Here is a 55768-nt window from a genome sequence, read left to right on the forward strand (position 1 = left end):
AGGAACAGCTTTGTCCGATCCGAACGCGGGTTCGTGAAGAACTCTTCCGGTGTGTTCTGTTCGACGATCTCACCGTAATCCATGAAGATCACGCGATCCGCCACCCGCTTGGCAAAGCCCATCTCGTGGGTCACCACCAGCATGGTCATGCCTGATTCCGCGAGCTCAACCATCACGTCCAGCACCTCGGAGATCATTTCCGGATCGAGGGCCGAGGTCGGCTCATCGAACAGCATGATCTGCGGGTTCATGCAGAGAGAGCGCGCAATGGCGACACGCTGCTGCTGACCGCCGGAAAGTTGACCCGGATATTTACTGGCCTGCTCCGGGATCTTCACCCGCTTCAGATACTCCATCGCCAGCTCTTCAGCTTGCGCCTTCGGCGTCTGCTTCACCCAGATCGGGGCCAGCGTACAGTTTTCCAACACCGTCAGATGCGGGAAAAGATTGAAGCTCTGGAACACCATGCCGACATCGCTGCGGATCGCATCAATGTTCTTCAGGTTGTTGTCGAGCGTCACGCCGTTGACGATGATGTCCCCGCCCTGATGCTCTTCCAGACGGTTGATGCAGCGGATAAGAGTCGATTTACCGGACCCGGACGGACCGCAGATAACGATTTTCTCACCCTGATGAACCGAGAGATTGACGTCCTTGAGGACGTGGAACTCTCCGTACCATTTATTCACGCCAAGCAATTCAATGACGACTTCATCGCCCTTGGTGGACTTGACCGATGGTTTGGATTCTACCTGAGCGTCCATGCTCATTTTGTTAACTCCTTGGCTCGATACGCTGAAAAGGAATGGGCCTGTCCGGATTACTTCCGGACCTGCCCTGCTCCCAGCGTCCGTTCAAGATGCTGGCTGTATTTCGACATGATGAAACAGAGAACGAAATACAAAGATGCTCCGAAGACAAGCGGCTCCGTATGAATGCCGTTCCATTGCGGGTTCTGACTGACTGCCTTCAACATCAGAAGCAGATCATACAAGCCAACGATGGAGACCAGTGTGGTGTCCTTCAGAAGCCCGATAAAGCTGCCGACAATGTTCGGAATCATCAGTTTCAGGGCCTGCGGCATGACAATCAGCGTCATCATTTTCCAGTAGTTCAGGCCCAGAGCCTGCGCTGCCTCATACTGCCCTTTCGGAATGGCCTGCAGGCCACCACGCACCGTTTCCGCCATATAGGCCGAGGAGAAGATGCAAACCGCGATGATCGCCTGAACGATCTTCACCGGGTTGATTGCCTCAGGCAGGAACAGCGGCACCATGGTAACCGCCATGAAAAGCACGGTGATCAGCGGCACAGATCGGAACAGCTCGATAAAGGACACGCAGAAAACCCGGATGACCGGCATTTTCGATCGGCGGCCCAGAGCCAGCACAATCCCGGCCGGCAATGAAACCGCAATCCCGATCCCGGAAATCACCAAAGTGACAAACAAACCGCCCCAGAGGTTGGTTGATTGCGATGTGATATTCCAGCTGGATTGCCATGTAAAAGCGACGGCGAACACAACCAGAAACGCAGCAAATACCGGATATTTCTGAGTGGCTTCTGGCTTTGCGGCAAACCCGCTGGCCTGAACGATACTCGCCCAGAGCGACTTCCCCGTGACCATGGACGACACGGTATGGGCCCAGCAGAAAACGAAGGATGTGATCGCAACAGAGACCATGACCTGCAGGAACAGCCCCTTTTCGCCCCCGGCGAACAGATAGCCGAGGAGGAATGGAGAGATCAGGATGGCGGATGCGCCAATTGCGATCTTCGATGTCACCCGCGGAAGCCAGAACGGCAGCATCCAGAGGATGAGTGTTCCGAAACCGAGATTTATCCGCCAAACTTCCTCATCCGGATAGCGGCCATAGATGAAGTTCTTCATCCAATGACTGACACCGGCCCAGCACGCTCCCGAAAGCCCAACCTTGTCGAGACATTCACGACGCGAGTTGGCCTCCCAGACGGCATTCACGATCGCCCACTCGAAGGTGTTCGAAACGACGACCCAGATCACATAGAGCGACAGGATGGTCAGGAATGCATTCAAGGGGCTACTGAACAGGTTCTTCCGGATCCAGCCAATGGCACCGACTGTATTCGGCGGCGGCGGCAGGCTGGGTTTTGGCTGGAAGATGACTTCTGAAGACGATGCGTCAAGATTTGTCATGGCTCACCGCTCCTTCAACTGAACGAGCTTGTTGTAGTAATTCAATGCCCCGGAAATCGTCAGGCTGACGGTCATGTAGAAGAACATCACCATGGCCACGATCTCGATCGCATGACCGGACTGGTTAAGCGAGGTCTGCATGAAGACCGCAACGAGATCAGGAAAGCCCACGGCAATTGCCAAGGACGAATTCTTGACCACGTTCATCCAGTTGCTGATCAACGGCGGAACGATTGCTCGCATGGCTTGCGGAATGATGACCAACCGCAGCGTAAGTCCCGGTTTCAACCCGAGGGAATACGAGGCTTCAGTCTGACCGTGACTGACCGACAGGATGCCCGCCCGCACCATCTCCGCGATAAAACAAGCATGGTAGATAACAAGGGCGATGAACACTGCCAGGAAAGCCGGAGGGACCGATGATCCGCCAGTGAAATTGAACCCCTTCAGGAGCGGAATATCCCACTGCAATGGAGAACCGGTCGCCAGGAAGACCAACAGCGGCACCCCGATAATTATGCCGACAGCGGTCCAAAAAGCCGGGAACCTTTCACCAGTCGCGTTCTGCCGTTTTTTGGCCCAAACCGCGATGCCATAAGCAACGATCACAGAGATTAGAAGTGTGACCATGGTGAGCCAGAAAAGCTCGCCAGGGACCGGCGCGGGGAAATAGAAACCCCGGTTGTTCAGCTGAAAAATCTCAAGGCCTAGAACGTCCAGGCTCTGCTTTGGTCGCGGCAGGATCGCGAAAACAGCGAGATACCAGAACAGGATTTGCAGCAGCAGCGGCGTGTTCCGCAAGATTTCCACGTACCAGGACGCAAGCTGCGCAACCATCCAGTTTTTGGAAAGCCGCAGAATGCCGATGAAAAATCCAAGAAGTGTCGTCGCCACAATGGCAAGGAACGACAACAGAAGCGTGTTGGTGATGCCTACCAGATAGACCCACAGGTAGCTGTCACCGGCTTCGTAAGGAATAATTGAGAATGCGATCGAGAATCCGGCGGTACTTCCGAGGAAGTCAAACCCAGCGCTCATCCCACGCGCTTCGAGATTTTCGGACGTGTTCGTGAATAGGTACCAGCCGGCCCACATTACGGCTGCGAACACGATAATTTGGTAAAATATGGATCGGTAACGTTCGTCGTTCACAATTACTGAAAACGATGAACCCTGTCCCGACGCCCCTCTGTCAACGACAGCCATATAGCCGATCTCCGAGTAAGGTTTTTGCGTCCAATAGAACAGAGGCCCGGCCGATTACCGGCCGGGCCTGCTGTATTGGATATCTTACCGGAACGGCGGGGAGTACATCAGGCCGCCATTCGTCCACAGCGCGTTCGGGCTACCGTCGCGCGGGATGCCAATGGCGAACTCACCTTTGGTGCCCATGTACTCTTCGTACACTTCGCCGTAGTTGCCGACATGCTTGATGATGCGGACAACCCAGTCCTTCTCAAGACCGAGCCCCTTGTTCAGGTCACCCTCAGTGCCGAGCATACGCGCCATTTCCGGAGTAGACGGATTGGCCGCCATGTCCAGAATGTTGGTGCTGTCGATGCCCATTTCCTCGGCCTGAACCAGAGCGAAGACGGTCCATTTCACGATGTCCATCCACTGGGAGTCGTTCTGACGAACAACCGGGCCAAGCGGCTCTTTGGAAATCGTTTCCGGGAGAACGACGTACTTGGACGCATCCGGGAACTTCGCACGTGTGGAAGCAAGGCTGGATTTGTCGTTGGTGATCGCGTCACAGCCGCCCTTGGCGAAGGTATCGTCACGAACGTTGGAATCTTCGAAGACAACCGGCTCGATCGCAAGATCGTTGGAACGGCTGAAGTCGGTCAGGTTCAGTTCGGTCGTGGTGCCGGTCAGCACGCAAACAGTTGCGCCCTTGAGCTCAAGAGCGCTGCTCACGCCGAGGTCCTTGTCGACCATGAAGCCCTGGCCGTCATAGAAGTTGACTGCCGTGAAATCGAGGCCGAGCTGCGTGTCGCGGAACAGCGTCCACGTCGTGGTGCGGGAAAGCACATCGGACTCGCCGTTGGCCATGGCGGTGAAGCGCACCGCACTGGTTACGGACTGGAATTCAACTTTGCTCGGATCATCGAAGATCGCGGCGGCAACGGCGCGGCAGATGGCCACGTCACTTCCGTACCAGTCACCCTTTTCGTCGAGCTGATAGAAGCCCGGGGCCGGAGTGCCGACCTGGCACCGCAGATGACCCCGTTGCTTCACGATGTCCAGCGTGCTCTGCGCGGACGCCATTTCGGCTGTGAAGCCAAGGCTGGCCATCATGCCAAGGCCAAGGCCTAAAAGACTCAGTTTCTTCATCCTGAAACCCACCCTGTTATGTTTCGGTTAACGACGGCCGGTTGTCCCGGTCTGCATACCCCTGACTAAGACTTTAGGATCGCCCCCGTTGATCCCGGTCGTTGTTCACCGTCATGTTTTCCGGCTTCTCGGCTTTTCTCGTCGCCTCTAATTCGCTGATCTTGAGCGAAACATGGGCGGCCTTGGAGCCGGTCTGCATGACAGTAGATCTAATTCCAACACGCTGTTGCAGTGTTTTGCAAGTGCGAGAAGAACCGGACGTTCAGTAATGTCCGTGCCGTTACTGCAACTCATGAGGATTTTCGGCGGACATCCGAGCTTTTTTGACAATAAAATCTCAAATGCAGATTCTTCCAGATAACCCTCAAAATTTTCGGAGATCAGATGAAAACCGGCAGCAAAACTCGAATGCGCACAATTGTCGCCCATGCAGGGCGCGACCCGCACCGCAACCATGGAGTCGTCAACCCGCCGGTTTATCATGCCTCTACGATTCTCAAGCCGACGCTCGCGGAACTTGAGGCGTCCCGGAAACCGGGATTCGATGGATATCGCTATGGACGCCGCGGAACGCCGACCAGCCGCTCCTTCGAAGAGGCTGTTGCCGCGCTGTACGGTGCCGAAGACGCTATCGCGGTCTCTTCCGGTCTCGCTGCAATCTGTTGCGCAATCCTCAGCCAGGTGTCTGCCGGTGACCATATTTTGCTGGCCGATAACGTATATTTCCCGACACGGAAATTCGCCGAGGGCTTTCTGAAACGGTTCGGGGTCTCTTCAAGTTATTTCGACCCGATGAAACCGGAGCTGCTCGCCGAGCACATTCTGCCGGAGACCAGAATCGTCTATCTGGAGGCTCCCGGCACCATGTCATTCGAGGTCTGTGATGTCCCGAAACTTGCGGCCATCGCACATCAGCACGACACGACCGTCATCATGGACAACACTTGGGCTACAGCCCTCTATTTCAATGCCATGGAGCACGGTGTCGATATCGTTGTCGAGGCTGTGACGAAGTATATCTGCGGCCATTCCGATATCATGATGGGAACCATTGTCAGCCGCAACGCCCATGCCGACGCGATCCGCGATATGGTTTACATGCAGGGAAATTGCTCCGGACCGGATGACCTGTATCTGGCGCAACGCGGCCTCCGGACAATGGCCGTACGGCTGGCACAGAACGGAGAGACGGCACTGACGCTGGCGAAGTGGCTGCAGGAAAGACCTGAAGTCGAGCGCGTCCTGCACCCGGCCCTGCCCTCCTGCCCCGGGCACGATATCTGGAAGCGGGATTTCACCGGAGCCAGCGGATTGTTCTCTTTTATCCTGAATCCGGTATCGAAAACGGCTCTCGCCGCGTTCCTCGACGGGCTCGAATTCTACGGCATGGGCGCGAGCTGGGGCGGCTATGAAAGCCTAATTCTCCCGGGCGATCCTGCCGCGGCGCGTACCGCAACAAAATGGGATGCCCAAGGGCAGCTTTTGCGCATCCATGCAGGACTGGAGGATGAAGCCGACCTCATCGCGGATCTTGAGGCCGGTTTCGAGCGTATGGCCGCGCTTACATAGCGGAAGTCGGCAAAACGGAAGCCGGCGTGCTCAGGTCCGATAGGATTGGAAACTGATGCCGCCGGCGCGCCCGATCTGGTCGACCAGCCCCACTTCCCAGGTGAGATAGGCGTTCATCCGCCGCTCCATCTCTGCTTTGCCTGCGTTCTTGTCGTAGGGACGCATGAAAACGTCGTCCAGGGGCGCCAGCGGCGCTCCCATGCCCGCCGCCATTGGAAGACCGGCAGATTCCCAGGCACGGCTTCCGCCGTCGATCACCAGGCAGTGAATTCCCGAGTCGGCCAGATCCCCTGCGGCGAGCGTTGCCAGCCGGGGGTCCGCCGCTGTCAGCACAGCCTCGGCGGCACCGATGGTTTTCAGATCGTGATCAAGAGTCTCGCGTTTGCCCCATCGTGCCCCTTCCGGGTGATTGTCCCGATGGTCAAGGCTGCGGGTCAGATCAATGAACGCGGCGCCGGCTTCAATATTTCGCTTGGCCTCTTCTGGGGACACCAAATCAACGGAAGGCAGATCCCCGAGCAATACAGACGCACGCGAGCCTTTCTCCAAATTTTGGCCATCAAGCCCGCTCTCTAGGACATAGACTTCTTCCCAACCGAGTTGCCGAAGCCAGCTCGCGGACATTTCCGCCCGAACGAATTCCGGATCGACCAAAACCACGCGCGCACGATGCGTCGCCATGAAGCTATCAGTCGACTGCACGAGCTGCCCGCCCGGCGCATGTCGAGACCCTGCGATGTGCCCTGCCTCGAACTCTTCGATTGTCCGGACATCGAGGACATAGAGTGTGCGATCGGCCGATTCCGACCGCCACCCTTGCAGCATGTTGGCGTCGGCACGCCGAACGCCGAACCGGTCTGCCGCGGCCCGGGACCGTTGCCGCGCAAGATCGCCTCCCTCAGGACTGACTGCCGGCGGCGGACGCATGTTGCCATGCTCAAGCTGATACCCCGCCAGATGCCATCCCATCGTGCCGTTACGCAGCGCGACCACCTTGTTCGGGACACCCGCATTGATCAGAGACTGTGCACCAATGATGCTCCGGGTCCGGCCGGCGCAATTGACCACGATTGTCGTTTCCGGATCCGGCGCCGCTTCCTGCACCCGATAGACCAGCTCCGCACCGGGCATGTCGATTCCGGTCGGGATGTTCATCATGGTGAACTCGCCCATCGGCCGCGAATCCAGCACCACCATATCCTCCCCCTGCTCCATCATCTGGTGCAGCTCCTCGGCGGAGACGGACGGGGTTTCATATTCGTGCTCGACATATTCGCCGAAGGCCTTGCTCGGCACATAGAGCCCGCTGAAAAGCTCCAGACCGGCCGCTCCCCAGGCATTCACGCCGCCTTCAAGGATGGATAGATCAGTATAGCCGAGATCGGCCAGGCGCTGCGCCGCGAGTTCCGCCAATCCTTCTCCGCCATCGCACAGGACAACGGATACGGAAAGCCGGGGCACCAGATCGGCCATGCGCAGTTCAAGCAGACCGAGAGGTATGTTTGCCGCGAGAAGGATATGGTTCGCACCGAATACCGCTTCCGGCCTTACATCAATGAGGGCAATTTCACCGGTTCCGTAGAGCGCATCGTGAAGTTCGCGCGCGTTGATCGTCCGGGCCATGGCTGCCCTCCTCCCGCTTTATTTTGCTTCTTCCAGAGCCGCTTCTGCTTCCAGCCACTCCGCTTCCACGGCTTCCAGCTCCTGATTCACTGTTTCTTTCTTCAGGATCAGCGCCTTCATGTCCGATGTCGGTCCTTCATACAGCTTTGGATCGGCGAGCTGTGCTTCGAGTTTGGCTTTACGCTGGTTCAGTTTCTCGATGTTTTTTTCCAGCTCGCGGGCCCGCTTGCGGAGATCCGCGGTTTGCTTGCGTCGGTCCGCCGCGTCCTTGCGGGCCTGTTTGCGGTCGTTTTTCTTCTCCGGTCCAGCCGAGCCGTTCCCAGCCCGAGCCGCGGCACGCTCTTCCTGGCGGAGCCAGTCCCGATATCCGTCGAGATCGCCTTCATAAGGCTTCACGGTCCCGCCCGAGACGAGCCAGAGCCTGTCGACCGTAAGCTCGAGCAAGCGCCTGTCATGGCTGATCAGGATCACAGCGCCGGTATAGTCGTTCAGCGCCTGCACCAAAGCGTCGCGAGCATCGATATCCAGATGGTTGGTGGGCTCATCGAGGATCAGAACGTGCGGGCTGTCATAGGTGATCAGGGCCAGCGTCAGACGCGCCTTCTCACCGCCGGAGAGATGCTTCGACTTGGTGGTCTGCTTGTCCTGCACCAGACCGACACCGCCGAGCCGCGCCCGGACCTTATCCGGAGCCGCACCTGGCATAAGCCGGGCCATATGATCGGCTGCCGTACCTTCCGGATCCAGATCCTCGACCTGATGCTGGGCGAAGAAACCGACCCGTAGCTTTGCCGTCCGATGCTCTTCGCCATCAAATCTCGGGAGCCTGCCTGCGATCAATTTGGCGAGCGTCGATTTACCGTTACCGTTCCGGCCAAGCAGCCCAATCCTGTCGTCACCGTCTATACGCAGACCGAGACCGCTCAGGATCGGTTTTCCGGGCTCGTAACCGACACTGGCGTTATCGAATGTCACCAAAGGCGGCGGCAGCTCTTCCGGATTGGGGAATGAGAACCGGGTGGTCGGATCGTTCACCGCGTCCGGCAGCTTCTCCATCTTCTCGAGCGCCTTGATCCGGCTTTGCGCCTGACGGGCTTTCGAGGCCTTGTAGCGGAAGCGCTCGATGAAGGCTTCCATATGCTTGCGCTGAGCGGATTGCTTTGTGCGCTGTGCCTCGACCTGGGCAAGCCGCTCTTCCCGGGTCTTCTCGAACCGGTCGTAGCCGCCTTGATAGAGGGTCAGCTGGTTGTTTTCGAGATGCAGGATGGCATCGACCGCCTTGTTCAGCAGGCCCCTGTCATGGCTGACGATCACCAATGTCTTCGGATACCGCGCGAGATAGGCTTCCAGCCAGACAGTGGCTTCAAGATCAAGGTGGTTCGTCGGCTCATCGAGCAGCAGGATCTCGGGCTCCGCGAACAGCACCGCCGCCAACGCGACACGCATGCGCCAGCCGCCGGAGAAACTCGACATGGGCTGGGACTGCATAGAGTCCTCAAAGCCCAGGCCGGCCAGAATAGATGCAGCTTTCGCCGGCGCGGCATGGGCGCCGATATCGGCAAGCCGCGTCTGCACCTCGGCAATCCGCATCGGGTCCTGGGTGGTTTCGGATTCCTGGATCAGCCGTTCCCGCTCCTTGTCGGCGCGCAGCACAACCTCAAGCGGTGTGTCCGGCCCGCTCGGCGCTTCCTGGGACACCATGCCGATCGGATCTTCCACACCACGGCCGCCGCTGACGAAAATATCGCCGCCATCCGGATGATAGGTGTCGGTGAGCAATTTCAGCAAAGTGGACTTGCCGGTACCGTTCCGGCCGACCAGCCCGACCTTGTGGCCGTCGGGAATCGTCGCCGATGCAGAATCGAAAAGGGTGCGGCCCGCAATGCGGAAAGTCATGTCTGTAATCTGGATCATGGCACGCCTGATAGCACTTGCCCCGACCCGCGCCAATCCCGAGCGAGTCTGCTTGCAAATTCAGGGTGATAGGTAGAGGGTCTGAGTTCTGCCAAAGGACTTCTCCGTGTCTCCGAAAAAAGAAATCATCGCAGGGGGCTCGATCTCGCCCGCCTCTACCGTTGCGCCGGTCGCCGCACCGCTCGTCACTCCTGACGAGAGTCCGAGGCTCGGGTGGATGTACGGTGCTGTCTGCATGACCGGCGGCATCGGTCTGGTGACCTTGAATGACGGGATCGCAAAGTGGCTGACCGATGTTTATCCGGTCGGACAGCTCATTGCTTTGCGTGGCGTGCTGGTTCTGGTGCTGATTTTCGGGTTCGCATTCATGACCGGACGGCGGCGCCAGCTTCGCGTCACCCATTGGCGCTTCCAGCTCACCCGTGCCGCCATCATAGTTTTAAGCACTTACAGCTTCATCTGGGCGCTGAAACTCATGGCCATTGCCGATGCAACGGCCATCGCTTTCGCGGGCCCGATCGTGACAGCGGCACTTGTCGTCCCTCTTTTGGGCGAACAGGTCGGCTGGCGGCGCTGGATGGCGATCCTGATCGGGTTCTGTGGCGTGCTGATCATGGTGAAACCGACACCCGAGACCTTTTCCGCTGTGGCGCTGCTGCCCCTGTTCGCGACCGTCATGGGGTCCTTCCGGGATATCGTGACCCGCAAGATGCACCTGACGGAGAGCACCCTCTCCATGCTGGCTGTCGGCATGAGTTTCGTCACGCTTTCAGGCTTCGCCAGCTATCCGTTCACCGATTGGCAGCCCGTTGCCGTTGCCCACATCCTGCTGTTCGCAGTGAGCAGTATCTTTGTCGGCGCGGCGCAGTTCCTCATGATCGAGGCATTCCGCTATAGCGAAGCCGGATTCGTCACACCGTTCAAATACACCAGCATGATCTGGGCCGTGCTGATCGGTTTCTTCGTCTGGGGGGATGTCCCGGATCTCTGGATCCTGGGCGGAACGGCGCTGGTGATCAGCAGCGGGCTCTATATCCTGCACCGAGAACGGGTCCGGCGGCGACAGGCGCAGGTTGCGTCACAGAGCTGAAATCTCGGCTCGCTTGGGAGGACTTTTCGGGGCAACGAAGGTGTATTCACGCACACCGGCCGCGAGAGCATAGCAAGCCAGTTCAACTGCTTTGGGGATATCGAGCGACTCACCGTCACGCTCCCCCTTTTCATAATACTGGATCATGCGGCGCTTCAGACCCAGCGCCTCCGCCATTTCCTTCTGCGAGAGCTTCAGGAATTTTCTCAGCTTTTTGAATTCACCGGACGTCATGCCGCCTCCTTGAGAAGCGCATTATATGCGCATTCAAGGACGATGGCACCGGAGAAATCGTCATGTCGAACCGGGAGGAGCGCAGGTTGCGCCCCTCCCCGCCGTTTAATCAGCCCGCCATTTAATCAGAAGGTAAGCCTGATGCCTGTTATGGCATAAGCCGCCTCGACGTCTCCGACACCGGCTGTGTCGCTTGTATATTCTGAATAGCCGAGCGTTCCTTCCAGGGAAACGCCCGGACCGAGGATGTAACGTCCGCCAAAAGCAAACGTGTCCCGGTCCGCCTGCGCACTGGCCGGAGCTGAACTTCCGGCAAGACCGTCACGCTCACCATGGAGGTAAGTGGCGCTCACGCCGAACTCTCCGAAATCATAGGCTGCACCGACAACATAAGCGTCGCCGTCATTGACGCCGGAATCCTGGAAGCTGGCGTATGAACCGCCAACCTGGAGCCCGGCATAATCAACCGTGAGACCGAAGGCATAGGCTTCCGGTTCCGGATTGTTGCCCGATGTCTCAAGGAACGTGCCGTAGCCGGCAGACGCCGCGACCTTCACGCCATCGAAATCATGGGAATAGTCGATCCCGGCCATGACACCGTCCGTCAGACTGCTGTTGTTACGGTCCGGCAGGACATTGCTGTCCTGGGTGCTGTCGGGTGCATAGGACAGACCGACGCGGAAGCCTTCGATACGTGGGGTGTAGTAGGTCAGTTTGGTTGAGTCGTTGGCCCGGCCCGGCTCGATGTAGGTTCCGCCGAAAGGCGCCCGGAAATAACCGGAATCACTGATTGAAGTGTTTCCGTTCAGCTCCCATTCAACGGTGTCGCCGGAATTGATCCCGATGCCGTATTCCTTTGGCGCGACGTGCGTTTTGTAGAGCGCCGAATTTTCATCGCCGATATCGATCTGACCGAATTTTCCACGGACGGTGAGATAGCTCTCGTCGATCTGGTCACCGCTGGTGTTGCCCTCAAGCTGGACATTGATCCCGACCTCAAGACCGTTATCCAGCGTGGTGAAGCCCGTGAAATGGATCTCCGTGTCCGACTTCACGTCGAATCCCGAAAGATCCTGTGTGCTGTTCCCGTCGTCCTGGATGTCCGTATAGCCGAACCATTGTTCGGCATAGCCACCGACACCGACTTTGAGTTTTTCCGCTGCATCTGCGGGAACAGCCGTAACGATAAGTCCCGCCGCTACCAGCGTCGTGGTCTGGAGCAGAGCCCGCTTGGGCTGAACAAAGCTTTTCATCCGTTATCCCCATGCACCGACGGGACCGCCCGCCAACGTGCTGTCTGATGTCAAAAACGAACCGGCAGCAGAAAGTTTTCGGCTGACCGGTTGCCCTCAGATGCGAATAAGTACAGCTCTGTACAATAATGCCATTTGGCACGAAATTGTGAATTGGGCGTGACGCGAGGGAAACTGCACGGTTTACAAGGAATAAAGAGATAATTTCCCTTCCGGAAACAGATCGTATCAATTTGCAAGGTATTGAAAAACAACCATCCCCGCACTTAAGAGAGATTCAGGTGCCAACGCGCCAACGGCTCGGCCCAATAGCCGTTGCCCGCTCACCTGAAACGGCAGCGGAATCTCGTTTTCGGGATGAAGTAATGGAAATTGGCGACCCCGGCAGGACTCGAACCTGCAACCGTCGGATTAGAAGTCCGGTGCTCTATCCAGTTGAGCTACGGGGCCGCAAAGACTGGCCGGATCAGTGCGTCCAGGTGCCCCAGGTCGCAAACCGGTCGGCCGCGAAATTGTCGGCATAGCCTTTCGGCTTCAGGCTGCGCTTGTGGTCGCCCTGCACGATGTAGTCGAGTTCGTGCTTCTTGGCGTAGGCAACAGCTTCTTCCTTGGTCTCGAAAGTCAGCCGGACCTGATTATTGGTATCGCCGCTGCTGACCCAGCCCATGAGAGGTTCCGGCAGCCGGGCAGTATCGAGAGTTGGCTCCAGCACCCAGCGCTTGGTCTTGGCCCGCCCTGACTGCATGGCCGTCTTGCTCGGCCGGTAAATCCGCACTGACATATGAAATCTCTCCTCGTACCCGAGACCCTTACGGACCTTCTGGCGCCCCAGCGGAACACCCTTGGGTTTCGTATCGCTCAAAGGCGTTCCAAGGTCAATGCAGCAGAGACTCACCTTTTCGGTCGAACGATCTTCGGCCCGAGATTTTCGATGACCTCTTTGGCCATGTAGAGGTCCGCTTTATTTGAGGAAAGTCCGGGGCCACCTACGACAATTTCCGCGATGGCCTCATATCGGGAGATCGGTACGCTTTCGTCGGGTCCGGAGTAAATACGGTGCCGGAAATAATATCCTCCGTGATAGCCGTAGTAGCCGTACCCGGCATAGCCGAAGGGGGCATAAGAATAGTTCAGGTAGCGGTCGGTCTTTTCGACATCCCGCTCGACCACGAGGAAATAGGCAGCGCCCTTCTCCAGCGTGAGCTCGGCGGCGCGGTACAACAGGTAGGTTTCGACCGTTTCACGGTCCGTCGACGAGTTTCCGCTGAAACTCACCCGGTACCGATTGCTTTCTATGCTGCTATCCTTATAGCCGAACCGGTCGGTCAGTGGCGCATAAGGTGTAGGGGATGCGCATCCCGCCAGAACCGGAAGCAACAAAACCAGAAACAGCAATGCCGGAATTCGCAAACGCGGAGCGCAAAAACTCGACTGTTCGATGTTCATAACGTTGCTCCCAGCAGACGGCGGCACCGTAAGAAAGTGCTCAGGCCAGCACCCAGGATAATAAGACGCATTCGCAATTACCAGCTGAAGATCACATCAGCGGTGCACAGAACATCAATATAATGTGAATGGTCGGGGTGGACGGATTCGAACCGCCGGCCCTCTGCTCCCAAAGCAGATGCGCTACCAGGCTGCGCTACACCCCGACAAGGCCCGCAGCAACAATTCCAGCGGGCGCACGCTTGGTAATGCTTTTGAACGACCAGCGCAATACTCGAGTGTCATGTTTCGACGTTCAGCGTCCCGGCGCCAAGCGATTGTGCTCCACGCGATCGCCTGCGCGAAGTCCAAGGCGCGCGACAGTTCCCGCAACGACCTCAAGAACGGCCTTCACGCGAAACCGGGAGGAGATCACTTGCGTCGATAACGGCGTTGTTCGTTCTGAGATGTGCAGAATCGTTCCGTCCCGGTCGAGGAACAGCATGTCGAGGGAGATCAGCGTGTTCTTCATCCACATCGAGATCTTTTGTTTTCCCGGATAGATGAAGAGCATGCCGGCATCCTCCGCCAGTTCTTTCCGGAACATCAGCCCCGAGGCCCTAGCTTCGGGTGTGTCCGCAACCTCGACTGTGAAGACATGCCCTGTATCGCCACGGTGCAAAATCAGACGCGCACTGTCTTCGGCCGATGCAGCGAAAGGAACGACCGCCAACAATCCGAGCACAAGTATCGCGCCAGTGATTATCTTTATGGTGTGGGTCAAAGCGGTTTCTGCCAGTTCATCATCATGGGAGCAAACGAGCCAGATCCTGCACGGCTGATCGCACCTCGCCCTCTAACGGAACATCAGCCAGGGTTGTGAACCAATGTTCGGGTGGATTACGGCCACGGCTATGGTTCCAGAACAAGCCCCGCAGAATACTCTCGGCTTCACTTCCGAGAGAGATACCGCGCGGATCACTACCGTTCAGGCGCGCCCAGATCCCGGTCCAGCAACGAGCAACCGCCCAGGGGTTGTAGCCGCCGCCTCCAACAACAAGAATTCGCGGCGCAAGAGCTGAAAGGCGCTCAACGGCCTCCCAGATCGCATTGTTCGAGAGCGACAGTCTGCTTTGCGGGTCATCGGCCAGAGCGTCACACCCGCTCTGGATGACGATTGCGTCCGGACGGAATTCCTCCCCTATCGGCAGGATCGCCTCCTCGATCAGGAACCGGAGCTCCGAATCGTTCATATCCTTTGGAACCGGAAAATTCCGAGCCATGCCGCCGGCCCTGTCATCGGCCGGGCCGGTCCGGGGCCAACGATCATCCTCATGAATGGAAACGGTCAGGACACGATCCTCGTCATGAAAGGCATCCTGCACACCGTCGCCGTGATGGGCGTCGAGATCGACATAGAGAACGCGGGACAGCCCGCCATCGAGCATGGCCAGAATGCCGAGCACCGGATCGTTGAAGTAACAAAAACCGTAGGCCATGGCGGGGCGTCCGTGGTGCGTGCCTCCCGCCAGGGAGTGAATGGTCCCGCGCTCGACCGAGGCCAGCAATCGTCCGGCCAGCAAGGACGCACCCGCTGCGGTTGCCGGGCGGCTGAAGATCTCCGGGAAAACCGGATTTCCGCTGCGACCGATATTGTAGCGTTCCTTCACCTCATCGCTGACATATCCGTCCCTTTCGGCCGCGACCACGGCGGCGATGTAATCGGGAGCATGAAAGCGGGCGAGTTCATCCGGTGTTGCTATCGGGCTGTCGACGAAACGGCTTTCGTCGAGCAAGCCGAGAGCATGGGCGAGATCCATCACCGGCGTTACCCGCTGGATCGAGAGCGGGTGCGTCGCGCCATAGCGCGATTTTCGATAGATCTCGCTGCCGATCAGGATCGGACGATCAGGAAAAGCATCCGGTATCGCGGGATTCGCTCGGCGCTGTGCCAGGGAGGCGAGGCCACTCATGCGGTCCTGCCGATCACGGCCTGCTGGGGCGCGACCGTTCCTTCCTCGTCGGGGAGCAGGAATTCCGGAAGGTCATAGGCTTTCAGACTTTCCCAGTGCTGCTCCACGTCTTCCAGCATCAGATCCCGGACAATCCCGGAGACAAGACGCGGAACCGCGAACTTCATCGCGTTGATGGAAGAGCCGGAAGGCCCGAAACTGAGCGTGGCACCATAGGTGAAGAGCCGCACATTCCGCAGCCATCCGGCTGTCCCGGCATCCCGCTCCTGAAAGGCGTATGTCGGATCGAGATAGGGGAAGGATTCTAGACGTGGGTTTTCCTCGCCGGCCGGTGGGCTGTATCGGTCGCGCCAGGTGGCCGCCGACACAGCGATATCGGAAAACTCCGGCCGCGCCGAAAGATCGATTGCGAAGCCGGTTCCGACGATCAGGAAATCTGCTTCCAGCTTTCCTTTCGGGGTCTCAATCTCGACCTGATCTCCAGTGATGGCGCAGGCCAGCCATGGAGCACCGGTCAGAAGCTCGAAATTATCGTGTTTCGCAACCCGCTCCCAGGTCTCTTTCGGGAAGGCTTCGCGCAAGCTCAACAGATGGTTCATGAAGCGCCAGCGCCATGCGTCATCCAGATCCGAGAAATGTCCAAGAAAGCCGGGAAAGGACAGCCATTTGAAAGGCTGTACGCGCTGCAACTCCTCCCGCCGGCAGCAGATACTTACCCGAGCCGCACCTGCCTCAAGCGCCGTCGCAGCATTGTCAAACGCCGACGCGCCGGCCCCCAGCACGGCGACGCGGCGGCCGCGAAGTTTCGCAAAATCGATATTCTCGGACGCATGGGACCAAAAGCGCCGATCGAGCCCGCTTATTTCCGGCGGCGTCCACCATTTTCCGGGCGTTTCAATGCCGGTTGCGATCACGATTTTTCGCGCAAGAACCTGCTCCCGGATGCCGGACCTCAAGCCAACAAGGTCCACGCGGATCAGATCTCCGTCCGGTGCGGGCGTTATCCGCTCCGCCGAGACCTCGTTCTCGATCGGGATTTCGAGAACGCGACGCAGCCAAAGCAGGTAGGCGGCCCAGTCTTCTTTTGCGATCTTGTTGAGATCCTCCCAGGCCGCGCCGCCATGCTGCGCAACGAACCATGACCGGAAGGCGAGCGAGGGAATATCAAGATCGGGGCCGTTGACCTCTTTCGGCGACCGCAGTGTGGGCATCCGCGCATAGGTCAGCCAAGGGCCTTCAAACCCTTTCGGCGAGCGGTCCACGATGCGCACACGCTCGATACGGGCGCGCTTGAGGGCGTGGGCAACAGCAAGACCGCCCTGCCCGCCACCGATAATCAGTACATCAAGGACCGGGCTCCCGTCCGGAGCATGCCGCTCTGGCACCCAGGCCGCGTCAGGATAGGAAACGGTCCGGAGATCCTCCGCGACCCGCGCCTCAAGTGCATCGAGTCCAATGGCCAAGCCTGCGTCGCTCACATGATCCCCACAGAACGTCTTGTTTCTCCATCACTAGTTAGCGCGCTTTGGCGCTCTCATCCAGAGGGGCACAATCTGGTGGCTTGCATGAGGCCGCAAGCTCGCCCATGATCGCCGGAAATTCAGGGGAGCTGCGAAAGCGGCTGAGAGGTTCCGGGAGGAACGACCCTAAACCTGATCCGGGTAATGCCGGCGTAGGAAGAACGCGATGATCACGCACAACCTTTTCCGCAACATCACCGATCTCGAACATCATGGTGATGGCCCATGAATGTGGTCCGCGGATTGATCATATTCGCCGGGATACTGGCCGTCTGGCAGCTCATTGTCAGTATCAGCGGCACGCCCGTTTACATCCTGCCCGGCCCGCTGCCCGTCGCAGAGGCCTGGATCCGGTCAGCGTCCCTGATCGCCCGCCACGGATCGATCACCTTGGCCGAAATTCTTCTCGGCCTTACCCTGGGAACCCTATTCGGCGGCACGACGGCGCTGATGTTGGCCTGGTCCGCCCGGATACGCCCATGGCTATTGCCTGTGCTGGTCATCAGCCAGGCGGTGCCGGTCTTCGCGCTTGCGCCGATCCTCGTCCTCTGGCTCGGCTACGGCATGGCGTCCAAGGTCGCCATGGCCGCGCTTATCATCTTCTTCCCGGTTACGGCTGCGATGTTTGACGGCCTGCGCCGGACCGATCCGCTCTTCATCGATTGCGCCCGTACGCTCGGAGCCAACCGTCTCGAGCTACTGCTGCATGTCCGCCTGCCGGCCGCCCTGCCCGCCTTTGCCTCCGGGCTGCGCGTGGCCACGGCCGTGGCACCCATCGGTGCGATTGTCGGCGAATGGGTCGGCTCCAGCGCCGGGCTTGGATACCTGATGCTGCATGCCAATGCCCGTCTGCAGATCGACGTCATGTTCGCCGCTCTCTTCACACTCTCGATCCTCGCCATCGCGCTCTATTACGGGATCGATTTCCTGCTCAGGGCGACCATGCCCTGGCAAGCCGGCGAAGCCCGGCCAACATTGCATACTGGAGGAAACTGAATGTTCACCCGGACCGCCGCGCTTCTCGCCGCGCTGATCGTCCTCGGCACAGCGCCGGCCAATGCAACAGACAAGCTGACCGTCCTTCTGGACTGGTTCGTCAACCCTGATCACGGCCCGCTGATCGTTGCCGACAAAAAAGGGTTCTTTGCCGATGAAGGCCTGGAAGTCGAATTGATCGCCCCGGCCGACCCGAACGATCCGCCGAAACTGGTTGCTGCGAAAAAGGCGGATATCGCCGTCTCCTATCAGCCGCAGCTCCACATCCAGGCGGCTGAAGGCCTGCCTCTGGTGCGCTTCGGCACGCTGGTCGCCACACCGCTGAACACACTCGTGGTCCTGAAGGACGGGCCGGTGAAATCCATCGCCGATCTGAAAGGCCGCAAGGTCGGGTTCTCCGTCGGCGGTTTTGAGGACGCCCTACTCGGCGCCATGCTGAAGAAACACGGACTGACGCTCTCTGATGTCGAGTTGATCAACGTGAACTTCTCGCTCTCACCCTCGATCATCTCGGGCCAGGTCGATGCCGTGATCGGCGCCTTCCGGAATTTCGAACTGAACCAGATGGATATCGTCGGCAAGCCGGGCCGGGCCTTCTTTGTCGAAGAGGAAGGCGTGCCGCCCTATGACGAGCTGATCTATGTCGCGCACAAGGATCGTCTCGACGATCCGCGCCTGAAGAAGTTCCTCTCCGCCGTGGAGCAAGCGACCCAATACATCGTCAACCACCCGGGCGATGCCTGGATGGCCTTTATCGATGGTCGCAAGGAGCTGGATGACGAGCTGAACAAGCGGGCCTGGCGCGATACCCTGCCCCGTTTCGCCCTGCGTCCGGCGGCCCTCGACCGTGGCCGCTACGAGCGCTTCGCCGCCTTCATGAAAGAGGCCGGCCTAGTCACTAAAGACGTGAAAACAGATGCTTACACGACAGAACTGAAGTAAGCGGCAGCGCCCCGCATGTCCCGGACGGACATGCGGGGCGGGCCGTTCATTAAGCGGCGGTCAAGTCGTCCGCGTACTTTCCACAAATCCCATATAGAGCTGCCGGGCCCGCTCAAACACAGGCCCCGGGGTCAAGGAGCGATCTTCAAACCGATTGATCGCCTGGATCTTCCCGTAATTTCCGCAGACCATGATTTCATCCGCCGCGTGGATGTCATCGGCGGTCAGGGTCACTTCCTCGACCGGCATGCCCTCTTCCCGCAACAAGCCGATCAACCGGCGCCGCGTGATGCCCGAGAGAAAGGTTCCGTTGGCAGCCGGTGTCCGCGCCACGCCGTTCTTCACGATCCAGATATTAGCCACCGAGAACTCGGCGACATTGCCATTTGGATCGAGCAGAAGAGCCAGATCGAAACCGCGATCCCGGGCTTCCTTCAACGCGCGTTGCCCATTCGGATAGAGACATCCCGCCTTGGCGTCTGTCGGCCCCTGATCGATCGCACACCGCCGGAAGGTGGACAGGCATGCGGAGCCGGCAACGGGATCGGGCAGCGCCGCCTCGAAGACAGCCAGCACGAATTCCGTATCGTCCCCCTCGGGCGCCACTCCCTGCCCCGTAGAGAAGAACATCGGCCGGATATAGTAATCCAGATCCTGCGGCAGCCTTTGCACCGCCTCCCGGCACAAGGCCTCGATTTCAGAAGGCTCAAGTCCAGGCGTCAGCAGCATGGCCTTTGCCGAGCGCACGACCCGCTGGCAATGCAGTTCGATGTCCGGCATCGCGCCTTTAATGGCGCGGGCACCGTCAAATACGCTGCTTGCCGACCAGAATCCGATCTGAAGCGGACCGGACAGCATGGGTTCGTTTGATAGCCATTCACCGCGATACCAGAATATTTGTTTCATTTGCAGATCTCCTCGCGCAACAAATTAGGACAGCAATATTGTCCTTTATGGCGAAACAGACCAGACAAACTTTGTCACGGTGACAATCCACAAGCCATGCTGACAGCCATTTGTCAGCCGATCAGGTATCCGTATCGGGTACGACGCTGGCAGCTATGGTCCCATCCAGCGCTTCATAATCTCCATACCCAATGTGCTCGTAGATATCTTTCCGGGACATCAGGCGATCGAGGAAGCCTTCCTGCCCGCCATGCTCCGCCAGATGCTGATAGAGCGCACGGACAATCCCGGCTTCGGCCCTGAGGGATGTCACGGGCCAGATCACCATGCTGAAACCCCACTCCTGGAATTGCTCAGCTGTGAAATACGGCGTCTTGCCGAACTCCGTCATATTCGCCAGCAGCGGAACGTCGAGCGCTTCGGAAAAGGCTCTGAAATGCGCTTCTTCAGTAAGCGCTTCCGGGAAGATTGCATCAGCACCGGCAGCGACATACGCCTTGGCCCGGGCGATTGCAGCATCGAGCCCCTCGGACGCCATGGCATCCGTCCGGGCAATAATCCGCAGATGACTGCGAGCCTTGCGAGCGGCAGCAATCTTTGCGCTCATGGAAGTTGTGTCGTTCAGCAGTTTGTCCGACAGATGACCGCATTTTTTCGGCAGCATCTGATCCTCAAGCTGAACGGCGGCGGCGCCCGCCTCTTCCAGCTCTCTGCAAAGCCGCATCACATTCAGTGCTTCGCCGTATCCGGTATCGCCATCGACAATCAGAGGAAGTTGTGAGGCACGCACGATGATACGGACCTGATGGACCAGCTCCTCCATCGTCATCATGCCGAGATCGGGAAGCGCCAGGCTCGCGGAGAGCGCCCCACCCGAAAGATAGAGCGATTCGAACCCTGTATCGCGCGCAATGACAGCGGAAAGGGCGTCATGCGCACCAGGGATCCGTACAATTTCCCGCCGGTCCCAAAGCGCTGCCAGCCGATCGCCCGCCGGAGACCCGACCTGTTTTTGCAGGAGCCATGCCATATTTTTTCTTCCCTCTTCCGCACCGTCTTACCAGGCGTTTCATTCGTTAATTTCGCGCTTCAGAGATTGCACTCAGCCGCGTCCTCGTGTCATTGCATTGTCATCACTATATTGACAATTCTGGCGTGCTGTCGGATTGGTTCTTGGTACACCAGATCGCTGTCTGCGGACTGAAAAACGAATCTGGTCGGATAAACGCGAGGGAGACGCGTCGATGAGGCACATCTTAGGTCTGGGGGCGAGCCTTGCCGCTTTCTGGATGCTGTTGTCCGGATCGATCAGTCTCGACAACAAGCTGGTCCTCGGATTCGGTATCGCGTCCGTCGTCCTGACATTGTTTCTCGCAATCCGTATGGACCGACTTGACGGTTTCCCGGTTCACATCCGTTTGAGCCCGAAACTGATCCAGTATTGGATCTGGCTCGCCAAGGAGATCGGCAAGGCGAATATCGACGTCGCGAAGATCGTCCTCTCTCCGAACATGAAAATTTCGCCGCGCATGGTGCGGGTGAAAGCAAGCCAGCAAACCGATGTCGGCATTGCCACATTCGCCAATTCCATCACGCTGACACCGGGCACGGTGTCCGTCGATATCGACGATGATGAGATCCTGGTGCATGCGATCACCGAGGACATGGCAACGGGGCTGATCGAAAGCGATATGGATGAACGGGTTACGGCCATGGAGTTGAAGTACCGATGATGTTTGCCGCGGCCGCCGCCGGCCTGATCATTCCGATGCTGATGGCGCTGGCTCGCGGCCTCATCGGGCCGACCCTTTACGATCGGGTGCTTGCCGGAAACAGCTTCGGCACCAAGACGGTCCTGCTGATCGCTGTGCTCGGCTTTATCGGTGGCCGACCGGATTTTCTGGACATCGCCCTGCTCTACGCCCTGATGAATTTCATCGGCACTATCGCGATCCTTAAATTCTTCCGCTACAGGAACCTCGGTGTCGCCGACAGTGCTGATATCAGGAACGGGGCCGACGGGAAGAACGGGGGGGCCGTCTGATGGAAATGATCATCGATCTGGCCTCCTGGGCATTCATCCTGGCCGGTGTGTTCTTCATCTTTACGGGTACACTCGGCATGCTCCGGCTGCCGGACTTCTACACCCGGCTGCATGCCGCTGGCATCACCGATACGCTTGGCACCGAGCTGCTGCTCATCGCCATGATGCTGCAGGCCGGCTGGTCCATCGTGACCGTAAAACTGCTGATGATTTCTCTCTTCATCTTCTTCACCAGCCCGACCGCAACACATGCATTGGCCAACGCGGCCAATGCCGTCGGCCTGCGGCCGTTCGGAGTGCCGGAAGCCGACCTCCGGCCGAAAACGACGGAGAAAGCATGATGGAATCCGGCATCATCAATATCCTCGTCGATATATCCTTGATGACCTTGCTCGGCATCACCGCGATAGGCATCGTGCGGTCCCGCAATCTCTTCGCGACAGCAATGCTTTCCGGTATCTACAGCCTGATATCTGCGGCCGTCTTCGTGACCCTTGATGCCGTCGATGTCGCCTTCACCGAAGCGGCCGTTGGCGCGGGCATCTCGACGGTGCTGATGCTGGGGGCGATGACCCTCACCCGGCGCAGTGAGAAACACGCGATCAAGCTGCATATCGGCCCGCTTTTCGTTACGATCGGCATCGGCGCCGCGCTGATTTACGGCACAGTCGATATGCCGCCCTTCGGCTCGACCGACGCACCCGGCTTCCAGCATATTGTGCCGGAATACATCGCCGGCTCCCGGGATGACATCCAGGTTCCGAACATCGTCACCTCCATCCTGGCCAGCTATCGTGGTTTCGATACGCTGGGGGAGACCGCCGTGATCTTTGCGGCCGGTATCGGCGTGCTGTTCCTGCTTGGACGCCGCCGCGAGGATGAAGAGGCCGACGAGAGCTCCAACAGCGGCAAGGGAGAGGATGCATGAGACATCATCTGATCCTGCGCGTGGTCTCCAAACTGCTGATCCCGTTTATCCTGCTCTACGCACTGTATGTTCAGTTCCACGGCGACTTCGGACCTGGCGGCGGCTTTCAGGCCGGTGTCATCTTCGCTGCGGCTTTTGTTCTCTACGCCCTGATTTTCGGCGTCCAGGCTGCGCGTAGAGCTTTCCCGGATAGCTGGCTCGCGATCCTGATCCCGCTCGGCGTCCTGATCTTTGCCGGTACCGGCATCGCATCGCTCCTGCTCGGCGGCACTTTCCTCGACTATGACGTTCTGGCATCCACGCCGACCGGTGGACAGCATCTCGGCATTCTCGTCGTCGAATTCGGCGTCGGCGTGACAGTGACAGCCGTGATGATCGCGATCTTCTTTGCCTATGCGGGCCGGACCCATGAAATTCAGGATGACGACTGGTAAGCCATGCTTGAGCTGTTCCTAGACAAATATAACTACTGGATCGTCGTCGTCCTGATGATGATCGGGCTTTATATCGTCATCGCCCGCGGCAATCTGGTGAAGAAGATAGTCGGTCTCAACGTGTTCCAGACCTCTGTCTTCATGTTCTACATCTCGCTCGGCAAGGCCGAAGGAGGCACCGCGCCGATCCTGACAGGCAAGCCGGAACTGTTCTCCAATCCGCTGCCGCACGTCCTGATCCTGACGGCCATTGTCGTCGGCATTGCAACAACGGCGCTTGGCCTCGCCCTGGTTGTGCGGATACGCGAGAGCTACGACACGATTGAGGAAGACGAGTTGGAAGGCATGGATAATGCCGTCGTCACGACCGAACGTGCGCGACTAGGCACGGGGGATGCAGCCTGATGATCGCCGTCGACCATTTGCCGGTTCTGCAGGTAGTCGGTCCGCTGATCGCGGCCCCCATCTGCAGCCTGCTCCGGGCCCGGAACCTGGCCTGGTTTTTCACCCTGCTCGTCAGTATTGGCGCTTTCCTCTGCAGCATCTACCTGCTGAACACGGTGCTGGAAACCGGTCCGATCAGTTATGCGATCGGCGGCTGGGCAGCACCGCTTGGCATCGAATACCGGGTCGATGCGAGCAACGGATTTGTGCTGCTGATCATTTCCGGCATTTCCTCCGTTGTACTGCCGTTTGCCAAGCGCAGCTTCGAGCTGGAAGTCCCTGAAAACCAACACTCTCTTCTCTATACAGCGTATATCCTTTGCCTGACCGGACTGCTCGGCATCACAGCCACAGCGGATGCCTTCAACGTCTTCGTCTTTCTGGAAGTTTCGTCGCTTTCGACCTATGTGCTGGTCGCCGCGGGGGCAAAACAGGATCGCCGCGCGCTGACCGCCGCCTACAATTATCTGATCCTCGGCACCATAGGCGCGACCTTCTTCGTTATCGGCGTCGGCCTGCTCTACATGGCGACGGGTACGCTGAACATGGCGGACCTCGCCGCCCGGGTCGGTCCGATAGGCGGCTCCCGTACGCTGGATGTCGGATTTGCCTTTATTGTCATCGGGCTCGCCCTGAAGCTTGCGCTGTTCCCACTGCACAACTGGCTGCCCAACGCCTATACTTACGCGCCGAGCGCGGTCACCGCCTTTCTGGCGGCAACGGCGACCAAGGCGGCGGTTTATCTGCTGCTGCGCTTTTGCTTCACCATCTTCGGCTCCGGCTCGGGCTTTCTGGCGCCCATGGTTGGGCTGGTCTGCATGCCACTGGCGCTGGCCGGCATGTTCGCCGGCTCTCTGGCGGCGATCTATCAGTATAATCTGAAGCGGATGCTGGCTTATTCGAGTGTGGCCCAGATTGGCTACATGGTACTGGGCATCAGTTTCCTCAGCATCACCGGCCTGATGGCCACAACCCTGCACCTGTTCAATCACGCCTTGATGAAAGGCGCCCTGTTCATGGCGCTCGGCTGTGTCTTCTTCCGAGTCCGGTCGGTCAATATCAACGATCTGTCCGGGATCGCCCGGCAGATGCCCTGGACCATGGCAGCATTCGTAATCAGTGGCCTCAGCCTGATCGGCGTGCCTCTGACGGTCGGCTTCATCAGCAAATGGTATCTGATCTCCGCAGCGCTGGAGCAGGAAGCCTGGGTGCTCATCGCCCTGATCCTCGCCAGCTCCCTGCTTGCAGTGATCTATATCTGGCGGGTTATCGAAGTGGCGTATCTGAAAGACCCGATCCCGGGCCGGACCGTGACGGAAGCACCACTCTCCATGCTGCTCCCGACCTGGGCGCTGGTAATTGCCAATATCTACTTCGGTGTTGATGCAAGCCTGACGACGCGGGTTGCCCGGATGGCGGCCGAAGGTCTCGTGGGAGTGGCACAATGAGTATGGAAACCGCCCTCCTCGCAACCCTGTTCCTGCCGCTCGCCGGCATGGTGCTTATCTGGCTGACCGGGAATTCGCCGAACCTGCGCGAAGGCGTGACACTGGTGACCGCCGTCGCGCTCTTCGCGATCGTGCTCTCTCTGCTCGATGCGGTTATGGCGGGCGCAAGTCCGGGTCTGACCCTGCTCGAGGTCATGCCGGGTCTGGAGCTGGCTTTCAAGATCGAGCCGCTGGGCATGCTGTTCGCCTGCATCGCTTCGGGTCTCTGGATCATCAACTCGCTTTATTCCATCGGCTATATGCGCGGTAACGGCGAGAAGAAGCAGACCCGCTTCTACATGTGTTTCACACTGGCGATCTCCAGTGCCATGGGCATCGCCTTCGCCGGGAACATGTTCACGCTCTTCATCTTCTACGAAGTGCTGACCCTGTCGACCTACCCGCTGGTCGCCCACAAGGAGACCGAGGAAGCCAAGCGCGGTGCACGGATCTACCTCGGCATCCTGATCGGCACCTCCATCGGCCTGCAGCTTGCAGCCGTAATCTGGACCTGGATCGCCGCCGGCACACTCGACTTCACCAAGGGCGGCATCCTCGCCGATCAGATCGAGCCGGTGCTGCTGCCGTTCCTTCTGGCGCTCTACATGTTCGGTATCGGCAAGGCGGCCCTGATGCCGTTCCATCGCTGGCTTCCGGCCGCCATGGTCGCGCCGACCCCCGTGAGCGCGCTGTTGCATGCGGTTGCCGTCGTGAAGGCCGGTGTGTTCACCGTGTTGAAAGTGGTGGTCTATATCTTCGGCATCGACCTGCTGACCCAGACCGGGGCGGCTCACTGGCTGATCTGGGTTGCCTCGTTCACCGTTCTGGCAGCCTCCCTTGTCGCCATGACCAAGGACAACCTGAAAGCCCGGCTGGCCTATTCAACCATCAGCCAGCTCGGCTACATCGTGCTCGGCGCGGCGCTGGCCAATCACTATGCGATCCTCGGTGGAGCCCTGCATATCGCCACACACGCCTTCGGCAAGATCACCCTCTTCATGTGCGCCGGCGCTATCTATGTCGCGACCCACAAGACCGAGATCAGCGACATGCAGGGACTTGGGCGCGTCATGCCCTTTACCTTCGGCGCTTTCTGTATAGGCGCACTGTCGATCATCGGCTTGCCGCCTTTCGCCGGAACCTGGAGCAAATGGTATCTCGCGCTCGGCGCTGCGGAGACCGGCATGATCGTTGTCGTCGCGGTCTACATGGTCAGCTCGCTGCTCAATATCGCCTACCTGATGCCGATCGTGGCGCGCGGCTTTTTCCGGCCCTCTCCCGCGCTCGCGACGGCATCGGCAGGCGCTGCTGTCGCCCCAGCGAAAGGCGGGATCCAAGAAGCACCGTTCTTCTGCGTGCTGCCGCCCTGCCTGACGGCTGCTGGCTGTCTCGTCCTGTTCTTCTACGCCGACGCGATCATCGCGTTGCTGCGCCCGATCGTTGAGTGAGGCTGCTGCCATGAGTGCGGATCCACAGACCCCCGAGCACCATCCGAAACATGACGAGGAACCGCGTTGGCTCGACGATCAACGCAACGTCAACAAGATCATTGTCGCAGTCGTCGTTGTCTGCGCTCTGCTTTTCGCGGCGGACGGCTTCTATCACAAGCATCCGCACTTCGAGGCTGAATCGTGGTTCGGGTTCTATGCGATCTACGGCTTCGTTATGTGTGTCGGCCTTGTTCTGGCAGCGAAGTTGATGCGGGTATTCCTGATGCGGGACGAAGACTATTATGACCATGATCGTTGATCTGTTTTTCCCGCTCAGCCCCGGACTGCTGCTGATTCTCGGCGGACTGCTGGTCCCGTTTCTCAGTCACAGCATCGGCCGGGTCTATGTGCTCCTGCTTCCCGCCGTCCTGCTGGCATATCTGATCGCCCTTCCGGACGGGAACCACGGCGCTGTCTCGATGCTCGGATACGAGCTCGAACTGCTCCGACTGGACAGCCTGTCCCGGATTTTCGCGACGATTTTCCTGATCGCCTCGCTGCTCGGTAATATCTATGCATGGCATGAGCCAGACCCGGTGCAGAGAACCGCTGCGCAGATCTATGCCGGCAGCGCCGTCGCCGCAGCCCTCACCGGCGATTTGATATCCCTGTTCGTCTTCTGGGAGCTGACAGCCGTTTCGTCCGTGTTCCTGATCTGGGCCAGCGGAACCGAAAGCGCGTATCGCGCCGGCATGCGCTATCTGATTATCCAAGTCGGCTCCGGCGTTATTCTACTCGCAGGCCTGATCGTGCACGTAACGGCGACCGGCTCCATCGCGTTCGATCATTTCGGCCTCGATGCGCCCGGCGCATGGCTCATCCTGTTGGCCTTCGGCATCAAATGCGCCTTTCCTTTGCTGCATAACTGGCTGCAGGACGCCTATTCCGAAGCAACCGTAACCGGCACGGTGGTGCTTTCCGCATTCACCACCAAACTCGCCGTCTATACGCTCGCGCGCGGTTTTGCCGGCACGGAAATGCTGATCTGGATCGGCGCGGCAATGACCATGTTCCCGATCTTCTATGCGGTCATTGAAAACGATCTGCGGCGCGTCCTGGCCTACAGCCTGAACAACCAGCTCGGCTTTATGGTGGTTGGCGTTGGTGTTGGAACGGAACTCGCGCTGAACGGCACTGCCGCCCACGCCTTCTGCCACATCCTCTACAAGGCGCTGTTGTTCATGTCGATGGGGGCGGTTCTGTTCCGGACCGGCACCTGCAAGGGCTCCGAGTTGGGTGGGCTCTACAAATCGATGCCCTGGACAATGGGATTCTGCGTCGTCGGTGCCGCTTCGATTTCCGCCTTCCCGCTGTTCTCCGGCTTTGTCTCGAAATCCCTGATCATGTCGGCCTCCGCCAACGAGGGTTACTGGTTCGTCTGGGCCGTGCTGCTCTTTGCATCGGCAGGCGTGTTCCACCATTCCGGCATCAAGATCCCCTACTTTGCCTTCTTCGCGCATGACAGTGGCCGCCGGCCTAAGGAAGCGCCGCTGAACATGCTGATTGCCATGGGGATCGCCGCCGCCTTCTGCATTGGCATCGGTGTCTGGCCGGCGCCGCTTTACGCGCTGCTGCCATTCGACGTCGACTACGTGCCCTACACGACCGCACACGTGATAACCCAGCTTCAACTGCTGATGTTCTCTGCGCTGGCCTTCACCGTGCTGATGCGCACCGGCATCTATCCCCCGGAACTTAAGTCGACCAATCTCGATTTCGACTGGGTCTACAGACGCTTTCTTCCTCGTGTTATGGGACGTCTGGGTGGCGCTATCGACATCATCTATCTGGGCGTTACCGACAATGCGAAATCCGTCATAAGAGCCGCAATGTCCGCGTCTGTTACAGTCTTTGCCCCGGGCGGTCTTTCCGGCCGTATCAGCAGCGTCGGCAACGCGGCGGCCATCGTCGCCTTCCTCCTGCTCGTGGCATTGATTGTCAGCTACTCGGCTGTCTGATTTTCCGATCAGGTTTGACGGCGCACCGTTCCGGATCGATCCCTCACGGCCTGGCCGGTCTGGAACGGGGGCCGGAAAGATGATAATGGCAACACTGCGGGTTAATTCCCCTCTCAAGAAAGGTTCACCGCCATGGACATGACTGGCGAATATCTCGTCCCGGCGCCGAAGCAGGCGGTCTGGGAAGCGCTGAACGACCCCGAAATACTCAAGCAGTGCATCCCCGGCTGCGAAGAGGTCAACAAGACCTCGGATACGGGTTTCGATGCCAAGGTTTCGGCCAAGGTCGGCCCGGTGAAAGCGAAATTCGCCGGTGCGGTAACCCTGTCCGACATCGATCCGCCGAACGGCTACACGATCAGTGGCGAAGGCAAGGGCGGCGCGGCCGGTTTTGCCAAGGGCGGCGCAAAGGTCGCGCTTTCCGAAGCCGAGGGCGGAACGCTGCTGAAGTATGAAGTGAATGCTCAGGTCGGCGGCAAACTTGCGCAGATCGGCGCACGCCTGATCGACTCTACCGCAAAGAAAATGGCGAACGATTTCTTCAAGACCTTCAGCGAAGTCGTCGGTGCGGCATCCGGCGCGACTGAAATTCCGGCCGCCGAAACTGCGGCGCCGACTGCTCCTGACCACGGAAAGGAAAAAGCGATGAGTAACAATGGTGTTCCTGCCGAAAACGAGTATCACAGCCTGCACTGGATGGCGATCCTGACCGCTGGCCTCGCCGTCGCGAGCCTCGTCTGGTTCGCAATGCAGGGTCTCGACTTCTAGTCTGACAGGAATAACCGCCGGTCAAATTCCGGACGGAGAGAAACGGCGCGAGTTCGAAATTCGCGCCGTTTTTTTGTGCCCGAATTTCACGATCGAGCATGAAGTATCTGCTCAATTTGCAGACAGACAGGTTTCCCCAGTCCCTGATTTCAGTGCTTCTCCTATCCTCGCTTGACCTTGGACCGAACGGCGGAGAGACTGATCCGCGAAGTCGAAATATCCAATCATTCGACACAGTCGGAACCTTGAAGTTCAGGAGCCGGCAAACGGCGCCTTGAAGAGATAACTGGGAGAGAGCCTATGGCAACCGTATCCATGACGGTGAACGGGAAGTCTGTCAGCGGTGAAGTCGAGCCGCGCACCCTTCTCGTTCAATTCATCCGCGAACAGCTCCACCTGACCGGAACCCATGTAGGCTGTGATACCAGCCAGTGTGGTGCCTGTGTCGTGCATGTGAACGGCGATTCAGTCAAAAGCTGCACCATGCTTGCGGTTCAGGCGGATGGCTCCGATGTCACAACCATCGAAGGTCTCGCCAACGGCGACACGCTGCACCCGATGCAGGAAGCCTTCCGCGACAATCATGGCCTGCAGTGCGGTTTCTGCACCCCCGGCATGGTGATGAGCGCTGTCGATCTGCTGAAGAAGAATCCGAAGCCGAGCGAAGGCGAGATCCGTGAATGGCTGGAAGGCAACATCTGTCGCTGCACCGGCTACCACAACATCGTCAAAGCCGTTCAGCAGGCGGCCCAGGCATAAAGAGAACACGCATAAAACGCTCCAAAAGACAGGCAGAACAACTGCCATGCGAAACGGGAGGATAGAATGCCGGACGGAACCACGGGTACGGGCATAGGCGCGGCCGTAAAACGCGTTGAGGACTTCAGATTTCTGACAGGCAAGGGCAACTACACGGACGATATCAATCGCCCGGGTCAGTCCTACGCCTACATCCTGCGCAGCCCGCATGCGCATGCGAAGATCACCTCGATCGACAGCTCTGCGGCCAAGGCTGCAGCGGGCGTGTTGGCCGTCTTCACGGGTGAGGACATGCAGGTCGGCTCCCTGCCCTGCGGCTGGCAGATCCATTCCAAGGACGGCTCACCAATGCTTGAGCCGGAACATCCGCCGCTCGCCAAGGGCAAGGTCCGCTATGTCGGCGATCAGGTCGCCGTCGTGATTGCAGACACCTACAGCCAGGCGAAAGATGCGGCGGAGAGCATCGTCGTCAACTACGAGGTCCTGCCTGCTGCCGTTAGCATGTCCGACGCCCTGACCGACAAGTCTCTGGTGCATGACGATATCGGCTCAAATCTCTGTTTTGATTGGGAAATAGGCGACGAGGCCGCAGTCGACGAGGCCATGTCCAAAGCCGCGCATATCACCAAGATCGATCTGGTGAATAACCGCCTGGTCCCGAATGCGATGGAGCCCCGCGCCGCAGTCGGCGAATTCGACGCCGCGACCGGCGAATACACGCTCTACACCACCAGTCAGAACCCGCACGTCATCCGTCTGCTGATGGGCGCCTTCGTGCTGTCCATTCCCGAGCACAAGCTCAGAGTGGTGGCACCGGATGTCGGCGGCGGTTTCGGCTCCAAGATCTATCATTATGCCGAAGAAGCCATCGTCACCTGGGCGGCGCCGAAAATCGGTCGCCCAATCAAATGGGTAGCCGACCGCAGCGAGGCCTTTATCTCTGATGCGCATGGCCGGGACCAGATCAACCACGCCGAGCTCGCATTGGACGCCAACGGCAAGTTCCTCGCACTGAAGGTTCAGACCCAGGCCAATATGGGTGCCTATCTCTCGACCTTCGCGCCCTGTGTGCCGACTTATCTCTCCGCCACCCTGCTTGCCGGCACCTACACAACGCCGGCGATCCACGCCAACGTGAAGGCAATCTTCACCAACACCGTGCCGGTAGACGCCTACCGCGGTGCAGGCCGTCCGGAATCGACCTACCTGATCGAGCGTATCGTCGATCAGGCAGCGCGTGAGACCGGGATCGACAAGGTGGAAATCCGCCGCCGGAACTTCATCCCGGCCGATGCCTTCCCCTACCAGACACCGGTGGCCCTACAATATGACAGCGGTGACTATGAAGCGACCCTGTCCTCCGCCACCAAGATTGCCGATGTTGCCGGTTTTGCCGCCCGAAAGGCGGAAGCCGCGAGCCGGGGCAAGCTCCGGGGCATGGGGTATTCGACATATCTTGAGGCTTGCGGCATCGCGCCGTCGGCCGTTGTCGGCTCTCTCGGGGCTCGTGCAGGCCTTTACGAGTCCGCCGAGGTCCGGGTGCACCCGACAGGCTCCGTGACGGTCTTCACCGGTACACACAGCCATGGTCAGGGGCACGAGACGACCTTTGCGCAGCTTGTCTCCGACCGGCTTGGTCTGCCGATGGAGAATATCGAGATCAGTCACGGCGACACCAACAAGGTGCAGTTCGGCATGGGAACCTACGGGTCCCGTTCCCTCGCCGTTGGTGGCGAGGCGCTGATCCGGGCCGTAGACAAGATCATCGACAAGGCAAAAAAAATCGCGGCCCATGTGCTCGAGGCTTCAGCCGACGATATCGAGTTCAAGGACGGCAATTTCACCGTCGCCGGCACTGACCGCTCCATGGCTTTCGGCGAAGTCGCGCTCACGGCGTATGTGCCTCATAACTTCCCGCACGACGAGCTGGAGCCGGGCCTCGACGAAAAAGCCTTCTACGATCCAGCCAACTTCACCTACCCCGGCGGCTGTCATATCTGCGAGGTCGAGATCGATCCGGAGACCGGCGTTACCGAGGTGATCAAGTTCACCGCAGTGGACGATGTAGGGCGGGTGATCAATCCGATGATCGTCGAGGGTCAGGTGCATGGCGGCGTCGCCCAGGGGATCGGGCAGGCACTTCTGGAATATGCCGCGTATGACGATAGCGGGCAGCTCGTGACCGGTTCCTTTATGGACTACACGATGCCGCGCGCCGACAATTTCCCCAAATTCGATGTGACAACGGAAGGCACGCTCTGCACCCACAACACGCTTGGTGTTAAAGGTGTTGGAGAAGTCGGGGCCATTGGCTCTCCGCCCGCTGTCATCAATGCGGTTATCGATGCGCTCTGGGACCGAGGTGTACGGGACATGAGCATGCCGGCAACGCCGGAAAAGGTATGGTCGGCCCTGCAGGCCGCCGAGTAAGCGAAAGCCAGGAAGGAAGACTCAAAAGATGTACGAGTTCGAACATCATAAACCGGCCAGCGTCGCGGATGCGGCGAGTGCCATGAAAGGTGCGGATGATGGAAAGCTGCTCGCCGGCGGCCAGACCATGATCCCGACATTGAAGCAGCGCCTTGCCAGCCCGTCCGATCTGGTCGATCTCGGCGGCATTGCCGAGCTGAAGGGGATTTCAGTCAGTGGAGGCACCGTCACAATCGGCGCCATGACAAACCATGCGGCGGTCGCCGCTTCCGCCGATATCAAATCCGCCCTGCCCGCGCTTGCTGAGCTCGCCGACCATATCGGCGATGCACAGGTGCGGAACCGCGGCACCATCGGCGGATCGGTCGCGAACAACGATCCGGCGGCAGATTATCCGGCAGCTTGCCTCGCGCTCGGTGCAACGATCCACACCAGCCAGCGTGACATTGCGGCAGACGATTTCTTCACAGGTCTGTTCGAGACGGCCCTTGAGGAAGACGAGATCATAACCAAGATCTCCTTCCCGGTCGCGAACAAGGCTGCCTATGTGAAGTTCCCGAACCCGGCTTCACGCTATGCACTGGTCGGCGTATTCGTCGCCGACGGTCCGGCCGGCACCCGCGTTGCCGTTACCGGCGCCGGTCAGGATGGCGTGTTCCGTGTTCCGGAGATGGAAAGCGCTCTGTCCGGCAACTTCTCCGCCGACGCGATTGCAAATGTGAAGGTTTCAGCCGACAACCTGAACGCCGACATCCATGCAAGTGCCGACTATCGTGCTCATCTGATCACCGTTATGGCGAAACGGGCCGTCGCGAAGATCTGATAGGGCTTGCATCAAATTACTGGAAAGCCCCCGGTCGCATTGTGCCGGGGGCTTTTCTATTCTGAAATCAGGAAGCCGGCCGGGTGCGCCGGTCATTGTAGCTGGATATCGCGCTGCTGATCTGGCCGACGAGGTCGCTGGTCTGCTCGCTCGGGAAAAAGGCCTCAAGGATCGCACGGGCAAGCGGCTTCAGCAGCTCGACATCGTCCGGAGCGGCTTTGTCCGGTTCTGCCGCAATCCGGCTCGACAGCTTGTGCAGCGATTTGCAGAGCTGGGACACAGGCTCGTACTTGGTGTTCTCTAGCCGCTGAACCGCTTCCCCGCTCATTGACGCCAGACGATCTAGATTTTTCGTCAGCTCGCCGTCGAACTCACCGACACCGAATTCCGGCAAAATAAGATCGACAAGGAAGGAAATCTGGAAGCCGATACGGCGCAGCTTTTCTTCTGTGATCTCGGTATTGCTCTTTGCAATCTGCTCTCTGATGCCCGCCGCATCGACTTTCTCGCCATCCTGACGCATGCGCAGGGTATTCGGCGGCTCGAATGTCGGAATGTCGCTCTTCCGGCTCGGGTCACGGCGCCGTTCGGGACCGACATAATCGCTGGTCACGATGAAAGGTTTGCGATCCGTGATCATCTTCTGGATACGCTCGAGTAGCTGCCCTGTTGAATAGGGAGCAACTATCAGGTCATCGACACCGCAATTTATCGCAGCGCGAATTGAATCGGGATCATTGGCCCAGGTCGTCATGATCGTAACGACAAAAGGGTTTTCACCGAGATCGCCGCTCCGGATCTCTTTCACGGTCTTGATCGCGGCGCCTTCATCCAAAGCATGATCGGCAACGATCAGATCCGGAATTCCGGATACAGTCCAACGGCGCAGCTCTTCATCGGACCTGATCCACTCGGTCTCGTGATAGCCGATGCTCATCAGCTCCGAGCGGACCGGAAGCAGGACTTGCCGGTTCTTACCACAGAGAGCGATACGAATTCGCCCCAGGTCCGCCTTTGCCGCATCATTGCTCATGGACTACCTAATCGGCACAGTGCCGCACTGAGTTGCCACCCGCTGATTCCGGAATATTGAGCGGAAATCAGTTCGAATTACCGTGCATTTGTGTACCCGATGGTGCGTTCACGTCAAACTTTACCGAAAACACCCCAGAAATTCGCCAATTAAATCAATCTGCTTATCCAGCATGTGGCGACCAAACTGAACGGTGCAGCCGTTCTTCAAAGCTGATTCGAGCAGCCGTGTCCGCTCCGGGATCATGATGATTTCTGCCACCAGCAAGTCAGGCAGAAGAAACTTGGCATCGATCGGGAGCGGGTCATCGTCATGCAGTCCGGCCGACGTGGTGTTGACCACGATCTCGCAACCGTCCGGCTCCGCTGCGCCGACCGAAATCGGGACGTCCGGATACGCGGCTGAAACAGCCGCCGCAAGTTCTTCAGCCTTTACCCGTGTCCGGTTGTGGATCACGAGCCTGGAGACGCCGGCATCGGCAAGGGCGAAAGCAATCGCCCGCCCGGCCCCTCCGGCCCCCAGTTGCAGCACGGAACGCCCGGTAACCTCATGTCCCTCGGCGCGCATGCCGGCAACAAAACCCGCACCGTCGAAATTGTCGCCGATCATCCGGCGTTGCTCATCAAAGCGAACGGCATTGACGGCCCCGACGAGGCGGCCCTGCCGGCCGACCTCGTCACAGAGCTCCATGATCGTGAGTTTGTGCGGAACGGTGACCGCCAGCCCGCCGAAATTGGGCTGTGCCTTCAATCCATCCAGCACAGTCTCCAACCGGTCGGACGGGGCATGCACGGGCACCATGACGGCGTCCGTGCCTTTTGCCTCGAACAACGGGTTGAAGACCATCGGCGCCCGTACATGGGCGATAGGGTCGGCAATGACGCCGAAAACGCGCGTCGTACCGGTGATATTGAGTGTTGCGGACATGCGGACTAGAACTTCACCATGTCGCCGCCCTTGAGCGCCAGCATCTCGCGAGCTTCCGCCGGCGTGGCAACCTCAAGCGAGAGATCCTCGACAATACGCCGGATCTTGGCCACCTGATCGGCATTGCTCTCGGCCAGCTTGCCCTTGGAAATGAACAGGCTGTCCTCGAGCCCGACACGGACGTTCCCGCCGAGCATGGCCGCCATGGTGCAGAAATTCATCTGGTGACGGCCGGCTGCCAGCACGGACCATTCGTAATCGTCGCCGAACAGCTTGTTGGCGATCCGGCGCATATGCATGAGGTTTTCCTCATCCGCACCGATTCCCCCCAAAATACCGAAGATCGTCTGCACGAAGAACGGCGGCTTCACCAAGCCGCGGTCCGCGAAATGCGCCAGCGTATAAAGATGGCCGACATCGTAGCATTCGAACTCGAAGCGCACGCCATGGCCCTCGCCGAGTTCTTTCAGAATGTACTCGATGTCCTTGAATGTGTTCCGGAAAATGAAATCACGCGAGTTCTCGAGGAACTGCGGCTCCCAAGGGTGCTGGAAGTCCTTCATCTTGTCGAGGATCGGGAACAGTCCGAAATTCATCGAGCCCATATTGAGAGAAGTCATCTCCGGGCTCGCCCTGAATGCAGCCGCGAGGCGCTCTTCCAGGCTCATGCCGTGTCCGCCGCCCGTGGTGATGTTCACGACTGCGTCGCAGGACTGTTTGATCCGCGGCAGGAACTTCATGAACATGTCCGGATCCGGCGTCGGGCTGCCGTCTTCGGGATTACGGGCGTGAAGGTGCAGGATAGATGCCCCGGCTTCCGCCGCCGCAATCGCGTCAGTCGCAATCTCGTCCGGCGTGATCGGCAGATGCGGGCTCATCGTCGGTGTATGAATAGAGCCTGTGACCGCGCAGGAGATGATCACTTTCTTACTAGCCGGCGCCATTGCTTCCTCCAGATTTTTTTCAATTCCATTAACTGCTTGGAAGCTACTCCCGGCACTGGCTGTTTAAAAGGGCCTGTCGGGAAAAAATAATTTATTAGCGGCAATCGCGACGGATTTCCTGCCGGGCCCCGTTTTATGGATATCCCGTTCATTGGAGACGGGACAGTCCAGCAAAGGAACTGACGAAATGAAGAAGCTTTTTGCGGTCGCCCTGCTCGGCACCATCGCCCTCACCCCGGTGCTTGCACATAGCCAAGGCATGAGAAGCGGACATGGCGGCGAAGCCTTCAAGGCACAGATGCTTGAGCGCTTCAAAGCGGCCGACGAGAACGGCGACGAGTCGCTGACCAGGGCCGAGATCTACCAGTCCCATGGCAAGCGCGCTGCCGAGATCGACACCAACAATGACGGTGTGATCGGTGTCGAGGAAATTGACGCTGCCCGGAAAGAAATGCGCCTGAAACGTCAACAGCGCATGCTGAACCGGATGGACACCGACGGCGACGGTGTGGTCAGCACCGATGAATTCGCCCGCTCGGGTACCATGCGGATGCAGCATATGGATCGCGACCGGGATGGTGTGGTCACACTGGATGAAGCCACAACTCCGCCGATGCAGAAACGTGGCATGCATCATGGCAAACGGTTCGGCGGGATGTCCGCTGGCAAGATGGAATGCCCGCGCTAGACTTGTAATAGCGGTTCGCAAAATCGGGAATGTGCATGCTCGAGTCGGATAATGATCTGCTTTGTCTCGTCGCCGATGGCGGCGAGACAGCCTTCAGCAGACTCGTCCTGCGTCATCAAAGGCCAATATCTGCCTTTGCCTACCGCATGCTCGGGAGCCAGAGCGAGGCCGAGGAGATTTCGCAAGAAACCTTCGGCCGGGTCTGGTCCCATGCTCCCCGGTGGAGCCCTGATGGCAAAGCAAAATCCTGGATCTACCGGATCGCCCGCAATCTATGCATCGACCGCTTGAGAGCCCGGCGCGTAACGGTCGATATCGCCGATCAGGAAATCGAGGATGGCAATCCCAATCCTGAACAGATCCTCTCTCGGAAAAGAGCGGAGACGAGCGTGCGTGATGCGGTGGACCTTTTGCCGGAGCGACAGAGGGTCGCGATCTCGCTATTCCATCTCAAGGACATGACGGCAGATGAGGCGGCGGAAACGATGGATATCAGTATTGATGCTCTGGAATCATTGCTTCGGCGGGCACGGAAAAAGTTGAAAGAGATCATGCAGGACCAACAGTCCGGCACATATGAAAAAGCGGCTGTCGGAGAACACTGATGACAAGCATGAGCGAAGCAAGATTCAGAGAGCTGACAGATGCCTTTGGAAGCGATCCGTCGAAATGGCCCGAACGGGAACGTTCTCTGGCGCTCCAACTTCTGGAGGCTCATCCGGCGCTCGGTGCCGTCCTCGACGAAGCTGCGGCTCTGGATTTCGAACTCGACGCCATCATGGCCGCCCCGGAAATAGCCATTGCTCCGTCGCCAGCCGAAGTCCGCGCGCCAGCAAATCTGAACCTGAAAGGGCTGTTGAATGCATTCTGGCCGTTCGGTGGGTTGTGGCAGCCCGCAGCGGGGCTCGTTGCGGCAAGCGCCGCCGGGTTCATCGTCGGCATGACCTTCACGGATCTGCCCGCGGAAACCACCACCACGGTGATAAGTGATCAAGTGACCATAGTTGAACGTGCGCTGGGCGCGGACGTTGAGGAGAGTTTCCTATGACCTGGACCCGGACACGCACTCTCGCGCTGGTTCTGTTTGCGTCGATTGCGCTGAACCTGTTCTTCGCAGGCATCATGGTAGGCCGCTTCGACCGTTGGCACGGCGGTCCAAAGGGGCCGGGCCACGGCCACTCAATGACCAGGATGATCGAAAAAAGCCTCGGTGACAGCCTGACGCCAGAACTTCGTGAGAGGCTGACAGCGCACTCCAAAGCCATGCGCGAGACCCGCCGAACCTCCCGCGAGAAGCGGGACGCCATTCGGGACGCGCTTTTGCAGGAACCATTCGACAGGGAGGCTTATCTTCAGGCGTTGGGATCGATGAATGAAGTCTTCGACAAGATGCGGGCGGAAACCCATTCCTTTATGATCGATATCGTCGAGCAACTGACGCCGGAGCAGCGCGGCAAACTCGTGAAATCCCTCGGCAGGCACCGCAGGGACAATGACGACTAGGCTATCGTTCAGAGACGGCCCAGGAACTCAGTCCTACAGCCGTCTCTGAAGCAAGAACAAGGTGATACGGAAAGGCCTGACCTCAGCCGGCCTTTTCCAACGCAGCTTTTCGAATTGCCGAAAGCGTGGTTTTCGGCGTGATCGCCTCAGGGTCGATTTTCACCTCGATCACGGTCGATTTGTCGGACGCCAAGGCCCGCTCGAAAGCTGGCTGGAATTCCGAGGTTTCAAGAACCGTCTCGCCGTTCGCGCCATAGGCTTTTGCCAGTGCCGCAAAATCCGGGTTCTGCAGTTCGGTGTGCTTCACCCGGCCCGGGAATTCGCGCTCCTGATGCATGCGGATGGTACCGTACATGTTGTTGTTGATCACGATGGCGATGATCTTGGCGCCATGTTGCATGGCAGTCGCCAGCTCTTGCCCGTGCATCATGAAACAGCCATCGCCATTCATCGAAACGACAACCCGTTCAGGATGCACCAGCGCCGCCGCAACGGCAGCCGGCAGGCCGTAGCCCATGGAGCCGCTCGTCGGAGCAAGCTGCGTGCGAAAGCCGCGATACTGGTAATAGCGATGCATCCAGTTGGCGTAGTTACCGGCACCGTTGGTGATGATCGCATCGTCCGGCAGCGTGGCGTTCAACCAGGCTGCAATCTCCCCCATCTGCACATCGCCCGGAACCGGCAGCGGCTCCAGCGTTGCAAGATAATCGGCATGGCCCTGGGCGATACTCTTCGACCGGCTGCTGCCGTCAACAGGCGCCATCGCCTCCAGAGCCTCCGCAAAAGCCCGGGGGCCGGAATTGACCATCATGTCGGCCTGATACACCCGGCCAAGCTCTTCCGCGCTGCCATGGATATGCACGAGCCCCTGCTTCGGGCGCGGAATGTCGAACATGGTGTAGCCGCCAGTGGTCATCTCGCCCAGCCGGGTGCCGAGCGCGATCACCATATCGCTTTCCTGAATGCGGGCCGCGAGGGACGGGTCGATGCCGATACCGACATGTCCGACATAATTCGGGTGCCGGTTATCGAAATAGTCCTGACAGCGGAAGGAAGCACCGATCGGAACGCCGTTGGCGACTGCAAACGTCTCGATCCGCTCGCAAGCCTCACGGTCCCAGCCGCCGCCGCCGACAATCATGATCGGCCGTTCTGCCTTGTCCAGCATGGACCGGAAATCGGCCATCTGCTTCTGGCCCGGATGCGGCTCGACCGGCACATAGGCCGCAATGCCTGCCACATCGGCATAATCCATCAGCATGTCTTCGGGCAGTGCCAGCACCACAGGACCCGGACGGCCCGAGACGGCAGTATGAAATGCCCGGCTGATATATTCCGGAATCCGCGCCGCATCGTCGATTTGCGCAACCCACTTGGCCATCTGGCCAAACATCCGGCGGTAGTCGATTTCCTGAAACGCCTCGCGCTCCACCATCCAGCGCGCCACCTGGCCGACCAGGAGCACCATCGGGGTCGAATCCTGGAAAGCGACATGGACGCCGGCGCTTGCATTGGTCGCGCCGGGGCCACGGGTCACCATGCAGACGCCGGGACGGCCGGTCAGCTTGCCATAGGCATCGGCCATCATTGCCGCGCCGCCTTCCTGGCGGCACATCACGGTCCGAATGCCGTTCCGTTCCTGCAGGCCATCGATAACCGCGAGATAGCTTTCACCGGGCACGCCGAAGACGAGGTCTACCCCCTCCTCAACCAGCGCATCGACAAGAATATGGCCACCGAGACGGCCATGGCCGGCACTGTTACTTGAGGGAGAGGAGCTCATCTACATAACTCTTATATCGTTGAGATTTCGGTTTACGGCGATCCGCTTCGTTCAGATAACGGATCGAACTTTTGCCTTTGACCTCTTTCGGCAGCAGCAGCACCCGAATGAAGCGGGTACATTCCTGCGTACAGGCTTCCGCCCAGACAGTCTGGGCGCCGGGCTCAAACCAGGCATCGCCCGGCAGGTAATCCTTGGAAAGCTTGTCCGTCGAAAGGGTGAGTTTGCCATTGCGGATGCAGCGTATGCCCGGGCCCAAATGGCTATGCGGTACGGCAGTGCCTCCCGTCGGGAACAACACGCTGTCGCAGCGGATCAGCCAGTCTTCGAGATTCTCCACGGTGGGAACCTCATTCGACTCGACGATCTCGCTATGAATGCCCTCGCCCAGATCCACTTGCGGTTCAGCTGAAGTCTCGTCCAACTCCCAACGCCACAATTCACCGCCTTCCGTCCCGGCCCTGATGGTCATGCCGGAGCGCATGAACCGGGCTTCATCCGGCTGCAGCACCGAGCCACCCTCGAAGCTCAGGTCACCGGCATTGCAATAAACAATCCGGCATCCGTCAGGCAGATGTTTTGAGACCGCATGTGGAGAAAACACGTCTTTTATCAGACGCAGAACGTAGGTGGATGTCGCCATCAATCCTATCGGCGGGATTGATTCCCGCCTCCCTTTTGTCGTCCCGCTTTGCGCAGGTTAAATTGCTGATACTACCTCGCGCGATGCGCGGCCGCTGGTCAAGGATCGCTTTGCGATCAGTTTCGTTCGAATCTGCGACGAACACCCGCAGGTGAATAGGCTGATCAGCTCTCGAATACCAGTTGAAACCGGTCAGCGGCATAACGGGCAAAACCGTACTCGATGGGAACACCGGCCGGGTCAACGTTGATTGACTCAATGACCAGCACAGGCCGGTTGCGCGGCTGCTGCAAATGCTCGGCATCCGCCGCGTCCGGCATCCGTGCCGTCACACGAGTTTCCCTGCGGGTGTATTCGCCATAACCAAGATGCGTCAGGACCTTGGTGATCGAGTTGAGTTCCTCGTGCAGCTGAGCGAAACCCGGCACTTTGGCAGCCGGAAAATAGTGACTGCCAACGGAAATTGGCCGGCCGTCCACTTCGCCTATCCGGTCGAGCCGGACAAGGCGGGCTCCACGGGAGAGGCCAAGCTGCTTCAGGATCGCCGGATCGCCGACCTCTTCCGTCAGCAGCAGCGTGCGGCCACCTGGGGTTCGCTTCTGCCGCAGCACGTTGTCTGAGAAGCGCGTTTTCCTGGCGACAAGATAGTCCAGCACGTGCTCCTGGACGAAACTTCCCCGGCCCTGCTCCACCCGGATAACGCCCTCTTCGGCAAGCTCCGAGACAGCCCGCCGGAGCGTATGCCGGTTCACCCCATATTGTTGCGACAACTCTGCTTCCGTCGGCATCTTGCTGCCTGGCGGATAAGTGCCAGAGCGGATTGCATCGGATATGTCGTTGGCAATCTGGCGCCAAAGTGACTGGCCGCTTTTCCGTTCGATCAAGGCACCCTCACGCGATGAGTCATCAAAATGTCACTGTGCCCCTGTTGCGCAGGCGCGTCAGCAGATCTATAACATTGAAAGATATAGACATCTAGACAAATATTAAATTTGTCGAGAGAAAAGGACAGACCGATGGGGACCCAGTCACCACAGCATCAGTCACCGGCCCGGAAGCGATGGATGTCGATCCTCGCCAAAGCTTCCTTCGAGGACCTGCGTAGCCTCTGGCAGAACCTGCCGGACAAGCCCGCCTGGACCCGGGTCCGCCCGCCGGAAATCGGCATGGTCATGGTGCGCGGTCGCATGGGCGGTACCGGAAACCGGTTCAATCTCGGAGAAATGACAGTCACCCGTTGTTCTGTCGGCCTCGAAAGTGGCGACCTCGGACACGGATATGTCTCCGGCCGCAACAAGGAACATGCAGAAATTGCCGCGGTGATCGACGCCCTGATGCAGGGCGAGGAGCGCGCGGAAACCGTCGAGCATTCGATCATCAAACCGCTGGAGCTGAGGCATCAGCAAGGCCGGGAAACGGCCAGCCGCAAAGCAGCGGCGACGAAAGTCGAATTCTTTACCGTGGCGCGGGAGAACTGATGATGTCCGTGGAGAACACAACCCAAACTCTGACGCCGGGTTTTTCCGATCCGGTCAGTCAATCACAGCTGGTTTTCCGTTGCCTTCTCGACGCCATGGCCCGCCCGGGAAGCATCGAAACAGTCGATCTCGACATTGAGGGACCGGAAACGCTCGATCTTGCAGCGACGGCGATCGCACTCGCGCTGGTAGATTTCGAAACGCCTCTCTATCTCGCCCCTGCACTGGCGACCCCGGCAGCTGAAACCTATCTGAAATTCCATTGCGGCACACGGATCATCACCGAAGCAAAAGACGCCGCCTTCGGCATTCTGGACGGCACGCCCGAAGATCTCAGCACCTTCAATACCGGCACGGAAGAATACCCCGAACTGGGCGCCACCCTGATCATCCAGATCGAAACAATCCGGACAAACGGGCCGCTCACCCTGACAGGCCCAGGCATCAAGGACAGCACTGAACTCGGCCTGCCGGGCGTCCCCGCTTCGTTCTGGGACGCGCGCGCGAAGCTGCAGCGGTATTTCCCGCGCGGCATCGACCTCGTCTTTGTGTCCGGCGCCGAGATGGTCGCGTTGCCCCGCACCACGAACGTCACCCTGCAGAGCGGAAAGGAATAGGCCCATGTATGTAGCTGTCAAAGGCGGCGACAAGGCCATCGAGAACTCGCTGCACTATCTCGCCGATATCCGGCGGGGCGACCGCAGGGTTCCCGAACTGTCCATCCAGCAGATCCGCGAGCAGCTCCCGCTCGCCGTCGACCGGGTGATGACCGAAGGCTCGCTCTACGATCCGGACCTCGCCGCTCTGGCCATCAAACAGGCTAATGGCGATATCCAGGAAGCGGTGTTCCTGCTCAGGGCCTACCGCACCACCCTGCCCCGGTTCGGCGCATCGCAGGCGATCGATACAGGCGCCATGCAGATCCGCCGGCGCATCTCCGCCACCTACAAGGACCTGCCGGGCGGCCAGATCCTCGGGCCGAGTTTCGATTACACGCACCGCCTGCTGGACTTCACCCTGGCCGCGAACGGCGAGACGCCGGAAGCGCCTACATCGGAAGAGCCGGTTGCAGACGGAATGCCGCGCGTGGCCGATATTCTCGACCACGAAGGCCTGATCGAACTCGACCTGCCGGATGACGAGGACGGACCGGTCCCCGACCTGACACGGGAATCCACCTCCTTCCCGGCGGACCGGGCAACCAGGCTTCAGAACCTCGCACGCGGCGATGAAGGCTTCCTGCTGGCTCTCGGTTATTCCACCCAGCGCGGCTTCGGCAACAACCACCCCTTTGCCGGCGAGATCCGCATGGGCGAGCTTGCGGTCTCCTTCGAGCCGGAGGAACTCGGCTTCGAGATCGAGATCGGCGAAATCACCGTCACCGAATGCCAGATGGTCAACCAGTTCAAGGGCTCGGCGAAAGTGCCCCCGCAATTCACCCGCGGCTATGGCCTGACCTTCGGCCATTGCGAACGCAAGGCGATGTCCATGGCGCTGGTCGACCGGGCTCTCAGGGCGAAGGAGTTCAGTGAAGAGATCACCGCTCCCGCTCAGGACGAGGAGTTCGTCCTCTATCACTCCGACAATGTCGAGGCTTCCGGCTTCGTACAGCACCTGAAACTGCCGCACTACGTCGACTTCCAGGGTGAGCTCGTGACCGTGCGCGAGCTGCGCAAGGAGATCGCAGCCCGCGAGGCGGCGGAACGCACCGATGACGACGAACTGGCCGCGGCCGAGTAGGACGAGATCCATGAGCATGACGCAAGAAGCGCAGCCCTGGCAGGCGCCGGAGCACGACAAACCGGTCGAACAGGTTGAAGGCTATAATTTCGCCTATCTGGACGAGCAGACGAAACGGATGATCCGCCGGGCGATCCTGAAGGGCGTCGCCATTCCGGGCTATCAGGTCCCATTCGGCAGCCGGGAAATGCCCTTGCCCTATGGCTGGGGTACGGGCGGCATGCAGGTGACCGCTGCGGTGATCGGCGAGAATGACACGCTAAAGGTCATCGACCAGGGCGCGGACGACACGACGAACGCCGTTAACATACGGCGCTTCTTCGCCAAGACCGCAGGCGTGGCGACAACGGAGAAGACGTCGGATGCCAGCCTGATCCAGACCCGGCACCGGATTCCGGAAAAACCGCTGACCGACGATCAGATCCTGATCTATCAAGTGCCGATCCCGGAGCCGCTGCGCTGGGTCGAACCGCGCGAGACAGAAACCCGGAAGATGCATGCACTCGAAGAGTATGGCGTCATGCATGTCAGCCTCTATGAGAGCATCGCCCGCTTCGGCCGCATCACGACGGCCTATAACTACCCGGTGCAGGTGAACGGCCGCTACATCATGGCGCCGAGCCCGATCCCTAAATTCGACAATCCGAAGATGCACCAGATGGCAGCGCTCCAGCTTTTCGGCGCCGGCCGCGAGAAACGCATCTATGCGGTCCCTCCCTATACGGACGTGAAGAGCCTCGATTTCGAGGATCACCCCTTCACCATCCAGTCCTGGGAAGAGAACTGCGCGCTCTGCGGAGCGGATGACAGCTATCTCGACGAGGTCATCACCGACGATGCCGGCGGCAAGATGTATGTCTGCTCCGACAGCGATTATTGCGCGGAACGCCGCGAGGCGGGCCATGTCGGCGATCAGGGCGAACCACAGACCCCCGCTCAGAAGGGAGCAGCCGAATGATGGCGCTGCGAGACAACGGACCTTTGCTTGAAGTCGAAGGCCTGACCCAGAAATACGGCCACCAGATCGGCTGCGAGGATGTGCATTTCTCGCTCTATCCCGGTGAAGTGCTGGGGATCGTCGGAGAATCCGGCTCCGGCAAGTCCACCTTGCTGCGTTGCGCCTCCGGGCTGATGCAGCCGACCGCCGGGACCGTCCGCTTCGACACGCGGGTCGACGGCCTGCAGGATATCTATGCCCTCTCGGAAGCCGAGCGGCGCATGCTGATGCGCACAGACTGGGGTATCATCTTCCAGAATGCCCGGGACGGGCTGCGGATGAATGTCTCCGCAGGCGCCAATGTCGGTGAGCGCCTGATGGCGGTCGGCGAGAGGCATTACGGCAGCATCAGGGACGTTTCCTCGGAATGGCTGGAAAAGGTCGAGATGGATCTCGGCCGGATGGACGATCTGCCCCGGACCTTCTCCGGCGGCATGCAGCAGCGTCTTCAGATCGCCCGTAATCTCGTGACCAAACCGCGTCTGGTCTTCATGGATGAGCCGACAAGCGGCCTCGATGTTTCCGTTCAGGCCCGCCTGCTCGATCTGGTGCGCGGGCTGGTGCGTCAGCTCGGCATCGCCTGCATCATCGTCACCCACGATCTCGGCGTGGTCCGGTTGCTGTCGGACAGGTTGATGGTCATGCGGCGCGGCCGGGTCGTCGAACAGGGCCTGACCGATCAGGTGCTGGACGACCCGCAGCACGCCTATACCCAGCTCCTCGTCTCCTCGATCCTGCCGGTGTGATGACCATGACCGATAACAACCAAAACCACGGCCAAGACATGATCCGCGTCGAAAGCCTGATGAAGAGCTTCACGCTGCATAATCAGGGCGGCGTGACACTTCCGGTTCTGGAAGACGTTTCCTTCACCGTCGCACAGGGCGAATGCGTCATCCTCGCCGGGCAGTCCGGCGCCGGAAAGTCGACCCTGCTTCGCTCCCTTTACGCCAACTACCTGCCGCAATCGGGGCAGGTGCTGATCCGGCATGACGGAGAGCTCGTCGACCTGGTGAGTGCCGCGCCCCATGTCGTGCTCGATATTCGGGCCCGGACACTCGGTTATGTCAGTCAGTTCCTCCGCGTTATTCCGCGCGTCGGTACGATTGATCTCGTGGCTGATTCCCTGCTCGCCCGCGGCATCAACGAGGTCGCCGCCCGCGAGAAAGCAGCGACGTTGCTGAGCCGTCTGCGCATTCCGGAAAGCCTATGGTCCCTGCCGCCGGCGACCTTCTCCGGCGGAGAGCAACAGCGCGTGAACATCGCCATGACCCTCGTACAGGATTATCCCGTGCTCCTGCTCGATGAGCCGACAGCCTCCCTCGACGTGGAAAACCGTCAAACAGTCGTGGACCTGATCAACGAAGCACGGCAAAACGGGTCCGCCATTGTTGGCATCTTCCACGATCAGGCCGTTCGCGAGGCGGTCGGCACCCGGACATACGAACTTCAACCTGCGAGGAGCGCGGCGTGAGCACGAGCGAAGCCCCCGATGCCATTCTGACCAATGCACGGATCATTCTGGCCGATGGGGAAGTGCATGGCACCGTTACTGTCCGGAATGGCAAGATCGAGGATATTTCCGAAGGACGCACAGCCGCGCCCGGCGCGGTGGACTTCGATGGCGACTACCTGATTGCCGGTCTGGTCGAGTTGCACACGGACAATCTCGAAAAGCACCTGATCCCGCGCCCAAAGGTCCACTGGCCGGTAATGTCCGCATTGCTGGCGCATGACGCACAGGTCACGGCAGCGGGTATCACGACGGTTCTTGACGCAGTTGCTGTCGGCGGCACTCTTCGGGATGACGCCCGGGACAAGATCCTGATGGAATCCGCTAATGCCATCCGCGAGGCGAGTGAGCATGACATGCTGCGGGCCAATCACTTCCTGCACATGCGCTGCGAAGTCGGTAACCCGAATGCCCTCGCCCTTTTCGAGCCGTTCAAGGAAGACTCGCTGGTCAGGCTGGTGTCCCTTATGGATCACACGCCCGGTCAGCGTCAGTTCGTCGATCTCAGCAAACTGAAGATCTACTACACCGGCAAGCACGCCATGAGCGATGCCGAGTTCGATGCCATGGTCGAGGACCGCAAGAAGAACCAGGTTCTCTATTCCGACAAGCACCGACGGACCATCGCCGCTGCCTGCCGGGAGATGGGAGTGGTCATCGCCAGCCATGACGATGCGACGGTCGATCATGTGGACGAGGCGCACGAGCTGGGCCTGACCATCAGCGAATTCCCAACGACGATGGAAGCGGCGCACCATGCCCGCAAGAAAGGCCTCGCCAACATCATGGGCGGGCCGAACGTGGTTCGCGGCGGCTCACACTCGGGCAATGTCTCGGCGGGTGAACTCGCGGAAGCGGGCGTGCTGGATGCTCTCTCATCAGACTATGTGCCTGCCAGCATGCTGCACGGCGCCTTCATGCTGCATGAAAAGCACGGTCTGCCGCTGCCAAAGGCACTGGCGACCGTCACGGCCAATCCGGCCCACATGGTCGGCCTCGACGACCGCGGGGAAATCCTTCCCGGCAAGCGGGCTGACCTGATCCGCGTGCGGCAAGCCAAGGACGGCACGCCGGTGGTCCGCAAGGTCATGCGGGCAGGAACACGCGTCACCTGACGCCCTTAGCTTCTGTAGAAAGACGGAAAGTTCAGCTCATGGCACAGAAACAGCTCTCCTCCATGCCAACAGTGCACGAAACCGCCCAGGTGCGGGATTGCGAGCTCGGTGCCTGGACTGAGGTCGGTGCCCGCACCTCCGTCATCGAAACCGAGATGGGCGACTATTCCTACGTGGTGAATGACAGCGACATCATATACGCAACGATAGGAAAATTCTGCTCAATCGCCTCTCATACGCGCATAAATCCCGGAAATCATCCGAGCACACGCGCCTCCCAGCATCATTTTCTCTACCGTGCCGCCGCGTATGGCCTGGGAGACGATGACGAGGCGTTTTTCGACTGGCGCCGTCAGCACCATTGCACCATCGGCCACGATGTCTGGATCGGCCATGGCGCGACCGTACTTGCCGGTGTGAATGTCGGAACAGGCGCCGTCGTCGCGGCAGGCGCGGTCGTCAGCAAGGACGTTGCCCCTTATACAATCGTTGGCGGTGTTCCATCGAAAGAGATCAAGCGCCGGGTGGACGAGGAAACTGCGGAAGGTTTGCTGGAACTCGCCTGGTGGGATTGGCCGCATGAGCTGCTGAAAGAACGCATGAGCGACTTCCGCGCCCTGCCGGCAGCCGCGTTCCTGTCAAAATATCGGTAAGCACCTATCGGAATATCGGATTTAACCGATATTTCTCCTATTACGCGAATAACGCCGTAAAAGCAGCGACTGACTCTTCAAGCGGCCGGTCGTTGTTGAAAGTGATCACGCCCGGCCCTTCCAGCGTGAATGCCTCGGCTCGCTCCAGGCGTTTCTGGATGTCGGCCTCACTCTCCCGTCCCCGTCCCCTGAGGCGATTTTCCAGAACCTCGCGCGGTACCGTGATGTTCACCACCCGCACATCCGGATACATCTCGCGCGCCGTGCCGATCAGTGCGCGCGACACATTCACGATGACATGCCGGCCCGCCGCCAGCTCCTCTTCAATCGACTTTGGAATGCCGTAGCGCAGATCGTGGGCTTCCCAGCTCAGGCAGTAACCGCCCTCTTCCTGCTTTGCCTCGAATTCCTCGACCGATACCGGATTGTGGTCTTCGCCTCCGGCATCCGCCGGGCGCGTGATGTCCCGGCGCACGAAATAATGGGCCGAACTTTCCGACAAAGCGGCTTTTGCACCGTCCAGTAGACTGTCCTTGCCCGCGCCGGACGGCCCGACAACGAGCCAGAGCGTGCCGGTGTTCGAATGACTGTTCATGCGAGGAAACTCATTTGGGGAGGGAGAGCTATTTCTATCCCTTCCGGCCCAGTGTGGCGAGGCTCATGAGCGCATTCCCCCGGGCATTTCACAGATGCTTAACATTCGGGGAGAATGTCCCCTCTGCATGATTTGGTGAAATATCCGCGCAACTCGTTCGCATTAGGCACTTTGCACTTCCGGCCGCGCTGACTAAGTTCCGCAACCATGACACAGGAACTTACCTATTTCCTCGGAGACAAGCGCCCCGAAGACGGTGCTCTCCTTGAAGTCGCGCCGGGCGTGCACTGGCTGCGCCTGCCGCTGCCCTTCTCGCTCAACCACGTCAATCTCTACCTGCTGGAAGACGATGCTGGCTGGGTGATTGTCGATTGCGGCCTGAACTCGGAAAACTGCCGTGTGGCCTGGACAAAGATCCTGAAGGACGTGATCGGGAACGATCCGGTGCAGGCCATCATCGGCACGCACTTCCATCCGGACCATGTAGGGCTCGCCGGCTGGCTGCAAGAGCGGACCGGCGCCCCGCTCTGGATGAGCCGGACCGAATGGCTGAATGCCCGGGCCTATTATCTCGACACGTCCGAAGATTTCGTCGACCAGATGGTCGGGTTCTACGGCAAGCTCGGCCTCGGGGACGGTGTCGGCGGCGAGATGCGCAAGATCGGCAACGAATACCGCAAGCTGGTCTCGCCCATCCCGCCTGCTTTCAACCGCATCGGCCCGGAGACGAAATTCGACATCGGCGGCCGCACCTGGCGCCCCTATTTTGGCGCCGGTCACTCGCCGGACCATGTCTGCCTGTTCTCGGAAGCGGACAACCTGATGCTCGGCGGCGATCTGCTGCTGCCCCGGATCACCCCGATCATCGCGGTCTGGTGGACGGAGCCGGACGCCAATCCGCTGCAGGATTTTTTCACCTTCCTCGACAGCATGAAGGGCGGAAAAGACGAAATCCTCGTCCTGCCGGGGCATGACGGTCCCTATCGCGGCATCAATTTCCGGATCGACGCCCTGCGCAGCCACCATGACGAGCGGCTTCAGGAAACCATCGCCGCCTGCAACCGTCCATCTTCAGCCGCCGAGGTAATGAAAACCCTCTTCACACGCGAGCTCGACCTGCACCAGACCCGCTTTGCCGTCGGCGAGGCGCTGGCACATCTGCATCTGCTGATCGAAGACGGACAGATCACGCGGGAGCTGGGAGAGAACGGGACGTACCGGTACGGGCGGGCGGCCTAGGCGTGACCTCATGAACACCCAGCCAAAGCCGGAGTGCCGCGCATTTGACGAAGGCGAGGACGTGAGCGGCGTGTTTTCAATTGGAACGTGAATCACGCCGCGGTGCCGAAGACCAATCTCTGCTTTACTTCCAGCCGCGGTGAACCCAGCCCACAGGGAGGGAAGGCCCCGGCCTCCCCAAGCGATCACTCAGCTCATTCAGAACCATGCCAGTCGATACTGGATCGTTTCCAACGGCAACAGATGTTCAGGGCGCGGGACAAGCCTTACAGAAGGTCCTCCGGAAATTCGGAGGCCAGATGATCAATTAGGGCACGCACGGCAGGCGGCAGGCCGCGCCGGGTTGTGAAAACGAGGTGCACAATGCCCTTCTGGCCGCGCAATTCCGGCAGGACCTGCACCAGGCCTCCGGTTTCCAGGGCGCGCAGGCAGACATGCCAGGGCAGAAGCGCGACCCCGAGGCCGGCGATCGCCGCCTCGCGGACCGCCGTCATGTCGGCACATCCGAGCCGTGCTTCCTGCCGAAGCGTCATCCCCTGGCCGTCAAGCATCTCCAGATCCCATTCGGTTTCCGCATCGGCATCATTGGTCGCCAGCCTTGGTACCGTCGCCAGATCATCCGGTCTGCGCAAACGGCCGGCCAATGCCGGACTAGCGACGAGAATGCGGGTCGAACTGCCCAGGCTGCGCATGGTCAGCTCGGCATCACTGGTCAACGCGACCCGGACACGCAGCGCGAGGTCGATCCGCTCTCCGATCAAATCGACCCGCCGGTCGGTCGCCACCATTTGCAGCTGAACCTTTGGATATTGCTGAAGGAAACGGCTGACCAGACTTGAGATCAGTTCGACCATGCCGGTCGGGCAGCTGAAGCGAATACGTCCCTGGGGCTCGGACCGGGCCTGCATCACAAGCGCCTCGGCCTGTTCGGCCTCCAACTGGATCGCCTTGCAACGTTCGTAGAAGGCCAAGCCTGTGTCAGTCACCCTAAATCGGCGACTGGAGCGTTCAATCAGCCGCAACCCCAACCGCTCCTCCAACCCGGCGATGCGTCGGCTGAGTTTCGACTTGGGTTCGCGCAGCGCACGCGCCGCCGGCGCGAAGCCGCCATGGCTCACGACTTCGGCGAAATAGGCAAGATCGTTCAGGTCAGTTTTCATCGTTCCACCAATAGAACGATAGAGCCCAAAATCGACTCCTACAAGCCTCAGCGTTTCAATTTTATCTTTTTTGCAGGCGGCGAGATGGTCTCGGCCGCGAGCAACGGAGAGCATAATGGGCAAGTTCGAAAATCAGGTCGTCGTGGTCACCGGCGGCACCAGCGGTATCGGTCTCGGAACGGCCAAGGCGTTTGCGGCGCAGGGTGCCGCGGTCTACATCACCGGCCGACGCCAGGAGACGCTCGACGCCGCCGTTCGGTCGATCGGTGGCAACGTGACCGGCGTGCGCGGGGACATGTCGAACCTCGCCGATCTCGACCGGCTCTACGACACGGTCCAGCAGAAGCACGCGCAGATCGACGTCCTGTTCGTCAATGCCGGCGGCGGCGAATTCGCGCCCCTCGGCGCGATCACGGAGGATCACTACCAACGCACCTTCGATACCAATGTGAAGGGGGTTCTCTTCACCGTCCAGAAGGCCCTGCCGGTCCTGCGCGACGGTGCCTCGATCATCCTGACCTCCTCGACGACCGGCACCGCCGGCACGGCCAACTTCAGCGTCTATTCCGCCAGCAAGGCAGCGGTGCGCAATTTCGCCCGGAGCTGGATCCTCGATCTCAAGGACCGCAACATCCGCGTCAATGTTGTCAGCCCGGGATTGACCGAAACCGCAGGTGTCACGGAGCTGTTCGGCGGCGGCAAGCAGGCAGAGAGCGTCAAGGAACACTTCATTGGCTCCATTCCCTCCGGCCGGATCGGGCAACCGGAGGATGTCGCCAATGCGGTGCTCTTCCTCGCCTCCAGGGACGCCGGCTTCGTCAACGGGATCGAACTGTTCGTCGACGGCGGCATGAACCAGGTGTGACCCGCGGCGGGCAGATCGGCGGACCCGGAGGGCGGCCCCTGCCTCTCCGGGCCCGCCTGCCCTCACGGCAGCCGGATGTGACCGGTGAGGCTTTCGGGTCTTTAGCCCCAGCGCCGGTATTCGCGCCGACGCCCCCTCTTGAGGAGAACTTGCAATGAACATCGGCATCTTAGGTGCGGCAACAGTGGGACAGGCGCTTGCGCGTCGCTTGGCAGCCGCGGGACACGAGGTGGTGATCGCCAACAGCCGTGGGCCTGAAAGTCTGCGCGAACTGGCGATGCAGCTCGGAAACCATGTGACCGCCGGTCAGGTTACCGAGGCGCTGGACAATCCGGTCGTCATCCTGGCCGTGCCATGGACCAGGGTGCGCGACGTTCTCACGCCCGAGATCAATTGGCGCGGTCGCGTGCTTATCGACGCGACCAACATCTTCACAAGTTATGCCCCCGAGTTCGAGGTCGATGACCTGGGCGCAGACTCCGGCAGTGAAATCATCGCACGCCTGGCACCGGCTGCTCGGGTGGTGAAGGCTTTCAACACCCTCCCGGTCAAAACCATGTTCGCGCCGGTACCGGTCGACGGAGCCCGCCGCGTCCTGTTCGTGGCCGGCGATGACGACGATGCGCGCGCGGTTGTGCATCGCCTCATTGCCGACAGTCACCTCCACCCCGTCTCGATCGGAGGCCTGGCGGTTGGCGGACGGCTGATGCAGCTCGGCGCCCCGCTGAGCGGCCTGGAGTTCTTCACGAGCCCCGATATGCAAAGCCCGGCTTAGACACCCATCAAAGAACGCTTGGAGAAAAACGATGACCATCCCCTCTCGCCCCTCGGGCGCGCAGACCTCCCGCCGGGACGTCCTGCTCGCCGGCACAGCCGTGGCTGCGGCTGTCTCACTGCCGGGGTCCGGCGTCGCCGCCGCGACCACCACCAACGCAACCAATCCACAGAAAGGAACAATCATGAGCACCATCACCACCAAGGACGGCGTCGAGATTTTCTACAAGGACTGGGGCTCGAAGGACGCCCAGCCCTTGGTGTTTCACCACGGCTGGCCTCTCAGCAGCGACGACTGGGACGCCCAGATGCTGTATTTCCTCGGCCAGGGCTACCGGGTGATCGCCCATGATCGCCGCGGCCACGGTCGTTCCGCCCTTGTCGCCGGCGGCCACGACATGGCGCATTATGCTGCCGACGTCGCCGCCCTGGTCGAACATCTCGACCTGCGCGACGCCGTCCATATCGGCCACTCCACGGGTGGCGGCGAAGCGCTGCACTATGTCGCCCGGCACGGCCAGAAGAATGGCCGGGTAGCCAAGCTGGTGATGGTTGGGGCGGTGCCGCCAATCATGTTGAAGACCGACGCCAACCCCGGCGGGCTGCCGATCGAGGTGTTCGACGGCTTCCGCGCCGCACTCGCCACCAACCGGGCGCAGTTCTATCTCGACGTCGCCTCGGGCCCGTTCTACGGTTTCAATCGGCCCGGCGCGACCGTCTCCCAGGGCCTCATTCAGAACTGGTGGCGCCAGGGCATGATGGGCGGCGCCAAGGCTCATTACGACGGTATCAAGGCCTTCTCGGAGACCGACTTCAACGACGACCTGAAGGCGGTCACCGTCCCGACCCTGGTGATGCACGGCGACGACGATCAGATCGTGCCGATCGCCGACAGCGCGCTTCTCTCGGCCGAACGGCTCCGCAACAGCACCCTGAAGGTCTACCCGGGCCTGTCGCACGGGCTCTGCTCGGTCAATCCCGACATCGTTAATCCGGACCTACTCGCCTTCATCAAGTCCTGAGGCTGCATCTCGGCGCCGTCCCCGCGGCGGCGCCGACAGCCCAGGGGCACAGGCAGAACGGTCGAATGACAGTGACCTCTTCGTCGGGGTCACATTGCCGTTTCGACACCGATGTCCGACCCTATAAGACCCATTTGCGGACATCCGTTTAGAACACACGCCCTAACCCGTCTGTTCGTTATGGACCACGCCGCTGATCAGGTTTTCCCGGTAAAGCGCCGCCTCGTCGAGCCATGCCGCCGCCGGACTGAGCGAAGAGATCAGCCGTTTGATTTCCTTTTCCTGCTCCCGGCGCGCCTCTTCCGCCTCGGCTACGCTGATTTCCGTGAAGGACAGCGTATCTCCCGGCTTCAGGCGGCCGAGACGCGGGATGTCGGCGGAGATGACGGTGCCGATCTTCGGATATCCGCCCGTGGTCTGATGATCCGCCAGCAGGATGATCGGCAGGCCGTTGCCCGGCACCTGGATGGCGCCGGTGACAATCCCGTCCGAGGTGATGTTGTAGCCTCGCGCATGTTCCAGCGCCGGGCCTTCCAGACGCATGCCCATCCGGTCCGCTTCCCGGCTGATCTTGTACTCGTTGGTCAGAAAGGCGGCGGCGCTTTCGTCTGTGAAATAGTCCCGCTGCGGGCCGAACACGACACGGACCGGGCCGCCGGCATCGAGATACACGGGGTTCTCCAGCCGAAGCTCGCCACGCTCGGGAACCTCGTTCAGGCACAAGGGCAACTCGTCCCCGTCCTTCAACGCACGACCTTGAAACCCGCCGATCTGCGAGCGGCCATAAGTTGACAGGCTGTCAAAGGCGGCGGGAAGATCGAAGCCACCCTCGACGCAGAGATAGGCGGCTCCGCTGTCCGTCACCGGATTGACGGAAAGCCGGTGACCGCGCTTCAACGTGACGCTCTGGTAAGACGGCAACTCGACGCGCTCTCCCGCCTCGACGACAATTCCGGCCCGGGTACCGACCAACGCGACACGAACACTTTCCGCGATGACTTCAAGCACAGGGCCGATCATGCGGAATTCGATGGCCGCCGTCCCGCCGTCATTTCCAACCAGCGCATTGCCGATCCGGAGAGACACAGGGTCAAGCGCACCGGAAACAGGCACGCCCCTGTTCTGGTAAGCCGGACGTCCGAAATCCTGAAGGGTCGGCGCAAAACCGGCCTGGATCACCCTGAGCCCGCTCATGCGCTCTCTCCCGGCGCGATATCTTCCACGACAGGCACGTATTCCCCGGCCTCTACGTCTTTTCGGAGCACTTCATAGTCGGCAAACGACACCGGCTGGAAATGAATTCGATCCCCGGCGGCGACCAGAATCGGCGCTTCCCGTTTCGGGTCGAAGAATTCAATCGGCGTCCGCCCTATCAGATGCCAGCCCCCCGGACTTTCGACCGTGTAGATCGTGGTTTGCCTGACCGCGATGGAGATCGACCGCGCCGGCACCTTCACCCGCGGCTCAAAACGCCTTGGCACGTCGAAATCTTCCGGCAGCAAACCGAGATAGGGAAAACCCGGCAGGAATCCCATCATCAGGATTTCCTGCGGGTCTGCCGTATGGCCGCGCACCA

59 protein-coding genes, 2 tRNA genes and 1 riboswitch (1 of these 62 cut by a window edge) are annotated in these 55768 nt (G+C 59.8%); of the genes, 34 read left to right on the forward strand and 27 right to left on the reverse strand.

Translation table 11 applies throughout. The annotated features are described in order from the left end of the window. The 4 genes from IG629_RS04860 to IG629_RS04875 all read right to left on the reverse strand — a co-directional run. Positions 1 to 764 (reverse strand): amino acid ABC transporter ATP-binding protein (locus IG629_RS04860; protein WP_193170976.1); only part of this gene is annotated, 764 nt, incomplete at its 3' end. A gap of 56 nt (positions 765 to 820) precedes the next feature. After that, entirely contained in the window at positions 821 to 2176 is a 1356-nt protein-coding gene (locus tag IG629_RS04865; RefSeq protein ID WP_193170861.1) for an amino acid ABC transporter permease, read from the reverse strand. 3 nt (positions 2177 to 2179) lie between these two features. After that, the gene (locus IG629_RS04870; RefSeq protein ID WP_193170862.1) at positions 2180 to 3382 is read right to left on the reverse strand and encodes an amino acid ABC transporter permease; all 1203 of its coding nucleotides are present in this window, start codon (positions 3380 to 3382) and stop codon (positions 2180 to 2182) included. 84 nt (positions 3383 to 3466) lie between these two features. Continuing rightward, entirely contained in the window at positions 3467 to 4510 is a 1044-nt protein-coding gene (locus tag IG629_RS04875) for an amino acid ABC transporter substrate-binding protein (RefSeq protein ID WP_193170863.1), read from the reverse strand. A gap of 384 nt (positions 4511 to 4894) precedes the next feature. Here IG629_RS04875 and metC point away from each other — a divergent pair, with 384 nt between their 5' ends. Next, a complete protein-coding gene (metC, locus tag IG629_RS04880) occupies positions 4895 to 6079 on the forward strand; it encodes a cystathionine beta-lyase (protein ID WP_193170864.1) in 1185 nt (394 codons plus the stop codon). A 30-nt stretch (positions 6080 to 6109) separates the two neighbouring features. Here metC and IG629_RS04885 read toward each other — a convergent pair whose 3' ends face one another. Continuing rightward, positions 6110 to 7702: a rhodanese-like domain-containing protein gene (locus IG629_RS04885; protein ID WP_193170865.1), complete on the reverse strand. Its 1593-nt coding sequence runs from the start codon at positions 7700 to 7702 to the stop codon at positions 6110 to 6112. Positions 7703 to 7720: 18 nt separating this feature from the next. After that, entirely contained in the window at positions 7721 to 9598 is a 1878-nt protein-coding gene (gene abc-f, locus IG629_RS04890; protein WP_226886463.1) for a ribosomal protection-like ABC-F family protein, read from the reverse strand. A 124-nt stretch (positions 9599 to 9722) separates the two neighbouring features. Between abc-f and IG629_RS04895 the strand changes: the two genes are divergently transcribed. Next, entirely contained in the window at positions 9723 to 10706 is a 984-nt protein-coding gene (locus IG629_RS04895; RefSeq protein WP_193170867.1) for a DMT family transporter, read from the forward strand. Here IG629_RS04895 and IG629_RS04900 read toward each other — a convergent pair. The 9 genes from IG629_RS04900 to IG629_RS04940 form a co-directional block, all read right to left on the reverse strand. Continuing rightward, complete coding sequence (locus tag IG629_RS04900; RefSeq protein WP_193170868.1) at positions 10695 to 10940, reverse strand: helix-turn-helix transcriptional regulator; 246 nt, start codon at positions 10938 to 10940, stop codon at positions 10695 to 10697. The two genes, IG629_RS04895 and IG629_RS04900, sit on opposite strands and share 12 nt — an antisense overlap. Before the next feature lie 125 nt (positions 10941 to 11065). After that, on the reverse strand, positions 11066 to 12193 hold the full coding sequence (locus IG629_RS04905; RefSeq protein ID WP_193170869.1) for a porin: 1128 nt from the start codon (positions 12191 to 12193) through the stop codon (positions 11066 to 11068). 373 nt (positions 12194 to 12566) lie between these two features. Continuing rightward, positions 12567 to 12643 (reverse strand) — tRNA-Arg (locus tag IG629_RS04910). A 16-nt stretch (positions 12644 to 12659) separates the two neighbouring features. Further along, positions 12660 to 12974, reverse strand: coding sequence for an ETC complex I subunit (locus IG629_RS04915; RefSeq protein ID WP_193170870.1), 315 nt, complete (start codon positions 12972 to 12974; stop codon positions 12660 to 12662). 110 nt (positions 12975 to 13084) lie between these two features. Next, positions 13085 to 13639 (reverse strand): CC0125/CC1285 family lipoprotein, encoded by a 555-nt coding sequence (locus IG629_RS04920; protein WP_193170871.1) that lies wholly within the window; start codon positions 13637 to 13639, stop codon positions 13085 to 13087. A gap of 129 nt (positions 13640 to 13768) precedes the next feature. Continuing rightward, positions 13769 to 13845 (reverse strand) — tRNA-Pro (locus tag IG629_RS04925). Positions 13846 to 13934: 89 nt separating this feature from the next. Beyond that, positions 13935 to 14363 carry a DUF192 domain-containing protein gene (locus tag IG629_RS04930; RefSeq protein WP_319025013.1) on the reverse strand — a complete coding sequence of 143 codons (429 nt, stop codon included), beginning with the start codon at positions 14361 to 14363 and terminating at the stop codon, positions 13935 to 13937. Between the two features lie 61 nt (positions 14364 to 14424). Next, entirely contained in the window at positions 14425 to 15591 is a 1167-nt protein-coding gene (locus IG629_RS04935; RefSeq protein WP_193170873.1) for an acetoin utilization protein AcuC, read from the reverse strand. Then, complete coding sequence (locus tag IG629_RS04940) at positions 15588 to 17069, reverse strand: NAD(P)/FAD-dependent oxidoreductase (protein ID WP_319025014.1); 1482 nt, start codon at positions 17067 to 17069, stop codon at positions 15588 to 15590. The genes IG629_RS04935 and IG629_RS04940 overlap by 4 nt, the downstream gene beginning before the upstream one ends. Before the next feature lie 114 nt (positions 17070 to 17183). Beyond that, a riboswitch (TPP riboswitch) is annotated at positions 17184 to 17287 on the forward strand. A 49-nt stretch (positions 17288 to 17336) separates the two neighbouring features. On the opposite strand from IG629_RS04940, the gene IG629_RS04945 reads away from it, so the two are divergent. After that, on the forward strand, positions 17337 to 18107 hold the full coding sequence (locus IG629_RS04945) for an ABC transporter permease (RefSeq protein WP_193170874.1): 771 nt from the start codon (positions 17337 to 17339) through the stop codon (positions 18105 to 18107). After that, positions 18108 to 19049, forward strand: coding sequence for an ABC transporter substrate-binding protein (locus IG629_RS04950; RefSeq protein WP_193170875.1), 942 nt, complete (start codon positions 18108 to 18110; stop codon positions 19047 to 19049). A gap of 60 nt (positions 19050 to 19109) precedes the next feature. Here IG629_RS04950 and IG629_RS04955 read toward each other — a convergent pair whose 3' ends face one another. Together IG629_RS04955 and prpB are read right to left on the reverse strand one after the other, a co-directional pair. Then, entirely contained in the window at positions 19110 to 19955 is an 846-nt protein-coding gene (locus IG629_RS04955) for a branched-chain amino acid aminotransferase (RefSeq protein WP_193170876.1), read from the reverse strand. A gap of 121 nt (positions 19956 to 20076) precedes the next feature. After that, entirely contained in the window at positions 20077 to 20985 is a 909-nt protein-coding gene (gene prpB, locus IG629_RS04960) for a methylisocitrate lyase (RefSeq protein WP_193170877.1), read from the reverse strand. A 214-nt stretch (positions 20986 to 21199) separates the two neighbouring features. Here prpB and IG629_RS04965 point away from each other — a divergent pair, with 214 nt between their 5' ends. The 14 genes from IG629_RS04965 to IG629_RS05030 all read left to right on the forward strand — a co-directional run bounded on the left by IG629_RS04965 (position 21200) and on the right by IG629_RS05030 (position 33520). Then, positions 21200 to 21688 (forward strand): Na+/H+ antiporter subunit E, encoded by a 489-nt coding sequence (locus tag IG629_RS04965; RefSeq protein ID WP_193170878.1) that lies wholly within the window; start codon positions 21200 to 21202, stop codon positions 21686 to 21688. Then, on the forward strand, positions 21685 to 21999 hold the full coding sequence (locus IG629_RS04970) for a monovalent cation/H+ antiporter complex subunit F (protein WP_226886464.1): 315 nt from the start codon (positions 21685 to 21687) through the stop codon (positions 21997 to 21999). Before IG629_RS04965 ends, IG629_RS04970 begins: the two co-directional genes overlap by 4 nt. Continuing rightward, positions 21999 to 22340 carry a monovalent cation/H(+) antiporter subunit G gene (gene mnhG, locus IG629_RS04975; protein WP_193170879.1) on the forward strand — a complete coding sequence of 114 codons (342 nt, stop codon included), beginning with the start codon at positions 21999 to 22001 and terminating at the stop codon, positions 22338 to 22340. The genes IG629_RS04970 and mnhG overlap by 1 nt, the downstream gene beginning before the upstream one ends. Then, complete coding sequence (locus IG629_RS04980; protein WP_226886465.1) at positions 22337 to 22927, forward strand: DUF4040 domain-containing protein; 591 nt, start codon at positions 22337 to 22339, stop codon at positions 22925 to 22927. Before mnhG ends, IG629_RS04980 begins: the two co-directional genes overlap by 4 nt. Continuing rightward, on the forward strand, positions 22924 to 23361 hold the full coding sequence (locus IG629_RS04985) for a Na(+)/H(+) antiporter subunit B (RefSeq protein WP_193170880.1): 438 nt from the start codon (positions 22924 to 22926) through the stop codon (positions 23359 to 23361). The genes IG629_RS04980 and IG629_RS04985 overlap by 4 nt, the downstream gene beginning before the upstream one ends. Positions 23362 to 23364: 3 nt before the next feature. Further along, positions 23365 to 23766, forward strand: coding sequence for a cation:proton antiporter subunit C (locus IG629_RS04990; RefSeq protein ID WP_036553184.1), 402 nt, complete (start codon positions 23365 to 23367; stop codon positions 23764 to 23766). Then, positions 23766 to 25253 carry a monovalent cation/H+ antiporter subunit D family protein gene (locus tag IG629_RS04995; RefSeq protein WP_193170881.1) on the forward strand — a complete coding sequence of 496 codons (1488 nt, stop codon included), beginning with the start codon at positions 23766 to 23768 and terminating at the stop codon, positions 25251 to 25253. The genes IG629_RS04990 and IG629_RS04995 overlap by 1 nt, the downstream gene beginning before the upstream one ends. After that, entirely contained in the window at positions 25250 to 26740 is a 1491-nt protein-coding gene (locus IG629_RS05000) for a monovalent cation/H+ antiporter subunit D family protein (RefSeq protein WP_193170882.1), read from the forward strand. Before IG629_RS04995 ends, IG629_RS05000 begins: the two co-directional genes overlap by 4 nt. A gap of 10 nt (positions 26741 to 26750) precedes the next feature. Continuing rightward, positions 26751 to 27041 (forward strand): hypothetical protein, encoded by a 291-nt coding sequence (locus tag IG629_RS05005; protein ID WP_028465178.1) that lies wholly within the window; start codon positions 26751 to 26753, stop codon positions 27039 to 27041. Next, positions 27025 to 28740, forward strand: coding sequence for a Na(+)/H(+) antiporter subunit D (locus tag IG629_RS05010; RefSeq protein WP_226886466.1), 1716 nt, complete (start codon positions 27025 to 27027; stop codon positions 28738 to 28740). The genes IG629_RS05005 and IG629_RS05010 overlap by 17 nt, the downstream gene beginning before the upstream one ends. 132 nt (positions 28741 to 28872) lie before the next feature. After that, positions 28873 to 29508, forward strand: a complete 636-nt coding sequence (locus IG629_RS05015; RefSeq protein ID WP_028465180.1) for an SRPBCC family protein — start codon at positions 28873 to 28875, stop codon at positions 29506 to 29508. A gap of 300 nt (positions 29509 to 29808) precedes the next feature. Then, complete coding sequence (locus tag IG629_RS05020; RefSeq protein ID WP_028465181.1) at positions 29809 to 30267, forward strand: (2Fe-2S)-binding protein; 459 nt, start codon at positions 29809 to 29811, stop codon at positions 30265 to 30267. Positions 30268 to 30333: 66 nt separating this feature from the next. Continuing rightward, positions 30334 to 32697, forward strand: coding sequence for a xanthine dehydrogenase family protein molybdopterin-binding subunit (locus tag IG629_RS05025; RefSeq protein WP_193170883.1), 2364 nt, complete (start codon positions 30334 to 30336; stop codon positions 32695 to 32697). Positions 32698 to 32725: 28 nt separating this feature from the next. Beyond that, complete coding sequence (locus IG629_RS05030; RefSeq protein WP_193170884.1) at positions 32726 to 33520, forward strand: FAD binding domain-containing protein; 795 nt, start codon at positions 32726 to 32728, stop codon at positions 33518 to 33520. A 67-nt stretch (positions 33521 to 33587) separates the two neighbouring features. On the opposite strand, the gene IG629_RS05035 is transcribed toward IG629_RS05030, so the two are convergent. The 3 genes from IG629_RS05035 to IG629_RS05045 form a co-directional block, all read right to left on the reverse strand. Then, entirely contained in the window at positions 33588 to 34553 is a 966-nt protein-coding gene (locus tag IG629_RS05035) for a response regulator (protein WP_193170885.1), read from the reverse strand. A gap of 120 nt (positions 34554 to 34673) precedes the next feature. Further along, positions 34674 to 35480: a shikimate dehydrogenase family protein gene (locus IG629_RS05040; RefSeq protein WP_193170886.1), complete on the reverse strand. Its 807-nt coding sequence runs from the start codon at positions 35478 to 35480 to the stop codon at positions 34674 to 34676. A gap of 5 nt (positions 35481 to 35485) precedes the next feature. Continuing rightward, positions 35486 to 36424, reverse strand: a complete 939-nt coding sequence (locus tag IG629_RS05045) for a BKACE family enzyme (RefSeq protein WP_028465185.1) — start codon at positions 36422 to 36424, stop codon at positions 35486 to 35488. Between the two features lie 187 nt (positions 36425 to 36611). Here IG629_RS05045 and IG629_RS05050 point away from each other — a divergent pair, with 187 nt between their 5' ends. From IG629_RS05050 to IG629_RS05065, 4 genes are read left to right on the forward strand one after another with little or no spacing between them, the layout of a single operon-like run. Beyond that, positions 36612 to 37112 (forward strand): EF-hand domain-containing protein, encoded by a 501-nt coding sequence (locus tag IG629_RS05050; RefSeq protein WP_193170887.1) that lies wholly within the window; start codon positions 36612 to 36614, stop codon positions 37110 to 37112. A 35-nt stretch (positions 37113 to 37147) separates the two neighbouring features. Further along, a complete protein-coding gene (locus IG629_RS05055) occupies positions 37148 to 37717 on the forward strand; it encodes a sigma-70 family RNA polymerase sigma factor (protein ID WP_193170888.1) in 570 nt (189 codons plus the stop codon). Further along, positions 37717 to 38160, forward strand: coding sequence for a hypothetical protein (locus IG629_RS05060; protein ID WP_193170889.1), 444 nt, complete (start codon positions 37717 to 37719; stop codon positions 38158 to 38160). The genes IG629_RS05055 and IG629_RS05060 overlap by 1 nt, the downstream gene beginning before the upstream one ends. Continuing rightward, on the forward strand, positions 38157 to 38615 hold the full coding sequence (locus IG629_RS05065) for a periplasmic heavy metal sensor (RefSeq protein ID WP_028465186.1): 459 nt from the start codon (positions 38157 to 38159) through the stop codon (positions 38613 to 38615). Before IG629_RS05060 ends, IG629_RS05065 begins: the two co-directional genes overlap by 4 nt. Positions 38616 to 38697: 82 nt before the next feature. Here IG629_RS05065 and IG629_RS05070 read toward each other — a convergent pair whose 3' ends face one another. The 3 genes from IG629_RS05070 to phnF form a co-directional block, all read right to left on the reverse strand. Beyond that, on the reverse strand, positions 38698 to 40398 hold the full coding sequence (locus IG629_RS05070) for a thiamine pyrophosphate-binding protein (protein WP_193170890.1): 1701 nt from the start codon (positions 40396 to 40398) through the stop codon (positions 38698 to 38700). Continuing rightward, the gene (locus IG629_RS05075) at positions 40376 to 41041 is read right to left on the reverse strand and encodes a hypothetical protein (protein WP_028465188.1); all 666 of its coding nucleotides are present in this window, start codon (positions 41039 to 41041) and stop codon (positions 40376 to 40378) included. The genes IG629_RS05070 and IG629_RS05075 overlap by 23 nt, the downstream gene beginning before the upstream one ends. Before the next feature lie 164 nt (positions 41042 to 41205). Then, positions 41206 to 41925, reverse strand: coding sequence for a phosphonate metabolism transcriptional regulator PhnF (gene phnF, locus IG629_RS05080; RefSeq protein WP_193170891.1), 720 nt, complete (start codon positions 41923 to 41925; stop codon positions 41206 to 41208). Between the two features lie 180 nt (positions 41926 to 42105). Between phnF and phnG the strand changes: the two genes are divergently transcribed. From phnG to IG629_RS05120, 8 genes are read left to right on the forward strand one after another with little or no spacing between them, the layout of a single operon-like run. Continuing rightward, positions 42106 to 42519 carry a phosphonate C-P lyase system protein PhnG gene (gene phnG / locus IG629_RS05085; protein ID WP_193170892.1) on the forward strand — a complete coding sequence of 138 codons (414 nt, stop codon included), beginning with the start codon at positions 42106 to 42108 and terminating at the stop codon, positions 42517 to 42519. Next, on the forward strand, positions 42519 to 43136 hold the full coding sequence (phnH, locus tag IG629_RS05090; RefSeq protein ID WP_193170893.1) for a phosphonate C-P lyase system protein PhnH: 618 nt from the start codon (positions 42519 to 42521) through the stop codon (positions 43134 to 43136). Before phnG ends, phnH begins: the two co-directional genes overlap by 1 nt. Before the next feature lie 4 nt (positions 43137 to 43140). After that, positions 43141 to 44259, forward strand: a complete 1119-nt coding sequence (locus IG629_RS05095; RefSeq protein WP_193170894.1) for a carbon-phosphorus lyase complex subunit PhnI — start codon at positions 43141 to 43143, stop codon at positions 44257 to 44259. A gap of 10 nt (positions 44260 to 44269) precedes the next feature. Continuing rightward, positions 44270 to 45217: an alpha-D-ribose 1-methylphosphonate 5-phosphate C-P-lyase PhnJ gene (locus IG629_RS05100; RefSeq protein WP_449867042.1), complete on the forward strand. Its 948-nt coding sequence runs from the start codon at positions 44270 to 44272 to the stop codon at positions 45215 to 45217. Further along, positions 45214 to 46002 carry a phosphonate C-P lyase system protein PhnK gene (phnK, locus tag IG629_RS05105; RefSeq protein WP_028465193.1) on the forward strand — a complete coding sequence of 263 codons (789 nt, stop codon included), beginning with the start codon at positions 45214 to 45216 and terminating at the stop codon, positions 46000 to 46002. Before IG629_RS05100 ends, phnK begins: the two co-directional genes overlap by 4 nt. A gap of 5 nt (positions 46003 to 46007) precedes the next feature. Continuing rightward, complete coding sequence (phnL, locus tag IG629_RS05110) at positions 46008 to 46730, forward strand: phosphonate C-P lyase system protein PhnL (protein WP_319025015.1); 723 nt, start codon at positions 46008 to 46010, stop codon at positions 46728 to 46730. Beyond that, a complete protein-coding gene (locus IG629_RS05115) occupies positions 46727 to 47884 on the forward strand; it encodes an alpha-D-ribose 1-methylphosphonate 5-triphosphate diphosphatase (RefSeq protein WP_193170896.1) in 1158 nt (385 codons plus the stop codon). Before phnL ends, IG629_RS05115 begins: the two co-directional genes overlap by 4 nt. A 38-nt stretch (positions 47885 to 47922) precedes the next feature. After that, positions 47923 to 48537, forward strand: coding sequence for an LbetaH domain-containing protein (locus IG629_RS05120; protein WP_193170897.1), 615 nt, complete (start codon positions 47923 to 47925; stop codon positions 48535 to 48537). 40 nt (positions 48538 to 48577) lie between these two features. Here the strand turns inward: IG629_RS05120 and phnN are convergent, their stop codons facing one another. Beyond that, complete coding sequence (phnN, locus tag IG629_RS05125; protein ID WP_193170898.1) at positions 48578 to 49132, reverse strand: phosphonate metabolism protein/1,5-bisphosphokinase (PRPP-forming) PhnN; 555 nt, start codon at positions 49130 to 49132, stop codon at positions 48578 to 48580. 207 nt (positions 49133 to 49339) lie between these two features. Here phnN and IG629_RS05130 point away from each other — a divergent pair, with 207 nt between their 5' ends. After that, positions 49340 to 50371 (forward strand): MBL fold metallo-hydrolase, encoded by a 1032-nt coding sequence (locus IG629_RS05130; protein ID WP_193170899.1) that lies wholly within the window; start codon positions 49340 to 49342, stop codon positions 50369 to 50371. Between the two features lie 266 nt (positions 50372 to 50637). Here IG629_RS05130 and IG629_RS05135 read toward each other — a convergent pair whose 3' ends face one another. Beyond that, positions 50638 to 51531 carry a LysR family transcriptional regulator gene (locus tag IG629_RS05135; RefSeq protein WP_193170900.1) on the reverse strand — a complete coding sequence of 298 codons (894 nt, stop codon included), beginning with the start codon at positions 51529 to 51531 and terminating at the stop codon, positions 50638 to 50640. Between the two features lie 115 nt (positions 51532 to 51646). Between IG629_RS05135 and IG629_RS05140 the strand changes: the two genes are divergently transcribed. The 3 genes from IG629_RS05140 (at position 51647) to IG629_RS05150 (ending at position 54192) form a co-directional block, all read left to right on the forward strand. Further along, positions 51647 to 52396, forward strand: a complete 750-nt coding sequence (locus IG629_RS05140; RefSeq protein ID WP_226886467.1) for an SDR family NAD(P)-dependent oxidoreductase — start codon at positions 51647 to 51649, stop codon at positions 52394 to 52396. A gap of 154 nt (positions 52397 to 52550) precedes the next feature. Then, positions 52551 to 53171: an NADPH-dependent F420 reductase gene (locus tag IG629_RS05145; protein WP_193170901.1), complete on the forward strand. Its 621-nt coding sequence runs from the start codon at positions 52551 to 52553 to the stop codon at positions 53169 to 53171. 31 nt (positions 53172 to 53202) lie between these two features. Continuing rightward, entirely contained in the window at positions 53203 to 54192 is a 990-nt protein-coding gene (locus tag IG629_RS05150; RefSeq protein WP_193170902.1) for an alpha/beta fold hydrolase, read from the forward strand. 162 nt (positions 54193 to 54354) lie between these two features. Here IG629_RS05150 and IG629_RS05155 read toward each other — a convergent pair whose 3' ends face one another. Then, positions 54355 to 55386 (reverse strand): 5-oxoprolinase subunit C family protein, encoded by a 1032-nt coding sequence (locus IG629_RS05155; RefSeq protein ID WP_193170903.1) that lies wholly within the window; start codon positions 55384 to 55386, stop codon positions 54355 to 54357. Then, on the reverse strand, positions 55383 to 55768 hold the 3' portion of the coding sequence (gene pxpB, locus IG629_RS05160) for a 5-oxoprolinase subunit PxpB (RefSeq protein ID WP_193170904.1). It continues 352 nt past the right edge of the window; 386 of the gene's 738 nt are visible here — the last part of the coding sequence; its start codon lies off the right edge, out of view; it ends in the stop codon at positions 55383 to 55385. The genes IG629_RS05155 and pxpB overlap by 4 nt, the downstream gene beginning before the upstream one ends.

The organism is Nisaea nitritireducens (assembly GCF_014904795.1).
Taxonomy (GTDB): domain Bacteria; phylum Pseudomonadota; class Alphaproteobacteria; order Thalassobaculales; family Thalassobaculaceae; genus Nisaea; species Nisaea nitritireducens.

Excerpts from the sequence above, each read along its gene's own strand:
- IG629_RS05025 (WP_193170883.1), top strand. The coding sequence starts at position 30,334 with ATGCCGGACGGAACCACGGGTACGGGCATAGGCGCGGCCGTAAAACGC.
- IG629_RS05075 (WP_028465188.1), bottom strand. The coding sequence starts at position 41,041 with ATGGCGACATCCACCTACGTTCTGCGTCTGATAAAAGACGTGTTTTCT.
- IG629_RS04865 (WP_193170861.1), bottom strand. The coding sequence starts at position 2,176 with ATGACAAATCTTGACGCATCGTCTTCAGAAGTCATCTTCCAGCCAAAA.
- prpB (WP_193170877.1), bottom strand. The coding sequence starts at position 20,985 with ATGGCATGGCTCCTGCAAAAACAGGTCGGGTCTCCGGCGGGCGATCGG.
- IG629_RS05015 (WP_028465180.1), top strand. The coding sequence starts at position 28,873 with ATGGACATGACTGGCGAATATCTCGTCCCGGCGCCGAAGCAGGCGGTC.
- IG629_RS05030 (WP_193170884.1), top strand. The coding sequence starts at position 32,726 with ATGTACGAGTTCGAACATCATAAACCGGCCAGCGTCGCGGATGCGGCG.
- IG629_RS04985 (WP_193170880.1), top strand. The coding sequence starts at position 22,924 with ATGAGACATCATCTGATCCTGCGCGTGGTCTCCAAACTGCTGATCCCG.
- phnK (WP_028465193.1), top strand. The coding sequence starts at position 45,214 with ATGATGGCGCTGCGAGACAACGGACCTTTGCTTGAAGTCGAAGGCCTG.
- abc-f (WP_226886463.1), bottom strand. The coding sequence starts at position 9,598 with ATGACTTTCCGCATTGCGGGCCGCACCCTTTTCGATTCTGCATCGGCG.
- IG629_RS05140 (WP_226886467.1), top strand. The coding sequence starts at position 51,647 with ATGGGCAAGTTCGAAAATCAGGTCGTCGTGGTCACCGGCGGCACCAGC.
- IG629_RS05120 (WP_193170897.1), top strand. The coding sequence starts at position 47,923 with ATGGCACAGAAACAGCTCTCCTCCATGCCAACAGTGCACGAAACCGCC.
- IG629_RS05065 (WP_028465186.1), top strand. The coding sequence starts at position 38,157 with ATGACCTGGACCCGGACACGCACTCTCGCGCTGGTTCTGTTTGCGTCG.
- IG629_RS05130 (WP_193170899.1), top strand. The coding sequence starts at position 49,340 with ATGACACAGGAACTTACCTATTTCCTCGGAGACAAGCGCCCCGAAGAC.
- IG629_RS04875 (WP_193170863.1), bottom strand. The coding sequence starts at position 4,510 with ATGAAGAAACTGAGTCTTTTAGGCCTTGGCCTTGGCATGATGGCCAGC.
- IG629_RS05070 (WP_193170890.1), bottom strand. The coding sequence starts at position 40,398 with ATGAGCTCCTCTCCCTCAAGTAACAGTGCCGGCCATGGCCGTCTCGGT.
- IG629_RS04885 (WP_193170865.1), bottom strand. The coding sequence starts at position 7,702 with ATGGCCCGGACGATCAACGCGCGCGAACTTCACGATGCGCTCTACGGA.
- IG629_RS05155 (WP_193170903.1), bottom strand. The coding sequence starts at position 55,386 with ATGAGCGGGCTCAGGGTGATCCAGGCCGGTTTTGCGCCGACCCTTCAG.
- metC (WP_193170864.1), top strand. The coding sequence starts at position 4,895 with ATGAAAACCGGCAGCAAAACTCGAATGCGCACAATTGTCGCCCATGCA.
- IG629_RS05055 (WP_193170888.1), top strand. The coding sequence starts at position 37,148 with ATGCTCGAGTCGGATAATGATCTGCTTTGTCTCGTCGCCGATGGCGGC.
- IG629_RS05005 (WP_028465178.1), top strand. The coding sequence starts at position 26,751 with ATGAGTGCGGATCCACAGACCCCCGAGCACCATCCGAAACATGACGAG.
- IG629_RS05150 (WP_193170902.1), top strand. The coding sequence starts at position 53,203 with ATGACCATCCCCTCTCGCCCCTCGGGCGCGCAGACCTCCCGCCGGGAC.
- IG629_RS04920 (WP_193170871.1), bottom strand. The coding sequence starts at position 13,639 with ATGAACATCGAACAGTCGAGTTTTTGCGCTCCGCGTTTGCGAATTCCG.
- IG629_RS05020 (WP_028465181.1), top strand. The coding sequence starts at position 29,809 with ATGGCAACCGTATCCATGACGGTGAACGGGAAGTCTGTCAGCGGTGAA.
- IG629_RS04945 (WP_193170874.1), top strand. The coding sequence starts at position 17,337 with ATGAATGTGGTCCGCGGATTGATCATATTCGCCGGGATACTGGCCGTC.
- IG629_RS05100 (WP_449867042.1), top strand. The coding sequence starts at position 44,270 with ATGAGCATGACGCAAGAAGCGCAGCCCTGGCAGGCGCCGGAGCACGAC.
- IG629_RS05010 (WP_226886466.1), top strand. The coding sequence starts at position 27,025 with ATGACCATGATCGTTGATCTGTTTTTCCCGCTCAGCCCCGGACTGCTG.
- IG629_RS04935 (WP_193170873.1), bottom strand. The coding sequence starts at position 15,591 with ATGAGTGGCCTCGCCTCCCTGGCACAGCGCCGAGCGAATCCCGCGATA.
- IG629_RS04965 (WP_193170878.1), top strand. The coding sequence starts at position 21,200 with ATGAGGCACATCTTAGGTCTGGGGGCGAGCCTTGCCGCTTTCTGGATG.
- IG629_RS04905 (WP_193170869.1), bottom strand. The coding sequence starts at position 12,193 with ATGAAAAGCTTTGTTCAGCCCAAGCGGGCTCTGCTCCAGACCACGACG.
- phnL (WP_319025015.1), top strand. The coding sequence starts at position 46,008 with ATGACCGATAACAACCAAAACCACGGCCAAGACATGATCCGCGTCGAA.
- IG629_RS04900 (WP_193170868.1), bottom strand. The coding sequence starts at position 10,940 with ATGACGTCCGGTGAATTCAAAAAGCTGAGAAAATTCCTGAAGCTCTCG.
- IG629_RS05135 (WP_193170900.1), bottom strand. The coding sequence starts at position 51,531 with ATGAAAACTGACCTGAACGATCTTGCCTATTTCGCCGAAGTCGTGAGC.
- IG629_RS04995 (WP_193170881.1), top strand. The coding sequence starts at position 23,766 with ATGATCGCCGTCGACCATTTGCCGGTTCTGCAGGTAGTCGGTCCGCTG.
- IG629_RS04980 (WP_226886465.1), top strand. The coding sequence starts at position 22,337 with ATGATGGAATCCGGCATCATCAATATCCTCGTCGATATATCCTTGATG.
- mnhG (WP_193170879.1), top strand. The coding sequence starts at position 21,999 with ATGGAAATGATCATCGATCTGGCCTCCTGGGCATTCATCCTGGCCGGT.
- IG629_RS05000 (WP_193170882.1), top strand. The coding sequence starts at position 25,250 with ATGAGTATGGAAACCGCCCTCCTCGCAACCCTGTTCCTGCCGCTCGCC.
- IG629_RS05035 (WP_193170885.1), bottom strand. The coding sequence starts at position 34,553 with ATGAGCAATGATGCGGCAAAGGCGGACCTGGGGCGAATTCGTATCGCT.
- IG629_RS04915 (WP_193170870.1), bottom strand. The coding sequence starts at position 12,974 with ATGTCAGTGCGGATTTACCGGCCGAGCAAGACGGCCATGCAGTCAGGG.
- IG629_RS04990 (WP_036553184.1), top strand. The coding sequence starts at position 23,365 with ATGCTTGAGCTGTTCCTAGACAAATATAACTACTGGATCGTCGTCGTC.
- IG629_RS05040 (WP_193170886.1), bottom strand. The coding sequence starts at position 35,480 with ATGTCCGCAACACTCAATATCACCGGTACGACGCGCGTTTTCGGCGTC.
- IG629_RS04955 (WP_193170876.1), bottom strand. The coding sequence starts at position 19,955 with ATGAAACAAATATTCTGGTATCGCGGTGAATGGCTATCAAACGAACCC.
- IG629_RS05050 (WP_193170887.1), top strand. The coding sequence starts at position 36,612 with ATGAAGAAGCTTTTTGCGGTCGCCCTGCTCGGCACCATCGCCCTCACC.
- phnN (WP_193170898.1), bottom strand. The coding sequence starts at position 49,132 with ATGAACAGTCATTCGAACACCGGCACGCTCTGGCTCGTTGTCGGGCCG.
- IG629_RS04870 (WP_193170862.1), bottom strand. The coding sequence starts at position 3,382 with ATGGCTGTCGTTGACAGAGGGGCGTCGGGACAGGGTTCATCGTTTTCA.
- phnG (WP_193170892.1), top strand. The coding sequence starts at position 42,106 with ATGTCGATCCTCGCCAAAGCTTCCTTCGAGGACCTGCGTAGCCTCTGG.
- IG629_RS05045 (WP_028465185.1), bottom strand. The coding sequence starts at position 36,424 with ATGGCGCCGGCTAGTAAGAAAGTGATCATCTCCTGCGCGGTCACAGGC.
- IG629_RS04970 (WP_226886464.1), top strand. The coding sequence starts at position 21,685 with ATGATGTTTGCCGCGGCCGCCGCCGGCCTGATCATTCCGATGCTGATG.
- IG629_RS04950 (WP_193170875.1), top strand. The coding sequence starts at position 18,108 with ATGTTCACCCGGACCGCCGCGCTTCTCGCCGCGCTGATCGTCCTCGGC.
- IG629_RS05145 (WP_193170901.1), top strand. The coding sequence starts at position 52,551 with ATGAACATCGGCATCTTAGGTGCGGCAACAGTGGGACAGGCGCTTGCG.
- phnH (WP_193170893.1), top strand. The coding sequence starts at position 42,519 with ATGATGTCCGTGGAGAACACAACCCAAACTCTGACGCCGGGTTTTTCC.
- IG629_RS05060 (WP_193170889.1), top strand. The coding sequence starts at position 37,717 with ATGACAAGCATGAGCGAAGCAAGATTCAGAGAGCTGACAGATGCCTTT.
- IG629_RS05095 (WP_193170894.1), top strand. The coding sequence starts at position 43,141 with ATGTATGTAGCTGTCAAAGGCGGCGACAAGGCCATCGAGAACTCGCTG.